The 57671-nt window shown below is 67.6% G+C and carries 45 protein-coding genes (2 of these 45 cut by a window edge); 16 read left to right on the plus strand and 29 right to left on the minus strand.

The window, feature by feature from the left end; genetic code table 11:
* Positions 1–1010 carry the 5' portion of a PQQ-dependent sugar dehydrogenase gene (locus E7V67_014550; GenBank protein ID WUR10942.1) on the minus strand. It extends 367 nt beyond the left edge of the window, so 1010 of the gene's 1377 nt are visible here — the first part of the coding sequence; its start codon is at positions 1008–1010; the stop codon falls past the left edge of the window.
* A gap of 131 nt (positions 1011–1141) precedes the next feature.
* Positions 1142–1555, minus strand: coding sequence for a KGG domain-containing protein (locus E7V67_014555; protein WUR10943.1), 414 nt, complete (start codon positions 1553–1555; stop codon positions 1142–1144).
* Between the two features lie 268 nt (positions 1556–1823).
* Here E7V67_014555 and uraH point away from each other — a divergent pair, with 268 nt between their 5' ends.
* Both uraH and E7V67_014565 read left to right on the plus strand, forming a co-directional pair.
* Positions 1824–2243 carry a hydroxyisourate hydrolase gene (gene uraH / locus E7V67_014560; protein WUR10944.1) on the plus strand — a complete coding sequence of 140 codons (420 nt, stop codon included), beginning with the start codon at positions 1824–1826 and terminating at the stop codon, positions 2241–2243.
* A 92-nt stretch (positions 2244–2335) separates the two neighbouring features.
* Positions 2336–3310: an IS1595 family transposase gene (locus E7V67_014565; protein WUR10945.1), complete on the plus strand. Its 975-nt coding sequence runs from the start codon at positions 2336–2338 to the stop codon at positions 3308–3310.
* A gap of 111 nt (positions 3311–3421) precedes the next feature.
* Here the strand turns inward: E7V67_014565 and E7V67_014570 are convergent, their stop codons facing one another.
* Positions 3422–3832: a KGG domain-containing protein gene (locus E7V67_014570; GenBank protein ID WUR10946.1), complete on the minus strand. Its 411-nt coding sequence runs from the start codon at positions 3830–3832 to the stop codon at positions 3422–3424.
* A gap of 382 nt (positions 3833–4214) precedes the next feature.
* On the opposite strand from E7V67_014570, the gene E7V67_014575 reads away from it, so the two are divergent.
* Positions 4215–5624: a PPC domain-containing protein gene (locus tag E7V67_014575; protein ID WUR10947.1), complete on the plus strand. Its 1410-nt coding sequence runs from the start codon at positions 4215–4217 to the stop codon at positions 5622–5624.
* 52 nt (positions 5625–5676) lie between these two features.
* Here the strand turns inward: E7V67_014575 and galK are convergent, their stop codons facing one another.
* The 5 genes from galK to E7V67_014600 all read right to left on the minus strand — a co-directional run bounded on the left by galK (position 5677) and on the right by E7V67_014600 (position 13189).
* Complete coding sequence (gene galK / locus E7V67_014580; protein WUR10948.1) at positions 5677–6855, minus strand: galactokinase; 1179 nt, start codon at positions 6853–6855, stop codon at positions 5677–5679.
* On the minus strand, positions 6848–7915 hold the full coding sequence (locus tag E7V67_014585) for a UDP-glucose--hexose-1-phosphate uridylyltransferase (protein ID WUR10949.1): 1068 nt from the start codon (positions 7913–7915) through the stop codon (positions 6848–6850). The genes galK and E7V67_014585 overlap by 8 nt, the downstream gene beginning before the upstream one ends.
* Positions 7916–8017: 102 nt before the next feature.
* Positions 8018–9691 carry a sodium/solute symporter gene (locus E7V67_014590; protein WUR10950.1) on the minus strand — a complete coding sequence of 558 codons (1674 nt, stop codon included), beginning with the start codon at positions 9689–9691 and terminating at the stop codon, positions 8018–8020.
* Between the two features lie 479 nt (positions 9692–10170).
* Positions 10171–11406 (minus strand): amidohydrolase, encoded by a 1236-nt coding sequence (locus E7V67_014595; GenBank protein ID WUR16285.1) that lies wholly within the window; start codon positions 11404–11406, stop codon positions 10171–10173.
* A gap of 193 nt (positions 11407–11599) precedes the next feature.
* A complete protein-coding gene (locus tag E7V67_014600; GenBank protein WUR10951.1) occupies positions 11600–13189 on the minus strand; it encodes an acyltransferase family protein in 1590 nt (529 codons plus the stop codon).
* A gap of 534 nt (positions 13190–13723) precedes the next feature.
* On the opposite strand from E7V67_014600, the gene E7V67_014605 reads away from it, so the two are divergent.
* The gene (locus tag E7V67_014605; protein WUR10952.1) at positions 13724–14065 is read left to right on the plus strand and encodes a hypothetical protein; all 342 of its coding nucleotides are present in this window, start codon (positions 13724–13726) and stop codon (positions 14063–14065) included.
* 9 nt (positions 14066–14074) lie between these two features.
* Here E7V67_014605 and E7V67_014610 read toward each other — a convergent pair whose 3' ends face one another.
* A complete protein-coding gene (locus E7V67_014610) occupies positions 14075–14821 on the minus strand; it encodes an SDR family oxidoreductase (protein ID WUR10953.1) in 747 nt (248 codons plus the stop codon).
* Positions 14822–14942: 121 nt separating this feature from the next.
* Between E7V67_014610 and E7V67_014615 the strand changes: the two genes are divergently transcribed.
* Positions 14943–15578: a CatB-related O-acetyltransferase gene (locus E7V67_014615; protein ID WUR10954.1), complete on the plus strand. Its 636-nt coding sequence runs from the start codon at positions 14943–14945 to the stop codon at positions 15576–15578.
* A gap of 83 nt (positions 15579–15661) precedes the next feature.
* Here the strand turns inward: E7V67_014615 and E7V67_014620 are convergent, their stop codons facing one another.
* The 4 genes from E7V67_014620 to E7V67_014635 form a co-directional block, all read right to left on the minus strand.
* Entirely contained in the window at positions 15662–16561 is a 900-nt protein-coding gene (locus E7V67_014620) for a flagellin (GenBank protein ID WUR10955.1), read from the minus strand.
* A gap of 156 nt (positions 16562–16717) precedes the next feature.
* Complete coding sequence (locus E7V67_014625) at positions 16718–18640, minus strand: hypothetical protein (GenBank protein ID WUR10956.1); 1923 nt, start codon at positions 18638–18640, stop codon at positions 16718–16720.
* On the minus strand, positions 18621–21383 hold the full coding sequence (locus tag E7V67_014630; protein ID WUR10957.1) for a hypothetical protein: 2763 nt from the start codon (positions 21381–21383) through the stop codon (positions 18621–18623). Before E7V67_014630 ends, E7V67_014625 begins: the two co-directional genes overlap by 20 nt.
* Positions 21380–21727 carry a hypothetical protein gene (locus E7V67_014635; protein WUR10958.1) on the minus strand — a complete coding sequence of 116 codons (348 nt, stop codon included), beginning with the start codon at positions 21725–21727 and terminating at the stop codon, positions 21380–21382. Before E7V67_014635 ends, E7V67_014630 begins: the two co-directional genes overlap by 4 nt.
* A 212-nt stretch (positions 21728–21939) precedes the next feature.
* On the opposite strand from E7V67_014635, the gene E7V67_014640 reads away from it, so the two are divergent.
* Positions 21940–22998: an AI-2E family transporter gene (locus E7V67_014640; GenBank protein WUR10959.1), complete on the plus strand. Its 1059-nt coding sequence runs from the start codon at positions 21940–21942 to the stop codon at positions 22996–22998.
* 2 nt (positions 22999–23000) lie between these two features.
* Positions 23001–27338 (plus strand): DEAD/DEAH box helicase, encoded by a 4338-nt coding sequence (locus E7V67_014645; protein WUR10960.1) that lies wholly within the window; start codon positions 23001–23003, stop codon positions 27336–27338.
* A 79-nt stretch (positions 27339–27417) separates the two neighbouring features.
* Here the strand turns inward: E7V67_014645 and E7V67_014650 are convergent, their stop codons facing one another.
* The 10 genes from E7V67_014650 to E7V67_014695 all read right to left on the minus strand — a co-directional run bounded on the left by E7V67_014650 (position 27418) and on the right by E7V67_014695 (position 39090).
* The gene (locus E7V67_014650; protein ID WUR10961.1) at positions 27418–30159 is read right to left on the minus strand and encodes an EAL domain-containing protein; all 2742 of its coding nucleotides are present in this window, start codon (positions 30157–30159) and stop codon (positions 27418–27420) included.
* A gap of 229 nt (positions 30160–30388) precedes the next feature.
* Positions 30389–30895: a hypothetical protein gene (locus E7V67_014655; protein ID WUR10962.1), complete on the minus strand. Its 507-nt coding sequence runs from the start codon at positions 30893–30895 to the stop codon at positions 30389–30391.
* A gap of 5 nt (positions 30896–30900) precedes the next feature.
* Positions 30901–32673, minus strand: coding sequence for a TIGR02594 family protein (locus tag E7V67_014660; protein WUR10963.1), 1773 nt, complete (start codon positions 32671–32673; stop codon positions 30901–30903).
* Positions 32674–32682: 9 nt separating this feature from the next.
* On the minus strand, positions 32683–33234 hold the full coding sequence (locus tag E7V67_014665; protein ID WUR10964.1) for a hypothetical protein: 552 nt from the start codon (positions 33232–33234) through the stop codon (positions 32683–32685).
* 2 nt (positions 33235–33236) lie between these two features.
* Positions 33237–36080 carry a type VI secretion system tip protein TssI/VgrG gene (gene tssI, locus E7V67_014670; GenBank protein WUR10965.1) on the minus strand — a complete coding sequence of 948 codons (2844 nt, stop codon included), beginning with the start codon at positions 36078–36080 and terminating at the stop codon, positions 33237–33239.
* A gap of 122 nt (positions 36081–36202) precedes the next feature.
* Positions 36203–36598, minus strand: coding sequence for a hypothetical protein (locus tag E7V67_014675; GenBank protein WUR10966.1), 396 nt, complete (start codon positions 36596–36598; stop codon positions 36203–36205).
* A complete protein-coding gene (locus E7V67_014680) occupies positions 36598–36984 on the minus strand; it encodes a hypothetical protein (protein ID WUR10967.1) in 387 nt (128 codons plus the stop codon). The genes E7V67_014675 and E7V67_014680 overlap by 1 nt, the downstream gene beginning before the upstream one ends.
* Entirely contained in the window at positions 36981–37751 is a 771-nt protein-coding gene (locus E7V67_014685; protein WUR10968.1) for a polymorphic toxin type 44 domain-containing protein, read from the minus strand. The genes E7V67_014680 and E7V67_014685 overlap by 4 nt, the downstream gene beginning before the upstream one ends.
* The gene (locus tag E7V67_014690) at positions 37748–38317 is read right to left on the minus strand and encodes a PAAR domain-containing protein (GenBank protein WUR10969.1); all 570 of its coding nucleotides are present in this window, start codon (positions 38315–38317) and stop codon (positions 37748–37750) included. The genes E7V67_014685 and E7V67_014690 overlap by 4 nt, the downstream gene beginning before the upstream one ends.
* Positions 38318–38814: 497 nt before the next feature.
* Complete coding sequence (locus E7V67_014695) at positions 38815–39090, minus strand: hypothetical protein (protein ID WUR10970.1); 276 nt, start codon at positions 39088–39090, stop codon at positions 38815–38817.
* A gap of 337 nt (positions 39091–39427) precedes the next feature.
* Between E7V67_014695 and E7V67_014700 the strand changes: the two genes are divergently transcribed.
* From E7V67_014700 to E7V67_014735, 8 genes are all read left to right on the plus strand, one after another.
* Positions 39428–39991, plus strand: coding sequence for a PEP-CTERM sorting domain-containing protein (locus E7V67_014700; GenBank protein ID WUR10971.1), 564 nt, complete (start codon positions 39428–39430; stop codon positions 39989–39991).
* A gap of 126 nt (positions 39992–40117) precedes the next feature.
* Positions 40118–41587: an alkaline phosphatase gene (locus tag E7V67_014705; protein ID WUR10972.1), complete on the plus strand. Its 1470-nt coding sequence runs from the start codon at positions 40118–40120 to the stop codon at positions 41585–41587.
* 30 nt (positions 41588–41617) lie between these two features.
* Positions 41618–43015, plus strand: coding sequence for an alkaline phosphatase (locus tag E7V67_014710; GenBank protein ID WUR10973.1), 1398 nt, complete (start codon positions 41618–41620; stop codon positions 43013–43015).
* A gap of 46 nt (positions 43016–43061) precedes the next feature.
* Positions 43062–43754, plus strand: a complete 693-nt coding sequence (locus E7V67_014715) for a hypothetical protein (GenBank protein WUR10974.1) — start codon at positions 43062–43064, stop codon at positions 43752–43754.
* Positions 43755–44024: 270 nt separating this feature from the next.
* Complete coding sequence (locus E7V67_014720) at positions 44025–45215, plus strand: GDSL-type esterase/lipase family protein (protein ID WUR10975.1); 1191 nt, start codon at positions 44025–44027, stop codon at positions 45213–45215.
* Between the two features lie 15 nt (positions 45216–45230).
* Complete coding sequence (locus tag E7V67_014725) at positions 45231–47324, plus strand: acyltransferase family protein (GenBank protein ID WUR10976.1); 2094 nt, start codon at positions 45231–45233, stop codon at positions 47322–47324.
* A gap of 37 nt (positions 47325–47361) precedes the next feature.
* Positions 47362–48051, plus strand: a complete 690-nt coding sequence (locus tag E7V67_014730) for a lytic transglycosylase domain-containing protein (protein WUR10977.1) — start codon at positions 47362–47364, stop codon at positions 48049–48051.
* A 45-nt stretch (positions 48052–48096) separates the two neighbouring features.
* Complete coding sequence (locus tag E7V67_014735; GenBank protein WUR10978.1) at positions 48097–49479, plus strand: GDSL-type esterase/lipase family protein; 1383 nt, start codon at positions 48097–48099, stop codon at positions 49477–49479.
* A gap of 120 nt (positions 49480–49599) precedes the next feature.
* Here the strand turns inward: E7V67_014735 and E7V67_014740 are convergent, their stop codons facing one another.
* From E7V67_014740 to E7V67_014760, 5 genes are all read right to left on the minus strand, one after another.
* Positions 49600–50754: an alpha/beta fold hydrolase gene (locus E7V67_014740; protein WUR10979.1), complete on the minus strand. Its 1155-nt coding sequence runs from the start codon at positions 50752–50754 to the stop codon at positions 49600–49602.
* A gap of 24 nt (positions 50755–50778) precedes the next feature.
* Complete coding sequence (locus tag E7V67_014745; protein WUR10980.1) at positions 50779–52473, minus strand: FAD-dependent monooxygenase; 1695 nt, start codon at positions 52471–52473, stop codon at positions 50779–50781.
* Between the two features lie 13 nt (positions 52474–52486).
* Positions 52487–52972, minus strand: coding sequence for a MarR family transcriptional regulator (locus E7V67_014750; GenBank protein ID WUR10981.1), 486 nt, complete (start codon positions 52970–52972; stop codon positions 52487–52489).
* A gap of 193 nt (positions 52973–53165) precedes the next feature.
* Positions 53166–54749 (minus strand): isocitrate lyase, encoded by a 1584-nt coding sequence (locus E7V67_014755; GenBank protein ID WUR10982.1) that lies wholly within the window; start codon positions 54747–54749, stop codon positions 53166–53168.
* Between the two features lie 515 nt (positions 54750–55264).
* Positions 55265–55996: a hypothetical protein gene (locus tag E7V67_014760; protein ID WUR10983.1), complete on the minus strand. Its 732-nt coding sequence runs from the start codon at positions 55994–55996 to the stop codon at positions 55265–55267.
* A gap of 161 nt (positions 55997–56157) precedes the next feature.
* Here E7V67_014760 and E7V67_014765 point away from each other — a divergent pair, with 161 nt between their 5' ends.
* Positions 56158–56856: a hypothetical protein gene (locus tag E7V67_014765; GenBank protein WUR16286.1), complete on the plus strand. Its 699-nt coding sequence runs from the start codon at positions 56158–56160 to the stop codon at positions 56854–56856.
* An 8-nt stretch (positions 56857–56864) separates the two neighbouring features.
* Here the strand turns inward: E7V67_014765 and E7V67_014770 are convergent, their stop codons facing one another.
* Positions 56865–57671, minus strand: the 3' portion of a protein-coding gene (locus tag E7V67_014770; protein WUR10984.1) for an MBL fold metallo-hydrolase. Its footprint extends 546 nt past the window's final position; 807 of the gene's 1353 nt are visible here — the last part of the coding sequence; its start codon lies beyond the right edge, outside the window — the gene reads right to left on this strand; it ends in the stop codon at positions 56865–56867.

The following is a 57671-nucleotide window of genomic DNA, read 5'->3' on the forward strand; positions in this document are numbered from 1 at the left end:
TGCGCGTACACGAAGCCCGGGCCGGTGCCGTTGGCGTCGAACAGGAAACTGCCCTCCTTGACGGGCCAGCCGTAGTTGCCGCCGGCAACGATGTGGTTGACCTCCTCGATGGCGCCCTGCCCCACGTCGCCGGCCCACAAGGTGCCGTCAGGTCCGAATGCCATGCGGAACGGGTTGCGCAGGCCGAGCGCATAGATCTCGTCGGCCCCCGGGCGGCCGACGAAGGGATTGTCGGCCGGGATGCCATAGGCCCCGTTGGCGGAATCGTTGCCGAGCGGATCGATGCGCAGGATCTTGCCCAGCACATTGCCGGGTGCCAGGCTCTGGCCGTTGCCTTCCGGCGCGTGGCCGGGGCCCTGGTCGTCGCCCGCGCCGCCGTCGCCCAGCGCGATGTAGAGCAGATTGTCCGGCCCGAACGCCAGCGCGCCGGCGTTATGGTTGCTTTGCGGCTGGTCGATGCGCATCAGCACGCGTGCGCTGGCCGGGTCCACCGTGCCGCCGCTGGCGCGCCACTCCGTCAACACGCTCTGGTGGTTGGGCGCGACGCCCGGCGGCTGGGTGCTGAAGTCCGGCGTTGGCCGGGCCGCTTCCGACGTGTAGGTGTACAGGCGGCCATTGCGGGCGTAATCCGGATGGAATGCCAGGCCCAGCAAGCCGCGTTCGTCGCGCGCGCCCAGGCGGACCAACCGGTCGCGGACGTCCAGGAACAGCGTGCGGGCGTTCTTCTGCGTCGCGTTCGGACCGACGCCGACACGCCACACCACGCCGACCTGGTCCACCACGTACAACTTGTCCGGCTCGCCCGGCGCCACCGCGCCCGCCACCGGCGACACCAGGCCCGCCAGCACCGGCCGCAAGGTCACCGTCACGGCACTGGTGGGGACTGGCGCGGGGATCGGGTCTTCCAGCTTCGTGCGCTGGGCCAGCGCCGCGGGCAGCGCGGCGGTCAGCGTCAGCAGGATGGCACTGCGGCACAGCAAGGGGCGAATCGTATTTCCGGGACGAACCATGGCAGCCTCCATTGGGTGGGTTGTCGGAAAAGCATGCGCCGTTATCGGTCGCACGACAAGTGCGATTTGCCAGCAAAAAAAACCGCCCCGAAGGGCGGCAAGCTACTCTCTCGCATCAGGGAACGACCGCATCAGCGCTTGTCGTTCTTGTGGCTCTGGCGTCCAGCCTGGGCATGCTGCTCCGGCGTGCCGCCCTGCGTGCCGCTACCGCCTTGGCGGCCGCCCTGGTTACCGCCCTGGTTACCGCCGCGATTGCCGCCGCCGTTACCCTCGTTGCCGCTCTGGCGGTTGCCGTCGTTCTTGTGGCTCATCGAGCCGGCGCGGCGCGCCTCTTCCGAATTGAACTCGTGGGCGTTGCCCGAGGCGTGGGCCGCACGGCCGCCTTCGCTGGCGATCTCGCGCTGGCGCTCTGGATCCATCGAGGCGAAGCCACGGTTGCTGGTGTCGCCCGACTGGCTGTTGCCGCGGTTGCCGGACTGGCTGTTGCCGCTGTCTTTGGTGAACTGGTTATTGCCCTGCGGGTTGTTGTTGCGATTCGATGCCATGATGTTTCTCCTTAAGCGTTAAAAACATTTCAGGTTGACATTGCATCCCTTCGGCGACCTGGTCTGTGTCGCGTCGAGGTAGGTACATCTTAAGGTTCGCGCCGCAACTCTTATATAAGTCGTCCGGCTGCCGGGCCGTAGGACCAGCGCTTACTGCCAGGTCGGAAGGTTCACGCAGCCGCGGCAACATCGTCAGATGACGGAAATGTCATCCAGCCCAGTTGCTCGGCGCGGCATCATCGAGCCTCCTCAATTTCTCTCGACAACCATGACCTGCTTCCTTCCCCGTTCCGTTCTCCCAGCCGTGTTCGCGCTGGCGCTGGCTTGCGGCGCCCAGGCCCAGCCGGGCAATCCCCTCAGTGTGCACGTGCTCGACATGCAGACCGGCGAGCCCACGGCCGGTATCGCCGTGACGCTGGAACAGCGCAGCGGCGATGCCTGGCGCGAACTTGCCAGCGCCAGCACCGATGCCCAGGGCCGCATCGCCGCGCTGTTTCCCGCCGGCCTGCCGTTCAGCAAAGGTGATTACCGCATCGTGTTCCGCACCGGCGAGCATTACCGCCGCGGCGGCCAGGCCAGCTTCTTTCCACGTATTCCGGTGGAGTTCACGGTGACGGCGACGGAGCGGCACTACCATATTCCGTTGCTGCTGAGCCCGTTCGGCTATTCGACCTACCGGGGCAATTGACGGGGCGCTGTTCGCGCTAAGTAGTGGAACTTCCATCCCGCCGGCCTGTCGGATCTCCTGTTGAGATATCTCATGCGGATTGGAGGCCGGCAATGGGGACGATGGATTTCCAGGCGGTGTTGCAGGCGCTGCGTCAGCGCCAGCTGACGTTCGAAGAGGCCGCTGCATTACAGGAGCTGCTGGCCACAGCGATGCAGGGCGATCAATGCTTTTCATTGATCGAGGCCGCCGCCGGCAGGCCGCCTTGTCCGCGTTGCACGTGTCGTCGTTGCCACCGAAGCGGCGCGGCCAACGGCCTGCAGCGCTATCGCTGCACCGCGTGCCGCCGCACGTTCAACGCGCTGACCGGAACGCCATTGGCCCGGCTCCGCTTGCGCGACAAGTGGCTCGCCTATTTGACCTGCCTGCTGGAATCGACCACGGTGCGCGCGGCGGCCGAGCGCGTGGCAGTGGCGCCATCGACCAGTTTCCGATGGCGCCACCGTTTCATTGCCGGGGTCCGGCGGGAACGCCGCCCGAAATTGTCCAATATCGTCGAGGCGGACGAGACCTACCTGCTCGAGTCGCAGAAGGGCTCGCGCCACCTGACCCGGCCGGCCCGCAAGCGCGGCGGCAAGGCCAGCCGGCGCGGTTTGAGCAAGCAGTTCGATTGCATTCTCGTCGCGCGCGATCGCAGCCGTGTCACGCACGATTTCGTAACGGGGCGCGGGCCGATCAGTGCCGCGCAGCTGAAAGCGCATCTGCTGCCGGTATTGGCGCCGGACATCTTGTTGATCAGCGACGCGGCGAAGGCCTATCAGGCGTTCGCGCGAGAGGCGAGGCTCACCCACGAGGTCGTCAACCTGCGTGCCGGCATCAGGGCGCGCGGTGCGATCCATATCCAGAACGTGAACGGCTGGCACAGCCGCTTCAAGGGCTGGCTGCAGCGCTTCCACGGTGTTGCCAGCCGCTACCTGGCCAATTACACCGCTTGGTGCCGGGTGCTGGATGCCGGCTCGCCAGCGACCCCATCGGACTGGCTGCGCATCGGGGTGGCGCCGGGCAAGTACAGTCCAGGCTGCCAATGACCTCGATGCGCTGAAAAAGTTCCGTGACGAGGAGCAACCACCAGCTAACGCGAACAGCGCCAAAAAAAAACCGCCCCGAAGGGCGGTTCGCTTCATGCCGGGCGACGCCGGTCAGCGGTCGTTCTTGTGGCTCTGACGGCCAGCCTGGGCATGCTGCTCCGGCGTGCCGCCCTGCGTGCCGCTACCGCCTTGGCGGCCACCCTGGTTGCCGCCCTGGTTACCGCCGCGATTGCCGCCGCCGTTACCTTCGTTGCCGCTCTGGCGGTTGCCATCGTTCTTGTGGCTCATCGAGCCGGCGCGGCGCGCCTCTTCCGAATTAAACTCGTGGGCGTTGCCCGAGGCGTGGGCCGCACGGCCGCCTTCGCTGGCAATCTCGCGCTGCCGCTGCGGATCCATCGAGGCGAAGCCACGGTTGCTGGTGTCGCCCGACTGGCTGTTGCCGCGGTTGCCCGACTGGCTGTTGCCGCTGTCTTTGGTGAACTGGTTATTGCCCTGCGGGTTGTTGTTGCGATTCGATGCCATGATGTTTCTCCTTAAGCGTTAAAAACATTTCAGGTTGACATTGCATCCCATCGGCGACCTGCCCTTGCCGTCAGGCTGGCTTGTCGCGTTAAGGTGATGCCATGGTAACGACGAGCGAACTTTGTTTTTATAAGCGGTCCGGCCAGCTGGACGTAGGAATAGGCGCTACTGGCAAGTCGGACCGTTCACGCATTGATTGCAATATGCTAGTTAATGAGCCGAAATCATCCGAATATTTCCCGTGCGAAAAGATGCTAATAATATAGAATTACAACTCATCAATATTTTCGGAGGGAAAGTGTCACGCTTGCCGTTAATGATTCTCGCAATGTTGGCATTGCCGTCAGCTCATGCTGTCGAGTTAAGGCCAACTTACCCCGCCGTGAACGAAGCTACCGGCGCTCAGGATTACATCGGTTGCGCAGCCGCCGCGAACGGCGATATTGCTACGGTATGGCGCAGCGCGACGACAGCGCGCATTCCCTACGTCAAGCGGGTGGACGCCAGCGGCGCCGTCATCGGCGCGACGGAAAGCATGCAACTGCCCCAGGATACGATTTCCGTGAGCGCGGCGAAGAATGGCGCCTTCGCGGTACTGCACGCCAAAGCCAACGGCAGCAATACCGACTTGTACCTTTCCGTGTACAACCGTAACGGCCAGCTGGTGGCGGCGCCGGTGCGTGTGAACGACACCCAGCACACCGGGATCACCGGCCTGGTCAAGGTCGCGCAGGACGGCACGATTGCCGTGGCGTGGTACACATGGGGAAATCTGCCGGCCCGCAACGGTTATCTGAAGCGATTCAATGCCAACGGTGCGCCGCTCAATTACCAGCGCCAATTCGGTGGCGATAATGTTTATGTGGCCAACGGCGTCGATACCGATACCAACGGTGACGTCATCGTGGCATTTACCAGCAATACCGGCGGTCGCTACGACACCATGGCGGTGCGCTATTCAAGCGCCGAGGATTGGGTGTATCCCGCGGCACGGGTCAATACCTATCTCGGTACCCGCCAATGGGGCAGCAGCCTCGCAATGAACGCGGCAGGCAATTACCTGGTGTCCTGGGTGACGCACGGCCAGGATGGCAACGGCTTCTCGACCTATGCGCAGTTGTTTGCCCGTGGCGGTGCCCGGATCGGCCAGCCTACCCGCGTATCGACGCAGATTTCCGACGACAGCGCCAGCGCCGCCCTGCTGTTCGACAACAACAGCTACGCCGTCGCCTGGATGAGCTACGTCGCGGGACAGCGCACGATCAATTTCGCCCAGGTCGACAGCGCCGGCGCGGTTGTCGCCGCACCGACAGTGGCGACCCCGCACATCAACTATGTCGGGCCCTTCTCGCTGTGCGGCACCACCGCTGGCAAGTTCTCGATCCAGTGGCGCCCGGCTGCCGTCAGCGGCAGCAGCTGGACTGCCGACGTGCTGGCGCGGGACTACATGGCCGACACCGTCGTCACGCCCACCTTGCTTGCCAGCGGCGTACCGGCAAGCAACCTGTCGGATGCGGCCGGCGGCTGGAAGTACTTCAAGGTCATCGTGCCCGCCAACACCGGCAGCATGCGGATCGCCCTGTCCTCGCGGGTGACACCGGCCAGCGGCAACGCTGACCTGTTCCTGCGCTATGGCGGCCTGCCCACGCTGGCGACAACCGACGGCCGCACCACGGAGGCCGGCAACAACGACAGCCTGACGGTCAGTGCGCCGCCGCCTGGGACGTTCTACATCGGCGTCTACGGCCAGGCGGCCTACGCCGCCGCGGATTTGACGGTGATCCTGCGTTGACCGGCACGCGATAAGGTCCGGGGCAGGCTTCCCTGCCCGGACCGCATCGCGTTCAGGCCGTCACCACCCCCGCCCCAGCCGCCGCCCGGCACACGTAGATCGTGGCCTGCTGGCCTGCCGGCCCGCGATATTCGCGTGCCACGGCGGCACTCACAGCCTCCACCTCGCCTTCGGGCACCAGCGCCACCACGCAGCCGCCGAAGCCGCCGCCCGTCATGCGCACGCCGCCGCGGCGGCCGATCACCTTGCCCACGATCTCGACCAGCTGGTCGATCAGCGGCACCGTGATCTCGAAGTCGTCCCGCATCGATACGTGCGAGGCGGCCATCAGCTCGCCCATCCGCGCCAGGTCGCCTGCCGCCAGTGCCGCGCCGGCCGCCTCGACACGGGCGTTCTCCGTGACGACGTGGCGGGCGCGGCGCAAGGCCAGCGCATCGAGCTCGCCGCCACGCGCTTCCAGCATGGCCGCGTCGACGTCGCGCAGGGCCGCCACACCGAAGTGGCGCGCCACCTCCTCGCACTGGCGACGCCGGGTGTTGTACTCGCTGTCCACCAGGCCGCGCTCCACGTGCGAGTGGAAGATCATGATGGCGGCGCCAGCCGGGATCGGCACCGGCCGCGTCTCCAGCGAACGGCAGTCGATCAGCAGGGCATGTCCCTCGACGCCGGAAGCCGAGATGATCTGGTCCATATTGCCGCACTTGCAGCCGACGAAGTCGTTCTCGGCCTGCTGGGCGATCAGCGCGATGTCGATCGGGCTCAGGCCCTCCAAGCCCGGCAGGGTGGCAAACACACGCCCCACCGCCACCGACAGCGAGGCGGACGACGACAAGCCCGCCCCTTGCGGCACGTTGCCCGAGATCGCCAGGTCCAGCCCTCGTATCGGCAAGCCGCGCTTGACCAGCACGTCGATGACGCCGCGCACGTAGTTGGCCCACATCGGCTCGGCCAGGCGCTCGATCGGCGCGTCCAGCGAGAACTCGTCGATCGCATTGCCGTAGTCGGCCGCGACGATGCGCACGGTACGGTCGGCCCGCTCGCTGGCCGCGATCACGGTGCGGTAGTCGATCGCGCACGGCAGCACCAGGCCGTCGTTGTAGTCGGTATGCTCGCCGATCAGGTTGACGCGGCCGGGCGCCTGCACGACGACGGTCGGGTTGCTGCCGAACACGGCGGCGAATGCCGCCCGGGCGCGTTCGCCCGGGCTGGATGGGACTGCGGAGTCATTCATCTTGTTCTTGCTTGTCGTTGGGTTGAAGGTAGTGGACGTCGGACAGGGCACGCAGCTGGGCGGCCGCCTGCTCCGGCGTCAGGTCGCGCTGGGCCTCGGCCAGCATCTCGAAACCGACCATGAACTTGCGCACCGTGGCCGAGCGCAGCAGCGGCGGATAGAAATGCGCATGCAGTTGCCAGGCCGGCGACGGTGCGGCACGCGCCGTCTCCTCGTACGGCGCGCCATGCCACCCCATCGAATACGGGAAGGACGTCTTGAACAGGTTGTCGTAGCGGGTCGTCAGGCGCTTCAGCACGACGGCCAGGTCGGCCCGTTGCGGCGGCGTCAGCTGCTCCAGGCGCTGCACCGGGAAGCGCGGCAGCACCAGGGTCTCGAACGGCCAGCTGGCCCAGTACGGCACCACGGCCAGCCAGAATTCGCTCTGCACCACGACGCGCTCGCCGTCCGCCTCGCGCTCCGCATAGTCGAGCAGCAGCGAGCGGCCGTGCTTGGCCTGGTAGGCGTTCTGTTCGCGGTCTTCCGCGGCCGGCAGGTTGGGCAGAAAACTGTTGGCCCAGATCTGGCCGTGCGGGTGCGGGTTCGAGCAGCCCATCGCGGCGCCCTTGTTCTCGAACACCTGCACCCAGCGATAGGTGCGGCCCAGCTCCTCGGCCTGGGCGCACCAGGTATCGATCACCTGCCCGATGGCGGCTGGCGACAGCTGCGGCAGGGTGGCGCTGTGGTCCGGCGAAAAGCAGATCACGCGGCTGGTGCCGCGCACGCTCATCGTGCGCATCAGCGGATCGGTGTCCGGCGCCGCGTCCGGCGTATCGGGCATCAGCGCGGCAAAGTCGTTGTCGAATACATAGGTGCCCGTGTAGTCGGGATTTTTCACGCCGTTGACCCGGGTGTTGCCGGCACACAGATAACAGGTGGGGTCGTGCGACGGTTTCGGGCTATTGTCCGGGGCCTCCTGCGCCCCCTGCCACGGCCGCTTGGCGCGGTGCGGCGACACGAGCACCCATTCGCCCGTCAGCGGGTTGTAGCGGCGATGCGGATGGTCTGATGGATTGAACATGGTTTTCCTTACGAAACTGAAAATCACTGGCGGAGTCTCTGCCCCGCCAGTCTAAACAAAACAGCGCGGCGGGTCGCACGCCAGGGCGTGCGCAGCCGCCGCTTACCACCAGGTGCCGTAGATCACCCCCAGCAGGACGCAGATGACGGCCGAGCCCAGCGCAAACCCGCCGTCCACGCGGAACAGCGTCCGGTCGATCTGCATGCGGCGCACACTGCCATCCTGCCGGCCCAGCGTGCTCAGCAGTACCATGCCTGCGACCACCAGGCAGAACACGATGAACATGCGGTCCAGGAACGGAATCTCGTAGACGCCGGCACCGTTGTCGACGGCAAAGCCGATCGGCGCCAGGAAAGACAGATCCATCATGCCTGGCAGGAATTTCAGGATGATCGAGAACACCAGGCCGCCGATTGTCGCGAACATGGCCGCGGCGGGCGTCGTCTTGCGCCAGAAGAAGCCCAGCAGGAACATCGCCAGGATGCCAGGCGACACGAAGCCCGTGTATTCCTGGATGTACTGGAAGCCGCCCTTCTTGTCGATGCCGAGGAACGGCGCGATCAGCACGGCCAGCGCGATGGCGAAGATCACGCTGACGCGGCCGATCCAGACCAGGCGCTGTTCCGACGCCTCCTTGTTGAAGTGGTGCTTGTAGATATCCAGCGTGAAAATCGTGGCGATGCTGTTGGCCTTGCCCGCCAGCGAGGCCACGACGGCGGCCGTCAGCGCCGCGAACGCGACCCCCTTCAGGCCGGACGGCAACAGCGCCAGCAAGGTCGGGTAGGCGCGGTCAGGGTTCAGTTCGCCACCGGCGCGCATGGCGTCGCCCAGCGCGCCGGACTGGTCCAGCGCAAAGGCGGCAATCCCGGGCAGCACCACGATGACGGGCATCAGCAGTTTCAGGAAGGCGGCAAACAGCAGGCCCTTGCGCGCCGTCGGCAAGTCCGCCCCCAGCGCGCGCTGCGTGATGTACTGGTTGCAGCCCCAGTAGTTCAGGTTGACGATCAGCATGCCGCCGATCAGCGTGGACAGGCCGGGCAGGTCCATATAGTTCGGATTGCCGCGCTCCAGCACCATATTGAAATGGCCGCCGGCACGCTGCAACAGCTCGCTGGCACCGACCAGGGCGCCCTGCCCGCCGCCCAGCCCCGCCACCAGGTCCAGCGCGATCCATGTCGTGACCAGGCCGCCCACGACCAGGCACAGCACCTGCACCACGTCCGTGTAGCCGATCACCTTCATGCCGCCCAAGGTGATGATGGCGGCGAACACGGCCAGGAACAGCATGCAGGCAAACACATTCAGCCCCGCGACGCTGGAAATGGCCAGCGCGCCGAGGTACAGGATCGACGTCAGGTTGACCACCACATACAGCCCCAGCCAGAACAGCGCCATCGTCGTCGCCACCGGCTTGCCGTAGCGCTGCTCGAGGAACTGCGGCATCGTGTAGATGCGGTTCTTCAGGTAGACGGGCATGAAGAACACGGCCACGATGACCAGCGTGGCCGCCGCCATCAACTCGTACACGGCGATCGCCATGCCGATCTTGTAGCCGGAACCGCTCATGCCGATGAACTGCTCGGCCGAAATGTTGGACGCTATCAGCGAGGCCCCGATGGCCCACCACGTCAGCGAGCCTTCGGCCAGGAAGTAGTCATGCGAGGCCTGGCCGGACGTGGTCTTCTTGCGCCGGTAATACACCCACAGGCCGTAGGCGGCAACGACCACGAAATAGACGAGGAAAACGACGGAGTCGAGGGTAGAGAAAGTGTTCATCGGGTGATAGTTGTTGTGATCGCGAATCGAGACAAGCGCCGTTCACCCGTGCTGTCCGCCAAAGGCTGGCGCACGTGTGGCGGAAGCTGTCGCTCTTTCTGCCTGCAGGGCTGATCGCACGATGCCTCAGGCCACGGCGCCGTGGTGGCGCGCACCCGCAAAAATCATCGGGATGAGCAAGGCGTCCCGCTGAGGCGTGCAAAATCATGTCGTGCAGGCAACACTCCTGCACGGCATTATAGCGCTACCACAGCCAACTGGTTGCCGAAATGGCAAACTTTTATTGAAGGGATGCAGCAAGCCGGCCCGCGACCCGGCGTTGTCCGGCTGCGCCAGCGCCGAGCCCGCGGCCCGCTGTGGTGACTGATCCCGACGCGGGACACGGCCCCGGCTGTGACGGGCGTGCCGACGGCCGGGCTCGTGTCAGCTTCGGTGCCTGACCCCATTGTTGACACGGGCCCGGCTGCCTGGAGCGTGCGTCAGCGCTTCAGCACATTCAATACCGCCAGGCTCATCGCCTGCGCCGCCGTCTTGATGGAAGGCTCCGGCACCGGCGCGTAGAACGGCGAGTGGTTGAAGGCGACGGGCTTGCCGCCCGGGCGCCGCGCTTCGGCCACGTCCTTCGGGTCGTACACGCCGGTAAAGAAGAACATCGACGGGATGCCCTGGCCGGCGAACTGGGAAAAGTCCTCGCTGGCCGTCATCGCCGGCATGCGCTGGGCGTTGGCCGGGCCGAACGCATCCTGGAACACGGCCTCGGTGCGGCGCACCAGCTCCTCGTCGTTGACGATGGCGGCGCCGCCGGCGGCGAGCTGCACGTCCGGCGCCGGCGCGCCGGCCATCGCGGCCGAGGCGTTGGCGACCCGCCGCACGCCTTCCAGCAGCCTGGCGCGCACCTCCGGGCTGTAGGAGCGGATGGTGCCACGCACCAGCACGCTGTCCGGAATGATGTTGCCGACCGTGCCGCCCTGGATCGCGCCGATCGTCACGACGCCGAACTCCTTCGGATCCTTCTCGCGGCTGACGACCGTCTGCACGTCGACGACGAAGCGGGCCGCGATCGTGATCGGGTCGAGCGCCTTGTCGGGGGCGGAGCCGTGTCCGCCGCGGCCCTTGAAGACGATTTCGAGGCCATCGGAATTGGACGAGACCGGACCGCTGTTGTAACCCACCGTGCCATGGGCCAGGGGCCACGAATGCAGCGCGAAGGCGTAGTCCGGTTTCGGGAAGCGCTTGAACAGGCCGTCATCGAGCATGGCCTTGGCGCCGGAGGTGATTTCCTCGGCCGGCTGGCCGATGAAGACCAGGGTGCCGTGCCACTGGTCCTTCAGCTCGACCAGCGTGCGGGCCGCGCCCAGCCAGCTGGCCATGTGCACGTCATGGCCGCAGCTGTGGGTGACGAAGCTGTCGCGGCCTTCACTGCTGGCACGGGCCCGGCTCGCATACGGCAGGCCCGTCTTTTCCTCCATCGGCAGGCCGTCCAGCTCGGTGCGCACCAGTACTGTCGGGCCTGTTCCGTTGCGCAGCACCGCCACGATGCCGGTCTTGCCGACCTTTTCGGTGACCTCGAAGCCCAGCTTGCGCATCTCGCCGGCCAGCTTGCCGGCCGTGCGCGTTTCCTGGAATGCGATCTCGGGATGGGCATGCAGGTCCTTGTAGAGCGCGTCGAGCCATGGATACATGCGCTCGATGCGGCTGGCGACCTGGGTCTTCAATGGGGCGGCCTGCTGCGCCAGTACGGCGCCACAGGACAAGGACAGCGACACGGCGGTCGCCAGCGAGCTGAGCAGGAAACGGGATTTCACGCGGGCCTCTTCGGATGCGATCGGAAACCGCACTATAGCGCGCCCGCCACCGCGCCGGTGCATCCGTGGGTGCGGCCGGGGCCGTGCGGGCCCCGGCGCATCGTCAGCGGGCCTGCCCCGCCGCCGTGCCCGCCACCTGGGCGGCGGCCGGCCGCAGCTCGCCGCGCAGGAACGCCGCCAGCTTGCCGGTCGATTCCGTCGACATATGGCCTTCGTCACGCAGCAGCAGCACGCCGTCCTTCTGGATGCCGCAGCTCTGGCCATCGCAGAACAGCTTGGACAGGTCGACGAAGCGCACGTTGTGCTCCTCGCTGAACTTGCGCTGGGCCGGGAAGAACGTGTAGTTCATCGTGTCCTTGAAGTCGAACGTGCAGCTGGAGAAGTCGCCATCCTGGCGCGCATGCATCTTCAGGCACTTCAGCGTGCCGCCGTAGCGCGGCGTGGCCGAGACCAGCACCAGCTTGTAGCCGAGCGCGCCCAGTTCCTTGAAGGTGCGCGAGGTGCCTTCGCGGAACACCTTGCCGGACAGGTTGGACGTGCTCGACATCACCACGGTGTACTGCTCCGGATGAGGCAGCGTGCGCAGGCGCTGGATCACGCGCTCGTTATAGGCGTCGCACGTGATCGCGGCCTTGATCGGCGCGTCCATGTAGCCGGGCACCGGCGGGCAGGACGACAGCGTCATCTGCCACAGGCCCTGGTCCGGGTAGACGTCGGCCAGCGCCTGGGCCAGGTGCATCGCATAGCTGTCGCCCCACAGGATGATCTTCGGATCGGGTTTCGATTGGCAGCGTTTGTCGTCCAGCTCGGCGCCCGAGCACGCGAACGACAGGCCACCGTTCTGGCCCAGGCGCAGCGTCTGCTCGTTGCGGCTCGGGAAACCGCGCCAGTGATGGCCGGCAAAACCGATGACGCCCATCGCCAGCAGTCCCAGCAGCGCAAACGCGAACACCTGGCGCCGCGTCAGGTTCAGCGCGCCACGGGCACGGAACGGCGTCTCCACGTAGCGGTAGGTCAGCCAGGCCAGCGCGAACACGAGCGCGATCAGGGCCAGCGCCACGCCATGGCTGGGGTCCTCGACGAAATACAGCCGGAAGAACGCCAGCGCGGGCTGGTGCCACAGGTAGGCGCTGTACGACACGATCCCGATCAGCACGACGCCCGGCAGGCCCAGTACGCTGTTGGCGATGGTGCCGGGGCGGGCAAACAGGATGATCAGGGCCGCGCCGACCGTCGGTACCAGCATGGCGGGACCGGGCGACAGCGTCTTGCCGTCGAACGCGAAGATGGCGACGACGATCAGCGCCAGGCCGATCAGGCTGCCCAGCTGGTTCAACCATTGCGGCGCCATCAGCATCGGCTGCTCCTTGCGCGACAGCAAGATCGCGCACAGCGTACCCAGCAGGATTTCCCAGGCCCGTGCCGGCAGCAGGTAGAACGCCATCGACGGATGACGATGCACGCTCCACTGCGCGAACAACAGGCTGGCCACGAAGATCGCCGCGAACACCGGCAGGATCAGCTTGCGGCCGTGGCGCCACAACGGCATCAGCGCCAGCGGGAACAGGATGTAGTAGTGTTCCTCGACCGCCAGGCTCCAGGTGTGCAGCAGCGGCTTCAGCTCGGCCGAGATGTCGAAGTAGCCGGTCTTGAGGAAGAAGTAAAACGTTGGACGAGAACAGCGAGGTGGCAAAAATGCTCTGGCTGAATTCCTTCATCTCGAACGGATCGAGCATCACCCAGGCGACCGGCAGGCAGGCCAGGATCACGAAGAACAGCGCGGGCAGGATGCGCCGGGCGCGCCGCTCGTAGAACTTGGCGATGGAGAATTCGCCCTGGGCCAGCTCGCCCAGGATGATGGTGGTGATCAGGTAACCGCTGATGACGAAGAAAACATCGACGCCGACGAAGCCGCCGCTGAATGCCTCGAAGCCCGCATGAAACAAAATAACGGGCAAAACGGCGAGCGCGCGCAATCCGTCGATCTCGCGTCTGTAATCCATGGTCGATCCCTCAAACGAGTGTTGTCAATACAGCATTGTAGCATCTATGCATGCACGCTTGGCAACAATGAAGCTTGCGCTAGATTTAGATGCAGTTGTGCTGCGTTGATGTCGTGTAGCGATACGAAAGCCGCGCGAGGCGTCCGGGTGCGCTGCGTCGCAGCATAGCGGCGCCAGATGGCAGCCGTGTGAAAAGCAGTGGCCAACGCTGTTATGCTGGGGTCATGAGCACAGAATCGGACATCGTTTTATCCGGCCCCTTCCAGGTCGCGGACGGCAGCGGCAGGCAGCATGACGCCAAGGCGATCCGCATCCACGACGAGGGTTACGGCATCATCGACGTCTACGTCGACTTCGCCCGCGCGCTCGATGGCGGCCACAAGGATGCCGCGCTGCTGCGCGGCATCGTCGAGCGCCTGCGCGCCCTGGGATACAAGGGCCCGGACTTCGGCCTGGGCGATGCCGGCCTGCAGGAAAGCCGGCTGATCGTGCTGGAAGCGCCCGAGGAGTTCACCGCGTTCGCCAAACAGCACGGCTGGAAGAACCTGGCCGAGGATTTCGACTGAGCCAGCGGCCTATTTGACGGCCGCGTTGCCGCCGTCGGCGAACAGCGCCGCGCCGGCCACGAAGCTGGCGCTGGGACTGGCCAGGAAGCAGATGGCCTCGGCGATCTCTTCCGGACGGGCAATGCGACCCAGCGCGTGCAGCCCGGCCGCCCAGTCCTTCTGCGCCTGGTCGCCCGCCATCGGCGTATCGGTGCCGCCCGGCAGCACTGCGTTGGCACGGATGCCCTGCGCCGCGTAGTCGGCCGTGATCCCTTTGACCAGCCCTACCAGCCCGGCCTTGGCCGTGCCGTACGCCGCCATGCCGGGAATACCCACACTGGTACCGACGAAGCTGGACGTGAACACCAGCGCGCCGCCGCCCCGTGCCAGCATGGCCGGGATCTGGCTGCGCGCGCCGAGGAACGCGGCCGTCAGGTTGACCTCCAGCACATGCTGCCAGGCGTCCAACGAGAGGCCGGCCAGCGGGCCGGCCGGGCCCACCACGCCGGCGTTGTTGACGGCGATGTCCAGGCCGCCGAATGCCTGCGCCGCGGCCACCAAGTGCTCGTGGGTGGCGGGATCGCCCGCATCGCCGGCCACGGCGCTGGCGCGACCCCCGCGCGCGCGGATCGCGTGCACCACTTCGTCCAGCGCTCCGGGGTGGCGCGCGTTGAGCACGACGGCCGCGCCCCGTTGCGCCAGCAGCTGCGCGGTGGCGCGGCCGATGCCGGACGAGGCGCCGGTGACGATGGCGACTTGGTCTGCAAGATCGAACATGAAATGCTCCCGGTTGGTTGAGATGGGAGCACTGTAGTGCGTGGCGCCGCTGCCGGCGCTCCGGTTCTTGCCGGCGAATTCCACGCCACGTTACAGTAGCGCTTTTGCCAGGAGTTGCCGCATGCATGGACCAGACGCCGACAATCCCTTCCCGATGGCGGGATTTCCCCAGGTGTGCTACCTGAACAACGTCATCGACGCGCCCAATATCGTCATCGGCGACTATACCTACTATGACGACCCGGACGGGCCGGATGCGTTCCGCCGCAACGTGCTGTATCACTTCCCCTTCATCGGCGACACGCTACGGATCGGCAAGTTTTGCGCGCTGGCGCGCGGCGTCAAATTCATCATGAACGGCGCCAACCACCAGATGAACGGCATCTCGACCTATCCCTTTTTCATCTTCGGCAACGGCTGGGACAGCGCGCGGCCGGCACCGGACGAACTGCCCTACAAGGGCGACACCGTGATCGGCAACGACGTGTGGATCGGCTATGACGCGCTGGTCATGCCGGGCGTGACGATCGGCGACGGCGCCATCGTGGCGGCGCGCAGCGTGGTGACGGCGGACGTGCCGCCCTACGCGATCGTGGGCGGCAACCCGGCGCGGCCGGTGCGCGCACGCTTCGACGCCGACACGGCCGCGCGCCTGGTGGCGCTGGCCTGGTGGGACCGGCCGGCCGAGTGGATCACGGCGCACCTGGCGCTGATCCGCGGCGGCGACGTGGCGGCGCTGGAGCGCGCCGCCGGCTGACGTTGCCACCAAAACAAATCGGGGACAGCTTCCGATTCCGCGAGGAATCGGAGGCTGTCCCCGATTTTGCTGAGCAATCAGGATTATTGCAGCAGCGACAGGACCAGCGAGGACTGGCTGTTGGACTGCTTCAGCATCGCGGTGCCGGCTTGCAGCAGCATCTGGTTCGCCGTCATGTTGGCCGATTCCGTCGCGAAGTCCACGTCCATGATGCGGCCGGTGGCGTTCTTCGTGTTGGTCGAGATGCTCGACAGGTTGTTGTAGACGTGGTCCAGGCGGTTCGAGATCGCACCCAGCTTCGAACGCACGGTGCCCACGGCGTCGATCGCGTCCGACAGGTTCTTGATCGTCGTGTTGGCGTTGGTCGCGCCGGTCGTCGCGTCGGCGCCGGAGATTTCCGTGCCGGCGGCGGTGGCGGCGACACCGGTGGCGCCGTCGTACTGCGTGGCGGCTGCCTTGATCTTGGTGTGCACGGCGGACATTTCGGTCGTGAAGTCGGCCGTCATCTTCTCGTCCTTGTCCGAACCGATCTGGAACGTGATCGTCGTCGACAGCTTGCCGGTGCCATCCGTCATCAGGTTGGTGCCGCCGAACTTGGTGTTGGTCATGATGTTGCCCAGTTCGTTCGACAGGGAGTCGAATTCGGCCTGCATCGCGGCCTGGTCGTCCATGGTCGAGGAACCGTCGGCGGCCTGGGTTGCCAGGTCTTTCATGCGGTTCAGGATGTTGGTGGTCTCGTCCAGCGCGCCTTCGGCGGTCTGCATCAGCGAGATCGAGTTTTGCGTGTTGCGCATCGCCACTTGCATGCCGCTGGTCTGGGTCTTCAGGCGGGTGGCGATCTGCAGGCCAGCAGCGTCGTCCATGGCCGAATTGATACGGTAGCCGGTCGACAGGCGGGTCATCGACGTCGACAGCTGGCTTTGGGTGCGGGTCAGCGAGTTTTGTGCGGACAGGGCGGCGTTGTTGGTGTGCAGGCTCAGCATTTTGTAGCTCCAGAAGATTCGGTTGGTATCGGTTTTGGACAGTTAGCTGCCCGCTCATGAGTACAAGACGACCGTCCCGGCGCGGGCATTAAATGTCGCGCGTAAATTTTTCGATCTGTTTACCGGTCCGCGCCTCTTGTCTCCCGGACAACGCACTCAGCCTGCTTGCCGGCAGCGCCGCCGCCGCATACTCCACCACAAACCGACCAGGAACAGCAGGAGCGCCAGCACGAACAGCAGCACCAGCAGCCGCGCTGTTCCGGCCGGGCCCGGGCCGGCACCCAGGCGGGCAGCTAGCGACTGGGGCAGTGGTTCCTCGATGGCGCCGGCGTCGCAACGGCCCCGCTGCAAGCGCGCCCGGCCGAACAGATCGACGCTGGCCACCAGCGCATGGCTCGTGCACAGCGCCGTCACGCCGCTGTCCCGGGCCGCGCTTACCAGGCCGGGCCGGTAGTCAGCGCCCAGCCCAGGTTCCCGCGCGGTGGCACTACCGCCGCAATCGCCGCCCGGATACTGCAAGTTGCCGCCCAGGCTGGCCGCTGCCACGCCCGGCGCGCAGTGAAACCCGGCATTGCGCAGCAGGATCGTATTGCCCAGCCTGACCGTCGCCGCTGTACCCGACGGTCCCGCCAGCGCGCCAGCCAGGTTATCGGCAATGGTCGTATTGACCAGCATGATGCTGGCGCCCTGGATCGCCCCCGTGGTCCCGGCCGGGCCGTTGCGGGCGACCAGGCCGTTACCGATCTCGATCGTCGCCGCGCCACCGGCAATCGCCGGGCCCAGCGCCGCGGTGTTATCGACCAGGATCGGCCGCGCCAGCGCCAGCATGTCCGCCGGCGGCGCGACGGACATGCTGGCGCTCAAGGCGGCCAGTACGCCATCGAACGGGGCCGGCAGCACCAGCGCTCGCCAGCCCGCGATGGCGCCGCCTTCGTTCCAGCGGAATAACACCTGCTCGCCGTCCACCCGGCCGGCGAACAGCAGCGCCCCGCCCCCGAGCGTGGCGACGTTGCGGCGGAACTGGGTGCGCGACAGGGCCAGCCCCGGCTGGGCCGTCCAGGCTTCCTCGCTCCATGGATTGAGCAGCGGCGCCCGGCCCCAGGACAGGACGGCTCCGCCGGCACGGGCCCGGTTGGCATCGAAAACGCTGTCCTCGATGCGCAGCCGCGAGCCCAGCGCCTGGATGGCGCCACCGAAGCCCGCGCTTGTATTGTCGCGAAAGGTGGCCTGCGCCAGCGTCGCATCGCAGCGCACCAGCGTCAGCGCGCCGCCGCAGCAGCCCCAGGCGGCTCCCCACTGCCCGGGCGGCGTGCCGTTGCCCTGGAAACGGGTGCGGCGGATCTCCACCATCGCATCCGTCAACAGCAGTGACGTGCGATTGTTGGTAAAGGTGCTGTCGATTATCGACACGGTACGCGCCAGCGCGCGCTGGCCGGCGATCGGCGCCGAGCCGCCGCCGATGGGCGCGTCGAAGTTGCCGTTGAACGTGACGTTGCGCAGCGCGATGCGGTCGGCGCTGACAATTGCGGCAAAGGCGCCCGGCCGCCCCGGGTCGCCATTGCGCGCAAACGTGCTGTCCTCGGCCATCAGGTCGCGCGCCACGTAGGCGCCCAGGCTGTCCTGCGTGACGACACCGCGGAGCTCGATGGCCGCGCCCCTGACCGCCCCGACCGCGATGCTGCCCGCATTTGGCGCGGCGGCGGTGGCGGCGGTACGCGGATTGGCCACCGTGACGCCGGTCAAATGCAGCCCGGTCCCCACGGCAAACAGGGGCCCCGCCACCGGGCCGCGCAATGTCACGTTGCCAGCGCCGCGGATGTCGACCGTGGCGGGCGTCGTAAGGGTGCGGGTCAGCACGATCTCGTTCTGCCCGGGCGGACAGCGGATTTCGACGATGCCACCGGCCGCATAGGCCGTCTCCAGGTTGAGGCCCCCGGGCGCATCCGCCCGGCCGCACACCGTCACGACCTGCGGGGCGGCAATGGCGACGCCGGTCCAGGCCAGCACCGAAGCGGCCAGCACCGGAGCGGCCAGGGCGTGGCGCCACGGGCGAGCGCGGCTAGCGAGGATACCGTTCAAGCGTCAACCCTGCCTCTCCCCGCCGCACCGGGTTGCGCGCGTCGTTCAGGTCGATGAAGATGCGCGGTCCCACCGAGCGGCAGTTGGCCGCCTGCGTCGCCGCCACGTTGCTGATGGTGAAGCGCGCCCCGGTCTCGTGGTTGACGACACCGCAGGCGCGCCGGTCCGCGCCGAACGCCTCATCCGCCGGCGTGAACGCCAGCAGGCGCTTCTGCGTCACGGCGAAGTACTCGACACGGTCGCTGGCCCTGGCCGCCGCCCAGGCCGCGAACTTGCCGCCGTTCTCGCGCTTGAGTTCATCGGCGAAGGCGGCCAGCGAGCGGCCATAGGCGTCCTGCTGCGCCACTTCGAAGAAGCCCCAGCCCTGCGGGCTGCGGTAGATCGCAATGAACAGGTCGTTCGCCGCCACGCCGTCACGGTCGTCGAACGCGCCGCAGCGGGTCGAGTCGACGACAATGAAGTTGCGCGCAAAGGTGCGGGCGCCGCAGGTGTCCGGATCGAAATCCTCCGGCATGCGCGGCCGCAGCCCACAGGCGAACGAGCCGGCCACGCAATGGTTGTCGGAGAACGACCACAGCGGCTTGCCCGTCTTGAGTCCGGTGTCCGCGCTGTTCTCGTCCAGCAGGCCCCAGTCGGCCTCCCTGCCGTCGAAGCGCAGGAACTGCTTGACGCGGGACCGGTCCCGCGCCTTGCCGTCCGCCCCCGGCACGGGCGCGCCCGTCATCAGCGTCGTCGGCACGCCCACGCCACGGTCGTTGACGACGTCCCCGCTGATCGGCGGATAGATCGTGAATCCCAGCGGCGAGCGGAATCCCTGTGCCGGCCCCTCGTCGCTGCCGCCGGCGGTGATCAGCCAGCCATTGCCGCTGGCATAGCGCTCGCGCGTGTGGTGGCGGTACTGCTGTTCGCGCCCGACCGTCTTGTTGACCGCGATATCGAGGATGATCGGGTCGGGGCGGTATTGCGACGTCGAGAACCACACCAGCTGGCCGAACGTGTGCGGCTTGGCTTCCTGGTCCGGCGCATGGCGCATCTGGCCCGTCCACACCTGCAGCGCGGCCAGCTGGTTGTCGGCGCCGACACCCAGTTCGAGCAGCGATCGGCCCCGGTAGTAGACATAGTTTTCCTCGGCCAGCCGGCGGTAGGGTATCAGCCGGCGCCCCTCCAGCGAGCCGACCGCGAGCTTGGCTGCCGACAGGTCCAGCAGCGCGGCCGCCGCATCCACCACCGGCTGGTCCTTGACATCGCAGGGCCGGTCGCTGTTCAGGATGAAGCGGCTCGCTTCGTACTCCCACGACACGTCGCAGGCGTAATCGAGCAGGTTCAGGAACGCCGCATGGCTGAAGCGGTTGTACGGTTTGGCGTTGTACTCGACGAAGTCCTCGCGGGCGATGCGCTGCATCCGCATCAGGAGCCACACGCGCAGCTCCTCGTTCAGCGCGGCGATGGTATCGAAGCCCTTGCGTTCGTCCTGCGCGCTGAGCTCGGCCATCATCAGCTTGTTCTTCACGTAGCGCGACGAGTTCTGCATCAACAAGTGGTTTTCCGTTTCCTCGATGCCACCGCCGGCAAACGTGATCAGCACGACGGCACCGACGGCGATGGCCACCGCCACGCCCACGCCCACCGCGCCTGCCAGTGCGCCCGCGATCGCGCCGGCAATGGCGCCCGCCAGTGCCGCCGCCAGCAGGAACACCACCACGATCACCAGCGCCGCCAGGAAGCGCAACAGGCTGTCCCAGAACGACTTCTTGCCGAGGGCATCGCTGGCCGCTTCCGAATAGCTGCCGGGGTCGGCGCCGGTGCCGTTGACCGTGTCGATCGCGTCGCCATACTGGTTGGGCAAGTTGCCGCAGCTGGTAACGAGGTTGAACACTTCGCGCGCCGTGGCGCCCTGTTCGGGACTGCTGCGCAAGGTCAGGAAGCGGCGGTTGAGCACCGCGATGGCCGCCGTGACATCCTCGCCGATGGGCAGCGTCGAACGGCCGAAGCGGTACAGCAGCGCCGCCAGGCGCGTGTATTCGATCACCGCCATGTCCCAGTCGCCGTTCAGGCCCTTCAGCTTGAACGTGAACTCGGACAGGCACGGCAGCTTGCCGGCGCTGGTGCCCGCCAGTTCGGGCGTGACCGTCCCGCCCTCCTCCGTCCACGGGCCATGGCGCGGATGGGTCATGACGGCACGGATCTGCCGGGCCAGGCACTCCCGGCTGAGGCGCAGGCCGACCATCTCGCCCTCCTTTTCGCGCGCGACACCGACGCAGGCGGCACCGCTGGCGCCGGCCGTGCTGTCGTACAGCTCACGAAATACCCGATTGACGATATCGTGGTCCGCCTCGCCCGCATGCGCAACCCCGTCCGAGGTCAGCGGCAGCCAGTCGCGCCGCACCTCGGCGCCGCTGAGGAACATCTCGCAGTCCCACGCCCGGTGCGACTGGTCGGCCAGCAGCGCGGCCTTGCCCAGCATCAGCGTGACGGGCCATTGGGCCAGGTTCGGCACGGGCGCATCGAACGCCTTGCCATGCCGGCCGGCCAGCGCGAACCCGCGTGCGAACGCGAACTCATTGCCGCACGCCATGGCCCGGTGCAGCACGTCGGCCCGCGCCGCGATGCCGTCGCGCGCCATCGCGCCGTCGGTGGCGGCCGCGCCGAAGCGCGCCGGCGTCTCGTTGACGCTTCTGGCTGTGCCATGCCATAGCGACAGCAGCGCCACCGCGCCGATCAGCGCAGGCAGTCGCGCGCTCACCGCGGCAAATCTCCGCGCGGACCGGCGTTTTCCCGCAGGGTTTCTTCCCGCACGGCTGTGGTCACGCACGTGGTATCGGCGGCGAAGGCCTCGCGCCAGACAAAGCCCGGGGCGCATGTCTTGGGTCCGAACGGCCCGCTGACCCACAGCAGTGGCGCGCGAGCGTTGTCGGCCGCGGCCCGGCGCCGGCTGGCCGGGCTGACGCAGACGTTGTCGTCGGGCGCTGCCGCCCGCGCCACCGTGCCGGCCGGACAGGGAGCGCCGTGCGCCACGCCCGGCAGGAAACACGACGATAACGCGAGCAGCGCCCCCAGGGCGGCGCCGGGGAAAGGGCTGGACAGCATGGAAACTCCTTTCCGCCCGCGCACCGGAAGGCGCGCATCGCATTGTGCTAGTCGGTTACTGCAATCTAGACGCGTGTGGCAAAAGATCAAGGCCAGGCTGCCAAAGTGTCGCGTACTCGCACACCCTGCCGTCGCGCACGTCCGTGACCCGGCGGGACCGTGGGATCGTCTATCATGTGGCCACGTATGCAATATTGTTCACCTGGAGCCCCATGAAGCAATTCACCCTGCCGCAAAACTCGTTCCTGCTGCTGCTCGGCCTGGTCACCCTGGCCTTCCTGTGGATCCTCAGCCCGTTCGCGGGCGCGATTTTCTGGGGCGTGGTGTTCGCCATCGTGTTCGCGCCGCTGCATTACCGGCTGCTGGAGGTCACGGGCAACAAGCCGACCGCGTCGGCGCTGATCGCGCTGCTGCTGATCGTCCTGATGGTGATCCTGCCGGTCACCCTGATCGCCATCTCGCTGGTCAACCAGGCCGCCGCCGTGTACGCGATGATCGAGTCGGGCCAGATCAATTTCGGCGCCATGTTCCAGCGCGCCATCAACGGTTTGCCGGGCTGGGCGCTGGAACTGCTGGAGCGCTTCGAACTGACCAGCCTGGCCACGCTGGAAGCGAAGCTGACGGCCGCCGCTGCCCAGATCAGCCAGGCCACGGCGAAGTACGCCATCAACGTCGGCCGGAATGCCCTCGACTTCATGGTCAGCGTGACCGTCATGCTGTACCTGCTGTTCTTCCTGTTCCGCGACGGCCAGACCCTGTCCGGCAAGATCCGCAGCGCGGTGCCGCTCAGCGAGCGTTACAAGGAGCCGCTGTTCGAGAACTTCATCACCGTCATCCGTGCCACCGTCAAGGGCAATATCCTGGTGGCGCTGGCCCAGGGCGCGCTGGGCGGCCTGGCGTTCTGGTTCCTGGACGTGCCGGGTCCCTTGCTGTGGGGCGTGGTGATGGCCTTCCTGTCGCTGCTGCCGGCCGTCGGCGCTGCCATCATCTGGGGCCCGGTGGCCATCTACTTCATCGCCACCGGCGCGACGTGGGAGGGCATCGGCCTGGTGGTGTATGGCGTGATGGTGATCGGCCTGGTGGACAACCTGCTGCGCCCCGTCCTGGTCGGCAAGGACACCAAGCTGCCCGACTACGTGGTGCTGCTGTCCACCATCGGCGGCATGGCGCTGTTCGGCCTGAATGGCTTCGTCATCGGCCCCGTGATCGCCGCCTTGTTCATCGCCACCTGGGACCTGTTCGCCAACGCGGGCGAATTCCACGACCGCTGACCATGGCGCCGGACCCGCTGCACGACTTCCACCCCGCCGTCGCGGCGTGGTTCCGGGCATCGTTCGCCGGCGCCACCGAGGCGCAGCGCCGCGCCTGGCCGCTGATCCAGGCCGGCCGCGCCACGCTGATCGCCGCGCCCACCGGCTCCGGCAAGACGCTGACGGCCTTCCTGGCCGCGATCGACGCGCTGGTGCGCGAAAGCGCGCAAGCGCCCTTGCCGGACGAGACGCGCGTGCTGTACGTCTCGCCATTGAAGGCGCTGTCGAACGACATCCGCGTCAACCTGCTGGCGCCGCTCGAGGGCATCGACGCGCAACTGGCGGCGCTCGGGTTGCCGCCGCACGGCATCCGCAGCGCCGTGCGCACCGGCGACACGCCGCAGGCCGAACGCAATGCCGCGCGCAAGCGCCCGCCGCACATCCTAGTCTCGACGCCGGAATCGCTGTACGTGCTGCTGGGCAGCGACAGCGGCCGCGCCATGCTGGCCACCGTGCGCACCGTGATCGTCGACGAGATCCATGCGGTGGCCGGCGGCAAGCGCGGCAGCCACCTGGCGCTCAGCCTGGAACGGCTCGATGCGCTGCTGGCGCGGCCGGCCGTGCGGGTCGGCCTGTCCGCCACGCAGAAGCCGATCGCCCTGATCGCGCAGTTCCTGGCGGGCGCCGGCCGGCCTTGCGCCATCGTCGACGTCGGCCACGTGCGCGCGCGCGACCTGGGCCTGGAGCTGCCGCCGGTGCCGCTGGAGGCCGTGATGCCGAACGAGGTGTGGGAGCGCGTGTACGACCGTCTGGCCGAGCTGGCCGCGCTGCACAGGACCACGCTGGTGTTCGTCAACACGCGGCGCATGGCCGAACGGATGGCGCGCCACCTGGCCGACCGCCTCGGTGCGGAACACGTGACGGCACACCACGGCAGCCTGGCCAAGGAATTCCGGCTCGATGCCGAGCAGCGCCTGAAACGGGGCGAGCTGCGCATGCTGATCGCCACCGCCTCGCTGGAACTGGGCATCGACATCGGCGACGTCGACCTGGTCTGCCAGATCGGTTCGTCGCGCAGCATCGCCGCCTTCCTGCAGCGGGTCGGCCGCTCCGGCCACCACGTCGGCGGCGTGCCGAAGGGGCGCTTGTTCCCGACCTCGCGCGACGACCTGGTCGAATGTGCCGCCCTGCTCGACTGCGTGCGGCGCGACGAACTCGACGCGCTGCGCGTTCCCGTCGCGCCGCTGGACGTGCTGGCGCAGCAGGTCGTGGCCGAGGTGGGCCTGCGCGAATGGCGCGAGGATGCCCTGTTCGAGCTGGCGCGCGGAGCCACGCCGTACGCGGCGCTGCCGCGCGCACGCTTCGAGGACGTGCTGCGCATGCTGACCGAGGGCTACCACAGCCGCCAGGGCGTGCGTGGTGCCTGGCTGCACCGCGATGCCGTCAGCGGCACCGTGCGCGGGCGGCGCGGCGGCAAGCTGGCCGCCGTGATGTCGGGCGGGACGATTCCCGACAACGCCGACTTCACCGTGCTGCTCGAACCGGCCGGCCTGAACGTCGGCACCGTGCACGAGGACTTCGCCGTCGAGAGCTTGGCCGGCGACGTGTTCCAGCTCGGGAACACGTCCTACCGCATCCTGCGCGTGGAGGCGGGCAAGGTGCGGGTCGAGGATGCGCACGGCGCCGCGCCCAACATTCCGTTCTGGCTGGGCGAGGCGCCCGGCCGCAGCGACGAGCTGTCGCGGGGCGTCGCGCGCCTGCGCGGCGAGATCGACCGGCTGCTGGGCGAACGCGAAGACGCGGACGCGGCCACCCTGCATGCGGTGGCCTGGCTGTACGAACACCTGGGCCTGGCCGACGACGCGGCGCGCCAGATCGTCGAGTATCTGGCGCGTGCCCGCGCCGCGCTGGGCGCCCTGCCCACCGCCGACACGCTGGTGCTGGAGCGCTTCTTCGACGAATCGGGCGGCATGCAGCTGGTGCTGCACACGCCCTACGGCAGCCGCGTCAATCGCGCCTGGGGCCTGGCGCTGCGCAAGCGCTTCTGCCGCACCTTCAATTTCGAGCTGCAGGCCGCCGCCACGGAGGACGCCATCGTGCTGTCGCTGTCGGAAAGCCACAGCTTCCCGCTCGACGAGGTATGGCGCTACCTGCGCTCGAACAGCGCCGAGCACGTGCTGGTGCAGGCGCTGCTGGACGCGCCCCTGTTCAATGTGCGCTGGCGCTGGAACGCGACGACCGCGCTGGCCCTGCCCCGCTTTGCCGGCGGCCGCAAGGTGGCGCCGCAGCTGATGCGGATGAAAAGCGACGACATGCTGGTGGCCGTGTTCCCCGACCAGGCCGCGTGCCTGGAGAACATCGCCGGCGAACGGGAGATCCCCAGCCACCCGCTGGTGGACCAAACCCTGGACGACTGCCTGCACGAGGCAATGGATGCCGAGGGCTGGCTGGCGCTGCTGCGGCGCATGGAAGCCGGCGAAGTACGGCTGCTGGCGCGCGACCCGGCGGCGCCCTCGCCGCTGGCGATGGAAATCCTGAACGCGCGCCCGTACGCCTTCCTGGACGACGCGCCGCTGGAGGAACGCCGCACGCAAGCGGTATTGAACCGGCGCTGGACCGAGCCCACCAGCGGCGACGACCTGGGCGCGCTCGACGCCGGCGCCATCGACGCGGTGGCGGGGGAAAGCTGGCCGCGCGTGCGCGCCGCCGACGAGATGCACGAAGCGCTGGTGGCGCTGGCCTGCGTCACGGTGGAGGAAGCCGCTGCCAACGACGGCTGGCAGGACTGGCTGGCAAGCCTGGCGGCCGGCGGCCGCGCCACCCGCCTCGAGCACCTGTGGGTGGCGCTGGAGCGGCTGGCCTGCGTGCGGGCGGCGTGGCCGGACGCCGTGGCCGAGCCGGCGCTGGTGCTGCCTGAACGACTGGCGCAACGCGATGCCGAGAGCTGGCCGCGCGACGCGGCCCTGGTCGAGATCCTGCGCGCGCGCCTGTCCGGCTTCGGCCCGCAGACGCTGGCCGCCATCGCCGCGCCGCTGCGGCTGCCGCAGAGTACCGTGGCGATCGCGCTGGCGCGGCTGGAAAGCGAAGGCTACGTGCTGCGCGGCCGCTTCACGCCAGGCGGCACGGACGAGCAATGGTGCGAGCGCCACCTGCTGGCGCGCATCCACCGCTACACGATCCGCCACCTGCGGCGCGAAATCGAGCCGGTCGAACGGCGCGACTTCATGCGCTTCCTGTTCGAATGGCAGCACGTGGCGCCGGAGGCGCGCCTGCAGGGCGGCGACGCCCTGACGCAGGTGCTGGCCCAACTGGAAGGCTACGAGGCCGCCGCCGGTGCCTGGGAGAGCGAGCTGCTGGCGGCGCGCGTGCGCGACTACTCGCAGCTGTACCTCGATGAACTGTGCCGCGCCGGCCGTTTCGTCTGGACCCGCGTCGGCGCGCCGGCCAGCGCCAGCGGCGGCCCCGTGCACGCCACGCCGCTGGTGCTGCTGCCGCGCCGGCAACTGGGATTGTGGCACGCGCTGCCGGCCGTTGCCGCCGAGGTGGCGCTGTCGCCGCGGGCGCTGCGCGTGGCGGACGCGTTGCGCCAGCATGGCGCGATGTTCTTCGACGAGCTGGCGCACGATGCCCGCCTGCTGGGCGCGGAACTGGAGGACGCGCTGGGGGAGCTGGTGCAGACGGGCCTCGTCAACGCCGACAGCTTTGCGGGGCTGCGCGCGATGCTGGTGCCGGCAGCGAAGCGCAATACGATGGACCGCCGGCGCCGCCGCGGCGGCGGCCCGACCATGGAGGAAGCGGGCCGCTGGGCGCTGGTGCGGCGCGCCGACGGCGTCCGGCTGGTCGAGCGTACGCCCGACACGGCCAGTGTGTCCTCCGCGCCGGCCCGGCGCCCGCGCACGGAACCGGACACGCTGGAGCACATCGCCTTGACCCTGCTGCGCCGTTACGGCGTGATGTTCTGGCACCTGCTGGAGCGGGAAGCGGCCTGGCTGCCGGCCTGGCGCGAGCTGCTGCCGGTGTATCACCGGCTGGAAGCGCGCGGCGACATTCGCGGCGGCCGCTTCGTCGCCGGCCTGTCCGGCGAGCAGTTCGCGCTGCCCGAGGCGATCCCGCTGCTGCGCGAGATGCGGCGGCGCGAACCCGACGGCAGCCTCGTGGCGGTCTCCGGCGTCGACCCGCTGAACCTGTGCGGCACGCTGCTGCCGGGCGAGAAGGTGGCTGCGCTGGCGGGCAACCGGGTGCTGTTCCGCGATGGCGTCCCGGTCGCCACGCTTATCGCCGGCAAATTCGGCTACCTAGGGACACCGACGCCGGCCGAGCGCGAGGCCTGGCATGGCGCGCTGGTGGGCCGCGGCGCTTGAAGCCGGTGAAACACCGGTGTCAGGCACCTGTTTGCAGGTCTGCGACCTGCAAACAGGTGCCTGACACCAGGGGTCTTGCTCACCCAACCAGGAAACGCTCGAAGTCGGCCACGGACAAAGGCCGCGCGATCAGGTAGCCCTGCCCCTCGTCGCAGCGGGCATGGTGCAGCACTTCCAGCATGCCCTCCGTCTCGATCCCCTCGGCGACCACCGCCAGCCCCAGCACGTGGGCCATGTCCACCAGCGCACGGATGAAGGCGGTGTCGTGCTCGTCCTCGTTGAGGAACGAGCGATCCAGCTTGAGCACGTCCACCGGGAAGCGCTTCAGGTACGACAGGCTGGAGTAGCCGGTGCCGAAATCGTCCAGCGACAGCTTGATGCCCAGCCCCTTCAGCGTGCGCAGGATGGCGGCGGAGCCGGCCACGTCCTCGATCAACGCGCTTTCCGTGATCTCCAGTTCCAGGCAATCGGCCGGCAATCCTGCCGCGGCCAGCGCATCCTGCACGTGGCCGACCAGGTCGGGCGAGCGCAGCTGCCGTGCCGAGACATTGACGGAAACCCGCAGCGCCAGCCCGTGGGCGTCGTTGACGCGGCGCGCGAAGCGGCAGGCTTGCCGCAGCACCCAGGCGCCGATGGCCTCGATCTGGCCGCGCTCCTCGGCGATCGGAATGAACTCCAGCGGCGAGACCGGGCCGTATTCCGGATGGCGCCAGCGCAGCAGCGCCTCCATGCCGCACGGCTGCAGGCTGCGCAGATGGACACGCGGCTGGTACACCACTTCCAGCTGGCCCAGTTCCAGCGCGCGCGGCAGCGCCAGCTCCAGGGTCAGGCGGCGCTTCGCCGCCGTGCTCATCTCCGGCTCGAAGAACTGGTAGGAGCCATTGCCCAGTGCCTTGGCCTTGTACATCGCCGTGTCGGCGTTCTGGAACAGCTGCGCCGGCGAGGCGTCGGCCGCGTCGGCCAGGCTGATGCCGATCGAGGCGCCCACCGACATCTCCAGGCCGTCCACCAGGAACGGCGTCTTCAACACCTCCAGCAGCCGCTCCGCGATGGCGGCGGCCGCGCCGCGGTCGGCGCAGCGCGCCGCCACCACGAATTCGTCGCCACCCAGGCGCGCCACCTCGTCGTCCGGCCGCATGCACGAGGCCAGCCGCTGCCCCACCTGCTGCAGCAGCCGGTCGCCGGTGGCGTGACCGAGCGAGTCGTTGATGGCCTTGAAGCGATTCAGGTCGATGAAGAACACGGTCGGCACGTGCGCCGCCGCCTGGTCCAGCATCGCTTCGACACGGCGGTTGATCCAGGCGCGGTTCGGCAATCCCGTCAGGGTGTCGCGCGTGGCCAGCTGCTCCAGGCGCGCCTCGGCCAGCTTGCGTTCGGTGATGTCGTGGAAGAAGATCGACAGGCCGTCTTCGTGGGCGTACACGCGTTCGCTCAGCCACACGTTCATCGGTTCGTACGGCAGCTCGAAGCTGGTGCTGCGCCGCTCGGCCATCGCCTGCCGGTAGCGCGCACCGATCTCGGTGGCGGCCAGTTCCGGCGCGATGTCCCACAGGACCTTGCCGAGCGAGGCATCGCGGTCGACGCTGACGAAATCGGCCGCCCGCATGTTGGCGTAGGTGATCTGCCACGCCTGGTTGACCGAGAAGAAGCCGTCGCTGATGCTTTCCAACAGCGTGCGCGTGTGCTCGTGCGACTTCTGCAACGCCAGGCGGGTGTGCCAGCTTTCCGTGACGTCGCGCGCGCTGGCGTAGATCACGTCGCTGCCTGGCGGCCGGCGCATGCTGACGGCCAGCTGCACTGGCGTGCCGTCCTTGTGGCGGCAGCCCAGCGTCGTGCTGAAATTGCCGTCGCGCCGGCTCAGCTCCATGATCTTCTCCGCCGTCGCGGCGCTGGCCTCGGCGCGGATGAAGTCCATGCCGGTCTTGCCCAGCACGTCGGCCGGCTCGTAGCCCAGCACGCTGCGCACCGCCTGGTTGACATGCAGGATGCTGCCCTGGGGGCACAGCAGCAGCATGATGTCCGGCGAGTTCTCGATCAGCGCCGTGTTCTGCTCTGCCATCGCCTGGATCTGGCGCAGCATTTCCTTCTCGCGCGTGATGTCGCGCGAGATCATCACGGCGCCCAGGCAGCGGCCGGTGTCGGGATCGGTGACCGGCCCCGCGTTGGTGCCGAGCCAGACATAGCGGCCGTCCGGCGTGCGCTTGCGCACCTCGATGCTGACCTGCTGGCCGGCCAGCACGGCGGCCAGCGCGGCGTGCGATGGCGGCTGGTCGTCCGGGTGCAGGAAATCGATGACGGGCTCGCCCACCATGTCGGCCGGCGTCCAGCCCATCATGCGCTCGTACGATGGCGAAATGTGCACATAGCGTCCCTCCGGCCCGCAATGGGCGATCAGGTCGGTGCTGTTGTCGACCAGCAGGCGATGGCCCGCTTCGCTGCGCAGCGCATGTTCCAGCTGGGTGCGGGCCTCCGTCACGTCCACCACGCTGCCGCGGTAACCGGCGCCATCGGGCAGCCCGGCCACCACGACCTGGTGCGTGACGTCGTCCAGTACCACGGCAAGCTCCACCCGGAACGGCGCGTGCCGCGCCAGCGCGGCCGCTACCTGCGCCGCCGCGACGGGCCCGGCACATGGATGGGCGCGCGTCAGCCAGTCGGTCAGCGAGCGCTCGCGCATCGCGTCGGCCAGGCAGCCGGGCTGCGCCAGGACGTGCCGGACCACGCCCGCCTCATCGGCCTGCCAGTGCGCGGCGGGCCCGCCGGTGCGGGCAGCGGCGCTGCAGGAAACGTCGGACGGTTGCAAAGGGAGAGGTCTGGGCATATCGGGGCGCCGCCGCCGGTTCTGGCGTGCAGGCATAAGAACATCGCGGCGGGTTGTGGGCGTACAGCGGCAAGGATACCACCGACGGCATCACACCCTTAAAACTGCGAAATTTTTGTTGTCCCCGTGCAACGTCAGCACCGGCACGCGGCGTGCCGGCCGAGCGGAACCGGCGGCCGGGTCGCGGCGGCCGGCGCGGCGGATGCGGCAGCCCCGCCGGCCGCCACGCTCAGGGTTCGGCCAGGACCGGCAGGCTGGCCAGCGCCTTGCAGGCGGCCACGTTGAACTTCTTCTGGTCGCGCGCCGCGTCGACCGGCAGGGTCGAGACGACCACCTTTTCCCCCATGGCGCCGGAAATACCGTACAGCCGCAGCGTGCCGGCCTTGACCTCGTACGCCAGCGCGGCATCGAAGCCGCGCTCCACCGTCTTGTCGCGGAAGCCCGTCAATACCTTGCTCAGCGTCTTGCGCCTGGCCTTGTCCTTGACGGCGCCCAGCGCCAGCTCGCTGGTCAGCTGTGGCGGCAGGTTGGCCGTGTAGACGTTCTGCAGGTTCAGCGAATACTCACCGCAGCGGATCTCGCTGGCCGCGTGATCGGCCACGAACTGGCGCACCGCGCCGACGTACGGCAACGCCGTCTCGTCCGCGATGGCGGCGATGTTCAGGCCATCCGTCGAACCGGCCTGGGCCGCGCTCGCGCCCGCCAGCCCCAGCGCCAGGATCGTGTGTCTCAGCATGTGCTTCATTGTGTGGCCTCGTTGCCGCCCTTGCCGGCGGCTGCAATGTTCAGGAAATTCTTGTTGATGTCGTCGACGTCGACGATGTCGGCCTCGTCCTGCGCGTTGGCGTATTCCTCGTACGTGACGGGAATATAGAAGCCGTGGAACTTCTGGTCAAGCTTGGTGCCGTCCTTCAGCGTGAAGCTGCTGGAGATCCCGCTGCGCGCGTAGGCCGACACCTTCAGCCGGTCGCCCTGGTTGCCGCCCAGCCCGGCCACCTTGCCGTCCTTGGTCAGGCCGTAGACGAAGGTGACGTGGCCGGTATAGTGGGCCTTGCCGGTCGCATGCACGTAGTTGCGCATGACCAGCAGCGCGCCGAACACGGGCTTGCTGATCTTCTTGAACTTCTTCGACGCGACCGGGAACTGCGACGACGCGCTCTTCTCGAACGGCGCCCCGGCCGTCTTCAGGCAATAGTTGGCAAAGGAAGCGCACCAGGCCGTGCTCACCATATTGCCGGCGATGCCCATCTCCTTGTGGAAGTTCTTCGACTTGGTGATGACGTCCTCCTTCTTGCCGGCCCACTTCTTCGCTTCCGCGATCGCCACGGCCATCCACGGTGCCGTCTTCTGGTCGACCGGCACGATGGCCAGCGGCTCGCCCTTGCCTTCCTTGCTGCGGGTCAGGTCGGCGCTGGCCGCCGGTGCGCCGGCAGCCGCGGCCGGGGCTGCCGCCGCCGCCGGCTTGGCCGCCGCAGGCTTGGCGGCGGGCTTCGCCGGCGCCGCCTTCGGCTTGCCCGGCTTGCCCGAGGGCGGGCCGTAGATGCCGATCACCTGCCCCACGTAGATCTTGCTGGGGTCCTTGATGGCCGGATTGTCCTTCATGATCGCGGCGACGGTCGTGCCGAAGCGCGTGGCCAGGATGCCCAGCGTTTCCTTGCGATCGACGACGTGGTCGAATGGCTTGCGTGCCGTGCTGGTGGGCGTTGCCGGCGGCTTCTTCGGCGCCGTGGGCGCCTCGAAGCTGACCAGGTCGTGCAGCAGCACGTAGGCGCTCGAGACGCCGTCCATGACGAACTCGAAGCGCTTCTGCCACACGCCCGTCACGTCGGCGACATGGATCTCGGCCTTCTTGCCCGGCTCGGTGTGGGCGATCTTCGGCAACTGGCCCTGCGCGTCGGTCTTCTTCTCGTAGGTCTTGTCGCCGATCTTGATCTGCACGGGCAGGTCCGCCTTCGGCTTGGCGCCATCCGAGACGGTTACCGAGGTGGTACCGACTTCGCGCTCCTTGCGCGTGTCCTTCAGGCCGTGGAAACCTTCCTTCTTTTCCATGGCGTCCAGGACTTCTTCCAGCTTGGCATCGGAGATGTCGGAGAGCTTGGTCGTGATCGGCAGCCCGGTGTGCTTGCTGATGGCGTTCGCGTAGGCGAGCGGGTCGTTGTTGTCCGACGCCGGCGCGTACCCCATCATCATCTTGCCCGGACGCTTGGGATCGGGGATGCCCGTCAGCATCGTGTAGATGGTGCGGTCGTTGTATTTACGACGCAGCAGCTTCTTCTTCTGCAGGCGCCCCTCTTCGTAGCTCTTGAAGATCAGGAAGGCGCCGTTGCCCTTGGTCTGGCCGATGCCGATGGCGCCCATGATCAGCTTTTCGCCGGCCGGGCGCAGGTTGCCGGGATTGTTGAAGCGCCAGGCGATGGTACCGCCGGTGCGCAACAGGTGGGTGCCGTCGTCGCCGACGTAATCGACGGTCTTGATGCTGGCGTCGTATTTGGCGCTGATGAATTCGCGGGTCATGACTACGGGTTATTTGCTGGACCGGGAGGACGTCTCTTTTTTCAATACCTGCTCGACCGTCAGCCTGGCCTTGGCCGGGTAGCTCGTGGCGGACAGTTTCTTGAAGTAATAGGCCGGGCCATCCGGATTGTCGTCGTCCGACTCCGCCAGGCGGTACCAGCGCACGGCGATCGGCGCGCTCTTGCCCGGCTTGGTCTCGGCCACGACCAGCTCGACGGCATCGCCGCGCGCCACCACGGCCGCATCGGCCACCGTCTGCTCGCCCTGGGAAATGCTGAACCAGGTCAGCTCCTGCTCGCTGGCGCTGTCGACCACGGGCACGTGCAACCACTCGCCGCCCGGCTTGCTTTCGAAATAGAACGTCAGGCTGCGCTTGTAGCTGGTCGTGTCCTGGTAGGTGCCGTTCACGAGGATCAGTTTGCCTTTCAGCACGGACCATTGGTGCATGCCCTGCTGCTGCGACGAGACGGTGGCGCCGGCCGGCGCGGCGCTGGCGCCACCATGGACGGCCAGTGACAGCGCACCGGCCAGCAGCAGCGATTTGACAACGTTATGGATCATGATTATTCCTCCCCTTCGGGATTGGTGATGAGCTTGCCGAGCAGGTTGCTGCTCAGGTACTGCGACGAGTCGATACCCGCCAGCGAGGAAGCATAGCGGCCGAATTCCTCCAGGCTGTCTTCCAGCGGGGTTTCGTCCTCGTCATGGTAGAAGTCGTGCTCGAGCCGTTCGACCTCGGGCATCTTCTCGACCGTGTCGAGCTTGATGCTGCGCCAGCTGTCCTCGCCCAGGTGCAGCGTGAGCTGGTCGTTGTCCGGCAGCTCCAGGCGCGGCAGGCGGCCGTCTTCGCCGACCACGCCGGCGGCCAGCTGCTTGCCCGCCTTGTCGAGGATCTTGTAGGCCTTGCCGACCACGCCCAGCGCCGTGGCCACGTCGTCCGCGCCCGGGAAGGCGAAGCGCAGGCTGTGCGGGCCCAGTTCGGCGGCCGGCATCGCCGCGAACGTGGCCTCGAGGTTCTGCGGGCCGGTCGCCGCGTGGCTGGCGGCGTGCGCCTCCCACTTGCCGCTGGTGCCCTGCTGGATGCCCTTGGCGCTGATGCGGATGAAGCTGCCGCCCGCATGCAACAGGATTTCCTCGCAGGCGCCGATCTCGATGTTCTTTTTCGTGCTGATCAGCTTGAGCACCTGTTCGGCGATGATTTCCACGTTGTCGCTCTGGGCCTGGATTTCCACCTTGCCCTTGGCGGCGAACAGCTTCATGCCGGCCTTGTAGACGAACACGCTGAGCTTTTCCGTCAGGCTGGCCAGCAGGCTCTTGCCGGTCGTGATCGACAGGTGCTCGCCCGTATTCAGTACCGTATGGCGGTCGCTCTGGATGTGCGTGCTGCGCGCCGTGCTGGTGGCGATCCCGGCCGGGCTGGACAGCACGAGCTGCGGCTCGCTCAGCTCGCCCTGGGCCTGGCCGCCGCCGGCGATGGCGTCGTTCTGCGCCTTCAGCGCGGCGCCGGTGGCGCCCTGGTCGACATCGGCGTCCTGCGCCACGTGCTGGCGGGCCAGTTCGCCCAGCTGCTCATGGCGCTCGCGCGCCGCACCCAGGCGGCCGACGGTCTCGCCCATGTCCTTGGCGTGGCCGGCGGCATCCGGGCGTGCTTCCGTGGTCAGCAGCATGCCCATGCCGGCGCGCGCGACGCCCCAGGCGTTGGTCGCCAGTTCCCAGCCTTCGCCGCGCGCGTCCTTGCGGCCGCGGTTGTCCTCGACCCGGGTGATGTGGCCCAGCGACAGCTGGCTGTGCTGGTGGTCGCTCTTGAGCTGCGCCTGGATCTGGTTGTGGGTGTCGTCCAGGATCAAGTGGTTGCTGCGCCCGCCGGCCGCGTTGCCGGCGTTCGGCGCCAGCTCGCGGCTGCGCAGGCCCGTCAGCGCATGCTGGCTCGGCTGCTGCCAGGGCGGCATGTTGCGCTCGTTGTAGACGCTGCCGGTGACGATCGGCCGGTCCGGCGAACCGCCCAGCCATTGGACGATGACCTCGCTGCCAACGCGCGGCACGGCCGCCAGGCCCAGCTCGCCGCCCGCCCAGGAACTGGCCACGCGCAACCAGGCCGAGCTGCGCTCGTCGTTGCCGCCTTCGCGGTCCCAGTGGAATTGCACGCGGATGCGACCGTACTCGTCCGTGTAAATGCTGTCCGGGCCGCGCGGGCCCACCACCGTGGCCGTCTGCGGCGCCAGGATCTTCGTCTCGACACTGTTGAAATTGCGGCCGGGCCGCCATGGAATCTGCTTGCGGATGCAGCGCACGGTGTTGCGGTACTCGGCCGGCTTGCTGTTTTGCAGGTAGTTGTTGCGCGCCGTGTGGCGCACTTCCAGCACCAGGAACTCGTGCTTGCCCGAATCGTCGGCGTGACGCAGCGAATCGCCATAGAAGTGGTCGCGCAACGTGAACCAGCGGCCCGGCTGCAGGAAGCGGCTGTTGCCGCTGCCTTCGAAATGCTTCGCGGCGGCCTCTGCTTCTTCCATGCGCAGCTGCGCCAGGCGGTCGCCCTGCTGCAGGCCGTTGAAGCCATAGGCGCCGGTGTACTCGTAGGATTCGACCTGCAGCACACTGCCCTGCTGGTTGACGGTCGGCATCGTGACCTGGCTGGGCACGGGATGCTTGAAATTGAAGCCCGACAGTGCCACGCTGGCGGGGGCGATGGCCCGCACCGGCGACCACTGGCCGAGGCCGTCTTCCTCGACGGCGCCGCCGTGACTCTGGAAGCGCACCGTGGCGTCACCATCGATGACGTCGGCCTGGCGCGACTCGTCCGACAGCACTAGCTTGTGGCCACGCTCGGTATGCTCGTACCAGTAATGCCAGCCGGCAGCCTCCCAGCGGCGGTGCAGGTAATTGTGGTCGGTCTCGTCGAACTGGCAGGCGTCCGTCATCACGGGGTCGTCGCCCTGCACGCGGCAGTCCCAGTCCGGCAGCGTGGAGTAGTCGGCAAAGATGCTTTCGGTCTGGTCGCGCAGCGACTTGCCGTGGAACAGGTAGTTGTCCTTGCGCAGGGCGAGATACTTCAGCCACGGCCCGAGGATCGCCTCGTAGAACGCGAAGCCGCCGTCGGTGGTGACCAGGCGGAAGCTGAACACATAGCCGCTGAAGTAGCGCATGCTGCCGTCGCCGCGCACCAGGGCGACCGTCATCAGCTTGCCCTGCAGATCCTTCAGCGCCAACATGGCGGTGTCGGAAATGAGTTCGACGCGATATTCGAAGTCGCGCGACATGGCCTCGAACGCGTCCAGCTGGTTGACCAGCAACTGCGCGGCAGGGCCGTCGCCGTGCGGGAAGGACAGGCGCAGCAGGCGCCGGTTCTGGGCACCGCCACTGATCAGATCCTGGAGCGATTGTACGACTTCCTGCAGCCCGTGTTTCATGTCATCTACCTACGCGACTCTGGCAACGAAAAGGCCATCATCTTACCATAAAGACACATGGATTCCAGGTAAGATGGTATCAAATTGCTACGGGAGATGCTGGAGCAAGGGCGCGCGCGACGTCAGTCCGGGCCGATCCTTGCCCAGAATCCGGTATCGACGGTGGTGCGGACCACCTTGGCGTGGGCGTCCAGATAGATATCCACGCGGCTGAACGGCGCCGCCAGCTCCACGCCGTCCCGGCTGGAAAACGGGAAACTCACGTCCAGGTGGTAGCCGGCGCGGGGCCAGCGCGTCGTGCGGAACCCGAGACGCTCGCCGGGGTGGATGACGTCCTTGATGATATCGCTGTCTTCATCGAAGAAATAGGCGATGGGGGCTGTCGCGGCACTGGAATAATGCAGCACGACCAGCGGCGAGAGCTGGGCCTGTACCAGCAGCGTCAGCCACAGCATGGCCGGCACGCCGGCCGCGATCGCCAGTTTGCCGCATAGCCGCCGCACGCGGGTTGCCGCCATCAATCGGCGCCGATACGGGCCCAGAAGCCGGTCTCGACGACGGTGCGGGCAATACGGGTGTCGGCATCGATATAGACATCGACGCGGCTGAACGGCGGCTTGATTTCCACGCTGTCACCGCTCGCCATCGGCAGGCTGACGCTGAGGTAATAGTCCGCGCCGGGGTTGCGATCCATCCGGTACGTCATCGTCGCGCCTGGGCGGATCAGTTCCTTGATCGTGTTCTCGTACTCCATCAGGAAAAAGCTGGCCGGCTCCCTGGCCTCGGCGGCGTAGTGCAGGACCACTGCCGGCCGGGTACGGTGGGAGATCGCCAGCGCGAGCCAGCATGCGGCCACGATGCCGCCGGCAATGAGGAGTTTCTTCTTCATGGAACGCATGGTCATGTGCACTTGTGCGGCCGCTTGGCATAGTTGGACGCCGTCCCCCATGGCACCGCGACCTCGGCGATCGCCTTCAGCAGGATCGCGGCCGTCAAGGCGGCAGGCTTGACGCGCCGGTACAGCTGGGCCCCGAGCTTGATGGAGATATGGTCGGGAATGTCGTCGAACTGGTTGGCCCAGGCGCCATTGGCCGGATGGTTCTGTACCGGCCGGCCGCTCGCGATGTCGCTCACCGCTTGCGCCAGGCCAGCGCCGCCCAGCAATTCATCGTCATCGAATCCACATGCCGCGCCGACATAGCCGTAGTGGATATTCGACCAGATATCGAAAAAGTAGTCCTCGTTGCCATAGCGCTGCCAGCCGACGCGGAATTTCTTCTCCTTTACCAGCCGCGCCTTGAGGATCGGCTTATGGTCCCACGGCCGCCGCGGCCCGACCCGCTCTGCCCAGATCGTATAGGCCCGCGTCTTCTCGGCGAGCGCAATGCTGGCGAAGTCGGGCGGACCGCCGAGCTTCGCATACCAGGGCAACGCCTGCCACGCCTGCATCTCCTTCTTGATGTCGTAGCCGTTCGCCTGCGTTATCTTGCGCCCATGCTCGGAAAATGGATTGCGCTGCATTTCCGTGACCATGTACTCGGCAATGGGAATGACGTCGTTGCCGCAATGGCAGACCCGCAACTCCTTGGCCTTGGCATCGGCCACCGGCGTCGTATTGGTGGCGGCGACCAGCCGCATCGGCTTGCCGTTCTTGTCCAGCACCGCGCTCATGCGTCTTCCGCCAGGTAGATGCGCACATGCTCCTGCTCCAGCGTCTGCTTGAGCAGATGGGTGTGGCCTTCGGCATCGGTGGTACCGTGCTCGATGCTGCCGTCCTCGCGCTCGATGGCATAGTCGGTGTGCGCCAGCGGCTCGCCGTCGCTGGCGCCGACCAGCACGTAGCGGTCGTCATACTGGCCTGGCACCCAGGGGGCCTCGTCCAGTACCCGTTCCAGCGCTTCCGGTGCGGCGGTCGCCGCCAGGGCGGCCGCGGCCGGCTGGAACCACGCGGTCGCCGGCGGCGCGCCGGACGGATCGTCGACGCCGTGGATGCCGTTCAGGGTCGAGGCCAGCGGGCAGCCGTTGCTGCTCTTGTCGCCGTGCAGCGCCTGCGGCAGGCCGTCCGGCAGGGTGAAATGGTGGTCGCCCGCCACCACCAGGCAGTTCTTCCGGCAGGCGATGGGGCTGCCGTGGTAAGCCAGGGGCTTGCCGTGGCTGGTGTAATGGGGATGGCCTTCCTTGACGGTGCCGCCGCACGAGGCGGCGTCGCCTTGGCGGATCCAGCCGATGATGGTCATGGTCGTCGTGCGCTTGTTGTCTATTTACATTGCTATTTTAACAGGCGTAAACGGAAAAGGCGCAGTGCCTTCGTCCCAATGAAGTAGCCTGGTGGCATCTACCTCCGATCAAATGGCGATGAGCAACAGCGCTGCGCGCGGTAATTGCCGCGGTGCCGGCAACCATCCGACGTCGCCTGCATGGCGCCGATCGGCTCCACCTCCCAGCGCCAGGTCCCGCCGTGATAGGCGTGCTCGATACCGAGCCGGAACAGATGGCCGTTCACGACCGCCCCCCGTCCCGCCACCGCGACGGCCGGCTCGGCAATACCCGCATGCCGATATGGCCGTTATCGATCGCGACCACCCTGGCCCGATATAGTATCGACGGCAGACAACGGTCGCCCAAAACACCCCAGATATTGCTCATGACGGGCGGCGATGAATTTTCTATATCGAGTATCAGTTTTTCTATCGATATATTCAGGGCCGGAATGTTATTGCGATCTCATACCGGCTTATGATGGAGGAAACCTATCAGCAGGGATATCAGGCGGAGCGCGTCCTGATAATTTCGGCCGGTGAAATTGGCCGCCGCTATCAAACAGATGTTCAGGAACAGCGGTCCGCCGCCGGCGAATGCACAGCACGATCTTGTTGCCGACGTCCGGCGTCACGGCACCATCCGCACCGAGCAGACTGGCGACCATCACCATGTCCTCGGCGGTGTCCAGCGTACGACTGAAGAATTCGTTCAATGCCCCGGCCAGGCAGCGTATTGCCGCGTGAATCATGTCGTCTCCTCTCGTCCCGCGCGCAAACTCTCAGGCGCGACGGGGCCCCGCGCTGAAATACCGCGGCTCTCGTAATCGTGGTTCAAAGTGAATGTCGCGCAGCGCGCCTGGTATCGCGTGGGCATATTGACGTGACTTGTATGGAAATAATGATCCGACGGCGACGAAAAAAAGACTACCGCTTTTTCGGAGAAACTGCAAACTACAACACCCGCCAATTGTTACTTACGGCGGTGGCTTTTTTGTACTAGTCGCGCTGCCGCGACGACAGTGATAGGATAAATCGCTGTTCAGCTGTCGCAGCACATCCCATCCACAACTGTCGAAGGAGAGAAACTTGAAAAAATGGATCGCCATGCTGTCGCTCGCTCTGTGCTCGTCCGCGCAGGCCGCTCCCGTATCGCTCTGGGTGACCTACACCGGATTCCAGGATTCGGTCAGCGGCTCGTTCGATGCCGACGCCACCCATGTGCTGCATTTCACGGCCGACGACCGTGACGGCGACGGCACCTACAGCCTGCCAGAAGTGCTGGGCTTTTCGTTCGGTGCCATCGCGGTCGGGCCGGAGCTGTGCGACACGCAGACGAACTACCGGATGTACTCCTGCCTGTCCAGCTTCTCGTATCAACCGGGCGGAACGGTGGAATTCACCGCGCGCCGGTACGAGGATCCACGTGTCAGCGATGGCTTCTTCGCCAACGTCGTGGGCGGCGCGTACTACGCCGTCAGCGGCGGCATCAACCAGTACCCTTGGCATTACGAGCACCGCTGGACGCCAGCCACGCAGGTGACCATCTCGCCGGTGCCGGAGCCCGCCGCGTTCGGCATGCTGGCTGGCGGCCTCGCCCTGGTGGCTGGCGCACTGCGTCGCCGCGCGGCCAACACCAGCGCGCAGGGCTAGCAAGGTCCGCCGGCGCGGCCGGACACGGCCCGGCCTGCCGCGCCGGCGGCCGGCGCCAGGCCGTCATCAAGGGGTCATAAGGCCTTGCTATTCTCGCCATCTTTCCAACCCCGCCGGACCGATGACATGAAATACAAGGCACTTCTCCTCGCCACGCTGAGCGCCGCCGTGCTGGCCGCCTGCGGCAGCGACAGCGACTCCACCCCGGGCACCGCCCCCGTCACGCCCACCAACCCGCCGGTGGCCGCGGCGCCGAAGAACGTCATCTTCTTCCTGGGCGACGGCATGGGCCTGACCACGATGACGGCGGCGCGCATCTACGCCGTCGGCGAGGACGGCGAACTGACCATGGACACGCTGCCGGAAACGGCCTTCGTCAAGACGTTCTCGAACGACGCGCAGGTGACCGACAGCGCGCCGTCGATGGCCGCCTACATGACGGGCGTGAAGATGAACAACGAGGTCATCTCCATGTCGCAGGAGACGAAGGCGGTCGATCCGGTCGCCGACAGTGCCGGCAACAAGCTGGGCAACGCCTGCGGCACGGCCAACGGCAAGCCCGCGACCACCTTGCTGGAACTGGCCAAGGCCCAGGGGCTGGCCGCCGGCGTCGTCACCACCGCGCGCGTCACGCACGCGACCCCGGCCGCGACCTATGCCCACATCTGCCACCGCGACCTGGAAAACGACATCGCCACGGCCGTCGTGCCGGGCGGCGCCGGCCACAACGCCGCGCTGGGCGCCACCGGCCTGGACGTGCTGCTGGGTGGCGGCAGCCAGTTCTTCAAGCCCGTCAAGGATGGCGGCAAGCGCGCCGACGGGCGCGACCTGGTGGCCGAGATGAAGGCGAAGAGCTATGCCTACGCCAGCAATGCCGGCGAGTTCGCCGCCATCGACGCGAGCAAGACCGATAAACTGGTGGGCCTGTTCACGTCCAGCCACATGAGCTATGACCTGGACCGTGACCCGGCCAAGGAACCCAGCCTGGCCGACATGACGACCAAGGCGATGGACGTGCTGTCCAGGAATGGCAAGGGCTACTTCCTGATGGTCGAGGGCGGCCGCATCGACCACGCCCTGCACGAGACGACGGCCAAGAAGGCGCTGCAGGACACGGTCGCTTTCGACAACGCCATCAAGGCCGCCATCGCCAAGGCCAAGGTCACGGATCCTGATCTGAAGAACACGCTGATCGTCGTCACGGCCGACCACGACCACACCCTGGTCCTGAACGGCTACGCCAAGCGCACCGGCAAGACCGCGGCCGGCAATGCGGGCGTCCTGGGCGTCGTGAAGAACTACGTCACCGGCGCCACCGACAAGGACCTGGACGGCGCGCCCTATTCGATCATCGGCTTCGGCAACGGCGAGAACCGCGTCCAGGCCAGCCGCGCCAGCCAGGCCGCGCTGGACGACAGCGTCACCGGCGCCAACAACTACCACCAGGAGGCGGCGGTGCGCATGGGCGTCGGCGGCGAGACGCACGGCGGCACCGACGTGTTCCTGGGCGCGATCGGCAAGGGCGCCGGCGCGTTCAGCGGCACCATCGACAACACCAAGGTGTTCGACCTCGTCAAGACGGCGGCCGGACTGTAAGCGGCCTTCACCAACCCGGATATCAAGCCTATGAAACGCACCCTGTCAGCCGCCGCCCTGGCGCTCTCCTTCACCGCCGCCGCGCACGCCGCCGGCGAAGCGCGGAACATCATCTTCTTCCTGGGCGACGGCATGGGCCCGTCGACCATCACGGCCGCGCGCATCTTCAAGTATGGCGAAGACGGCAGCCTGACGATGGACACGCTGCCGCGCACCGCCCGCATCAAGACCTATTCGCAGGACGCCCAGACCACCGACAGCGCGCCCTCGATGGCCGCCTACATGACGGGCGTGAAGATGAAGAACGAGGTGGTCTCGATGTCGTCCGACACCAATGCCATCAACCCGGGCAAGGACGCCAACGGCAACCTGACCGTCAACAACTGCACCGCCAGCAACGGCGCGGCCGTGCCGACGATCCTGGAACTGGCCAAGGCCAAGGGCAAGGCGGTCGGCGCCATCACGACGACGGAACTGACCCACGCCACCCCGGCCGCGACCTACGCGCACATCTGCAACCGCAACGCCCAGTACGCGATCGCGGCGCAACTGGTGCCGGGCGGCGCCGGCTTCAACGCCGCGCTCGGCGACGGCGTGGACGTGTTGATGGGCGGCGGGCGCAACCACTTCACGCCGTATGTGGCCGGCAGCAATCCGGCCGGCCGTGCCGACGGCCGCAACCTGCTGGCGGAGCTCGGCGCCAAGGGCTACACGGTGGCCGCCAACAAGGCGGAAATGCACGCGGCCGCCGCCGGCAAGAAGTTCATCGGCCTGTACAGCAGCAAGAGCCACCTGGAATACGAGCTCGATCGCGCCGCCACGCCGCCTGTCGGCGAAGGCGCCAGCCAGCCCAGCCTGGCCGAGATGACCGTCAAGGCGATGGACCTGCTGGGCCAGAACGCCAACGGCTATTTCCTGATGGTCGAAGGCGGCCGCATCGACCACGCGCTGCACGGCACCAACGCCAAGCGCGCGATGGTGGACACGATCGCGTTCGACGATGCGGTCAAGGCGGCGCTGGCCAAGGCGAAGCAGACCGACCCCACGCTGGCGCACACGCTGATCGTCGTCACGGCCGACCACGACCACACGCTGGCGTTCAACGGCTACGGCAAGCGCGGCAACCCGATCCTGGACATCAACCGCAGCTACCGCGACAACAGCCCGAACAAGGACGCCGACGGCAACACGTACACCACCCTGGTGTTCGGCAACGGTCCGAATCGTCCCAACGTGCGCACCAGCGTGGACAGCAGCGCCGCCCTGGCCGACAACTACCTGCAGGAGACCGGCGTACGCTTGAACAGCGAGACGCACGGCGGCGGCGACGTCAAGCTGTTCGCCAGCGGCGCCGGCGCCCAGGGTTTCAAGGGCACGCTGGACAACACCCGCGTGTTCGGCCTGCTCAAATCCGCGTTCGGCTTCTGATCGCAAGCACTCGACCGGGGTCGCGCGCGGCCCCGGCCTTCACGACATGACACGATACTGCCTTTTCCTTCTCGCGCTGGGCCTGGCCGGCAGCGTCCACGCGGCGCCCGACCTGGACCTGCGCATCGCCTACTACAGCCGCGCCGTGACCGCCGAAGGCGTCACGCGCGAAGCGCGCTTCGAAGAGACGATGCTGCGCCGCGACGGCCACGTGTGGACCGCGCGCGTGCTGCCGCCGCAGCCTGCCGGCCACGCTCACAAGCCGGGCGTGCGCCATGCCGCCACCCGTGCAACCTCGGTGCACAAGCACTTCAATCCGGCCCTGCTGCAGCGCCATGTCGCGCTGGAAGGCGGCAAGGTGCGCCTCGAATATGTCGACGCGCAATCGCGCGAGGTGATCGCCGTGCCGCCGGGCGAATTCGACAACGTGGCGTTCGACGGCTCGTGGGCACGCGCCTATTACCTGCTCGACCCGGCCCGGCTGCGCATGCTGCCCCCCAGCGGCCGCAAGTCCGGCGTGGCTGGCGCGCGCTGGCGCGAGCGGGAACGCGACGGCAGCTACGAACGCGTGCTGTGGGACGAGCGCCGCGAGATCCCGCTGGTGATCGAGAGCGGCGACACGGACGGCACCAGCCTGCATCGCATGGTGCTGACGGTACACCAGGGCGTCACGCCGGATCTGCCCTGGCGCGCCCTGGCCGGCTATGCGCGGCGCGAGTACGCCGACTTCCTGGACTGACGGGGCGCGGGCAGGCGATGCCATAAAATTAAACGTTTTGGCTTTACAGTAAGATGTCGGTTCGCTATCATCCTGGCCGGAATCCGAACCGGCCGGCATGATGGCGTGAGCGCGCCCGCGCTGGTCCGGAGTTTCCGTTACCAGGACCCTTCTCGCACACCACCATTCCATGGGCGCCCGCCGTTCCCGCATCCGTCGCCTGTCCGGCGCGCCATCGCTCGCATCCATCGTTAAGCCGTCCAGCGCCGCCGGGGCATCCCGGTGAGCGCCATGCAGCCTTGTCTCGCGCTGCTGGCGGCGGCCGCGCTGCGCCTGGCACATGGCGCGGAGTGTGGCGCCCTGCCGCCGGCGGACGCGCCGCCGGGCGCATCCTTCACATGGCAATCGCTGGCGCCTGGCGAGGCCGCGCCAGCACCGGCCTCTTATCGCATCGGTGTCTGGGGCGACAGCCTGACCTCGGCGCGCAACTTCTTCGACGCGGCACTGCAGGCCTCCGGCGTCTCGCGCAGCGCCGTGCTGCCGTCGTTCATCCAGGCCGGCATGGGCGTGCCCGGCCTGGCCCTGCCGCTCAAGGCGTCCTGCGCCAGCCCAAGCTGGCATACCGCTTATGCCTATCGCGCCAAGGCCGAGCCGCCGGCGTTCGCGCCGGGCCTCGTCAGCATGGCGGCGAGCAGCCCGGGCGCGACGCTGGCGCTGGATTTCCGTTTCCCGCGGGCGGACACGCGCGTGCGCCAGCTCGACATCCTGTACGACAAGGCCGCGCCGGAAGGTTCGCTGCTGCTGGCGGTTTCGGTCGATGGCCAGGAAGAACAGCCGATTCCCCTCAGCCGCGCCAGTGGCGGCGTGCTGCGCATCGCGCCACCGGCGCCGATGGCGCGCCTGCGCCTGCGGCTGGTCTCCGGCCAGATCCGCCTGCATGGCTTCCTGCCGCGGTATGCGGCGGCACCCGGCATGGTGCTCGATACGCTCAGCATTCCCGGCGCCCTGCTGCGCGGCTGGCAGCAGGTGGACCCGGGCCTGCTGCCCGCGATGCCGGCCTACGACCTGGTAGTGCTGCAGTACGGGACCAACGAAGGCGCCAGCCCGGCCTTCGACCCGGCCGGCTACGCCGCCTACCTGCGCGCCAGCCTGGCACGGGTACGCCAGCTGCAACCCAAGGCACGCTGCATCCTGATCGGCCCGCCCGACCGCGGCGTGACGGGGACGTCAGCCGCCGACCCGATGAAGTATTCCGTGATCCACCGCCGCATCGCCGGCACGCAAAATCAGGTCGGGGCCGAGTTCGGCTGCGCGTTCTGGGACTGGCAGGGCCAGACCGGCGGCCCCGGCACCGCCCTGCGCTGGGCCCGCGCCAGTCCGCCCTTGATGCAGCCCGACCTGACGCACATGACGGCGCAGGGCTATGAAGTCAGCGGCCGCATGTTCGCCCGCTCCCACCGATTCACCATTGCGCAGCACTAAGGCCAGACGGCATCCATGTCGCACACCACCACCCTTACCGGCAGCCCCCGCTTCGCCGAACTCGACGGCCTGCGGGCCCTGGCGGTCGTTTCCGTCATCCTGTTCCATTGCGAGATCACGGGCCTGTTCAACGCCGGCTTCTTCGGCGTCGACATGTTCTTCACGATCTCCGGCTTCATCATCACGTCGATCTTCCTGAAGGAATACCGCAGCGCGGGCGAGTTCCGCTTCGCCCATTTCTACTTCCGGCGCCTCAAGCGCCTGCTGCCGCCGGTGCTGGGACTGGTCCTGCTCGCGTTCCTGGGCACGGCGCTGCTGTCGGCCGATGCGCTGCGCAAGTTCGTCGCCGACACGCCGGCCGCGTTCCTGTACCTGTCGAACTGGTGGCAGATCTTCGACCGCCAGGATTACTTCGATACCACCCCGCACGTGCTGCGCCATCTGTGGTCGCTGGCGATCGAAGAGCAGTTCTACCTGGTCTGGCCGCCCGTCGCCTACCTGGTCGCGCGGCGCGGCGGCGCCCGGGCCGTCGGCCTGTTGGCGCTGGCCGGCGCGGTGGCCAGCACGGCCTGGATGTGGCACCTGTACGAACTCAATATCGACGCGATCGATCAGAACCGCATCTACCTGGGCACCGACACCCACGCCATGGGCCTGCTGACGGGCGCCGCGCTGGCCTGCTGCTGGAATCCGTGGCTGCCGCGCGTGCGCGGCCCGCTCGCGCGCCTGGCCTGGCGCGCGCTGGCGCTGCTGGCGCTGGTCCTGCTGGGTACGATGGTGGCGACGATGGACACGTCCAACCCGTGGTTGTACCGCGGCGCGTTCCTGGCGGTGCCGCTGCTGACCTGCGTGGTGGCCTACGCGACGATGGGCGACCGCGACTTTCTCGTGTCCGTGCTGCTGCGCACCCGCGTGGCCCAGTGGTTCGGGCTGCGTTCCTACTCGCTGTACCTGGTGCACTGGCTGATCTTCGTCTGGATGCGCCTGCTGGGCTGGACGGATTTCTCGCGCTGGGAGGTATTGCTGCCGGCGCTCGCCACCGTGCTGATCGTGTCCGAGGCGATGTACCAGTGCGTGGAAAAGCCGGCCATCCGCTACGACCTGAAGCAGGTCGGCGACGCTCCCAGGAAGGCCGTGCTGGCCGCATACGTTATAATTGCGCTAATTTTCTCGGCGGCAATCAGGGTTGTCGAATTCGAGGCAGCGGCGCCTGTGCTGGTGGCCAGCGCCGCGCCGACGCCAACGCTGCCGCTGCCCGCGGCGCCGGCCGAGCAGGTGCCGGCACCGGTCGCCCCGGTCGCATCCGCGCTGCCGGAAGAACCGGCCGAGCCGGGACCGCGCCTGTCCGGCGGCGAGCATTTGTTCGCGCTGGGCGACTCGGTGCTGCTGGGTGCCCAGGCCCACCTGCGCGAGCGCATTCCCGGCATCGAAGTGGACGCGGCGGTCGGACGCCAGGCGCGTCACGCGTTGAAGATCGTGGCAGGCTGGCACGACCGGCTCGACGGTGCCGCCACGGTGCTGCTGCACCTGGGGACGAACGGCTACATCAACGAAGGCCAGTTGCGTGAGCTGTTGACGGCGCTGGCCGGCTGCAAGGCGGTGCTGCTGGTGACCGTGCATGCCGACCGGCGCTGGACGGCACCGAACAACGAGCTGCTCGCGCGCATGGCGCAGGAATACGCCAAGGTGCGCGTGATCGACTGGAGCGGCGCCTCGGCGGGGAGGCCGGACTGGTTCGTCAAGGATGGCGTCCACTTGTCGCGCCGCGGCATCCTGGCCTACTCGGCGCGCATCGAGGCGGCCACCGGCGGCACGCCGCTGCCCGACCCCGAGCCGGCAGGTGCGCCCGCCAAGGCGCGCGGCACGACGCGCGACACGACGCACGACAAGGCGCCCAAGGTCGCCGGCGGCGACACGCGGCCGGGTGAACGCGCGGTGCCTGACAGCAGCGCTCGGTCCGGCGCGGCGCCGGCGACTGCCGCGGCGATGGCGCCCGAGCCAGCAGCGGCACAAGTCCCGGCCGACGCCGCGGGCGAGGCGCCGCACAATTCAACTTCTGCCCCGGCGAGCGAACAGCACGCCGGCCGGCAGGCGATCCCGGGAGCCTGAACGGCGCCGGGGTCGCGCTTTGTAGAGGAGCACGACGATGGCACTGCGCGGCTTACTGACGCTGGTCCGCATTCTGGGAGCGCTCGCGCTGGGATTTCTCCTGTTCGCGTGGTTCCGGCTGGACGGTCCAGGCAATGGCGCCCACGCGCGCGATGAACAACTGGCCGCCGCCAGCGCGGACGGCATTCCCGCCACGGCAAGGGGCGCAACCGAGGCGCCGTTCGCGCCGGCGATGCGTTCGGCCATTCCCGCCCCGCTGCCGGTCACGCCGACGCAGGCCACGCTGGCACGCTGGATCGGCGCCCGCTACGGTGTCGCGCCGGAGGCCATCGCGCCGCTGGTCGCCGAGGCGGATTCGCTCAGCCGCGCCTACCGGCTCTCGCCCAACCTGGTGATCGCCGTGATGGCGATCGAATCGAACTTCCATCCATATGTGCAGAGCCAGGCGGGCGCGCAGGGCCTGATGCAGGTGATGCCGAAGATTCACTCGCAGCGCTACCAGAAGTTCGGCGGCGCGGCCGCCTACCTCGATCCCGTCGTCAGCCTGCGCGTGGGGGCCGAGATCCTGCGCGACTGCATCCGGCTGAAGGACGGCTCGGAAGCGGAAGGCCTGCGCTTCTACTTCGGCGGCGGCCCGGCCAGCGACACCTATATCGACAAGGTGCGCGCCGAGCAGCACAAGCTCAACCTGGTGGCGCGCGGCGCCCACGTCCCGACGGCCGACTGACGGCCGCCATTCCTTTTGCGCCACCGCCCCGGTGGCTGGAGACCCATGCGTTTTTCGCTTTTCCCTTTTCTCGTTGCCGCTGGCGCCCTGCCGGCATTGTCCTTCGCGGCGCCGCTGGCGCCGGCCGTACTGACGCTGCAGGTGCAGGCGCGCCCGGACGTACCCAATCTCGAATGCGAGCGGCGCGCGCCGGCGCAGCCACGTCCGGCTGCCGCGGCCAACCCGGACCCGCTCGAGGTGCCGGACGAAGAGGTCGTGCGCGAGCTGGCGGACACGATGCAGGCAGGTGCCGCCGCCACGTCGCCCGGCGCGCCCCTGCCCGCGCCCGGAGCCCGCATTGCGATCTGGGGCGACAGCCACCTGGCCGCCGCCTTCTTCAGCGACGAGCTGGCGCGCCAGCTGAAGGTTCCGGCGGACAATGTCTCGAACCTGCTGCTGCCGGCCAACATGGGCCGCGCCGGCGTGCGCCTGCCGATCCGGCGCACCTGCGTGTCGCCGCAGTGGAAGTACGAGCCGGCCTACCTGGGCGGAGACAAGGCAGTCGCCCCCGGCCCGGGCCTCGTCAACATGACGACCGAGCAGGCCGGCGCCAGCATCGCCTGGGACGTGCGCAACGACAAGCGCGTGGCCAACCACGAGCGTGTGCGTATCCTGTATCAACAAACGGCGGCGCCAACGGTGGTCGGCATCAGCGTCGACGGCGCGCCGGAAACACAGGTCACGCTGGAGCAGCAGCCCGGCCCCGCGGTCCTGGAGCTGGCGGCCGGCCAGCCGATTTCGCAGGTCCGGATGCGGCTGATCGCCGGCCCGATGCGCCTGCATGGCCTGGACCTGCAGGCCAGCCGCGCCGGCAGCCTGGCCATGGACGTGTTCGGCTACCCCGGCGCCACCGTGGCGGGCTGGAAGCCGCCGCAACTGGACTACCTGGCATCCTGGTTCGGCCAGCGCGACTATCAGCTCGTGATGCTGGAATTCGGCACCAATGAGGGTGCGGCCAGGCCGTTCGACAGCGCCGGCTACCGCCGCACGCTGGAGGAATCGGTCCGCAACCTGCGCACCGTGTTTCCGCAAGCCGCGTGCGTGCTGATCGCACCGGGCGACCGCGGCGTGCTGGTGCCGCAGTCGGTCAATCGCGGCAAGCGCAAGGGCAAAGGCAAGGCCAAGGCGGCACCGAAGATCGACCTGTACGTCTATTCGCGCGTGCACGCCGAGATTGGCCGCCTGCAGCGCGAAGTGGGCGCCGCCGCCGGCTGCGCCACCTGGAGCATGATGGATGCGATGGGCGGCCCAGGTTCGGCCTACAAATGGGCGCGCCAGTCGCCGCCGCTGATGGCGCGCGACCTGATCCACTTCACGGTGGCTGGATACCAGCGCTTCGCGCGCGACTTTGCGCGCGACATGGGGTGGGCGGTAGAGGCGACGAAATAAGAGAGTTCCGATTTGGCACGGCAACCCGGCAAGCGACCCACCGGTGACAGGCACCTGTTCCTCGCGAGCCGGGATCGCAGCGCGTGCTGGATCGGCCAACCGTGTCATTGATTCCGGTGTCTAGGCCATCGCCCGGAACGTCGCCCGCAAATGCTCGACGAAGGTTACGGGATTCTCCATTGCCGCGAAATGGCCACCGCGTTCGGCTTCGCCGAAAAAGCGCAGGTCGGCAAATCTCGCTTCCGCCCAGCGCCGCGACAGTCTTAGCTGTTCACCCGGAAACATGCTGACACCCGCAGGCAGCGGGATCGGCGCAGCGGGCATTCCCTGCGCCATTTCCCTCACACCTTCCCAGTAAAAGCGCGCGGCGCTCGGTCCGGCGTTGGTCAGCCAGTACAGCATCACGTGGTCGATCAGATGGTCGAGGGGAATCACGCTTTCCGGATGCCCACCGCTGTCCGAGACGTCCTGGAACAGGGCGTACAGCCAGCCGGCCAGGCCGACCGGCGAATCCGCCAGCCCATACGCCACCGACTGCGGTCGCGTGCTCTGAAGCTTCATGTAGCCGGAATATTCGCGGTCATACCGCGCGGCGTCTGCCAGCATGCGCCGCTCCTCGGGCGTCGCCTCGGCGACCTCCTGTGCCGTCGGCTGGAACATCACCATGTTCAGGTGGATGCCGGCCAGGCCTGGCGCGCGCATGTGGGCCAGCGCGGTCGTCACCGCCGCGCCCCAGTCCCCACCCTGGGCCAGCCACCGTTTGCCATAGCCCAGGCGCTGCATCAGTTCCTGGAACGCGCTTGCGGTGCGACCGACACCCCAGCCCGGTTCGGACGGCTTGTCCGAAAAGCCGAAGCCGGGCAAGGATGGCATCACGAGGTGAAAGGCATCGGTGGCACGCCCGCCGAATTCGCGCGGCCGGGTCAGCGGTCCGATCACTTCCCTGAATTCGAGGATCGAACCCGGCCAGCCATGCGTCAGCAGCAGCGGCGTCGCGTCCGCTTCGGGCGAGCGGATGTGCAGGAAATGAAAGCCCAGGCCATCGATGACCGTACGGCTGCTGCCCCAGTCGTTGAGCAGGGCTTCGGTAGCGCGCCAGTCGTAACCGCGGCGCCAGCGTTCGACCAGCGCGCGGATACGGTCGGGGTGCGGCCCCTGCGAACCGTCCGCGACCGTGCCCGGGTCGGGCCATCGGATGCGACCCAGCCTGTCGGCGAGATCGTCCAGGTCAGCCTGCGGAATGTGGATGGGATACGCATCGATTTGCTTGGTCATGTCAGCCTTCGGGATGGGAGTTGTTCATTCGTTGCTCGAACCGAACACCTTGTTGCAATATGCGAGCAGAAGTTCCGGTTCCGCGGCAGGCGCGCGGAAGGCGATGTGGCCGTCCGGCCGGACCAGCACCAGCGCGGGTTGACCGTCCATGCCGTAAGCGGCATGCGCCTCGCCGTCCAGATCGGAGAGGACCACGGCATCGTCCGGCTGCGCGAGCGCGGCACCCAGGACCAGCCTTGGCCGGACGAAGGTCCAGGGCGATGCGGCGGCGATGGCGGTGCGCAGTTGTGGCAGCGCTTGGGCCTGCTGGCCGTCGAAGGCCAGCAAGGTCCAGCCCCAGGTATGGCCATCGGGGTTGTAGAGGTGCGCAAACAGTGTCGTCGATGTGCCGTCCGCCGCGATCACGTCCGCGTCGGGTGCGCGATCGCCGGGATGCGGCACCTGGCGCCGCAGCAGGTCGCGCAAGCGGCCGAGGTGATCCTCGTTCAGCGGGCTGTCCGGGTAGCCCACCGTCAGCTGCTGCAGGTCGTTGGTGCCCTGGATCAGCTCACCGATATTGGGCAGGAAGCTGGCGGCCACGCGCATCGCCGCATCCGTCAGCGTCCCGCGATAGACGCTGTTGCGGAAGCCCTGCTCCTGCTGCTTGTCGAGGCGGCGATGCTCGCCACCCCGCTCGGCGTCGTAGGATGTCAGCACGATGGGCTGCGCCCGTTCATTCAGCACCATGGCCAGCCGCCAGGCGACGCCGACGGCGTCGTGCAGGCCGGCATTCATGCCCTGCCCGCCCGCCGGCAAGGTCAGGTGTCCGGCGTCGCCGGCCAGCAGGATGCGGCCCTTGGCGTAGCCGGTCGATACACCGTGCTGGAAGCGGCTGTGCGTCAGCCAGATCGGATCGGACAGCGTCAGCGTTTCGTCCTGCGTCACTTCGCGCGCGATCGCCTGCATTTCTTCCAGCGTGGGATCGCGGTCCGGCAGTCCCGTGTCGTCGGACAGGAAAAACAGGCGGTGGTAGCCCTCCCAGACCGGCAGCACGCCACAAAAGCCGCGTGGATAGTAGAAGAACCACAGGTGGTCGAAGTCGGTCGAGCGGCGCCAACGCAGCCTGGCGTCGACCTGGCGGTTCATGCAGTTCGGCAGTTTCTCGGGCTCGAAGTCGAGGCCCAGCGCCTTGCGCACGAAACCTTCGTGACCGTCCGCACCCACCACGTAGCGGCAGCGCAGCTTTTCCACCGGGCCTTCGGTCTCATGCTCGTCCGTCGCACCGACGGTGGCGATCGACACCCAGACCCCATCCTCGTCCTGCTCCATGCCGACCACCTTGCGGCCGCGCTCGACCGTGCCGCCTTTGGCCTGCACCTGCTCCGCCAGCACCGTCTCGATGACGTCCTGGCCGCTGTACAGCACGTCCGGATAGGGACTCGCGACATCGGCGATGGCGATCGGCTCCACCGTCTTCCCGTTCAGCAGCGTGTTGATCTGCCTGATCCGGTGCGATCGGCTTGCCAGGGCATCGCGAATGCCGATTGCCGCCAGCAGTTCCTGCGGCCGGGCCCACAGGTTGTTGGCGCGTGAATTCGGTTTCGGTTCGCGCCGTTGTTCGAAGAGGCGGAAGGCGACACCGTGATGTGCCAGCGCACAGGCCGTGGTCAGGCCGATCGGGCCGCCACCGATGACGATCACGTCGGTGTCGAAATCCGCATCCCTGTATCTGTTCGTCATGCTGCATCCTTTCTCAGTCGGTTTCCGGTAGGGCGGCATCCGGCGGCAGGTCGAGGACCTGGGCCAGCACCTCGCGCAATTCGGCCAGGACGGCGCTGGCGATGGCGACCCGCTCGGCACCGATGCGCTCGAGTGCGATGCGATCGACCGCCGCGGCCGCCGCTTCCGCCGCCGTCAACGCCTTGCGGCCTTGCGCTGTCAGCACCACCAGCCTGGCCCGCTGGTGGTGCGGATTGGCCGCGAACGTGACGAATCCGCGCTCGGCCAGCAGCTCGACGACGCGCTGGACGGCCTGCCGCGTGAGGCCCATATTGCGGGCGATATGCGCCACCGGCAGCGGCGCGGGCGCATAGCCCAGGGCGCCCAGTACCTGCCACCACGCGGTCGTCAGGCCGATATCGCGTACGAGCTTGTTGCCCGAATCCACCAGGCGGCCGTTCGTCGCGAACACGTTCAACACCAATTCGCGAATGGGCTGGGCAGGGTTTTCGTTGTCCATGGCAGTATGTTTGCGATATGACAGCATGCTGTCAATTGTGCGGATGGTGCGGCGGTAGCGCCGCCCGGTCAAAGGCGGTTCAGCCCGGCTTTGGAGAGCTCGCGTTGCCCGGGAACCAGCTGACGCGAACGGCGCGCCCAATAAAAAAACGCCGGGTCACCCCGGCGTTTTCGCATTCAGTCCAGACGATTCGTCAGAACTGGTTCATCGTATTGTGCACGCCACCGGCCTTCAGCGCCGCTTCGCCGCTGAAGTATTCCTTGTGGTCGTCGCCGATGTCCGAGCCGGACATGTTCTGGTGCTTGACGCAGGCGATGCCCTGGCGGATTTCCTTGCGCTGCACGCCGGCCACGTAGCCCAGCATGCCCTGCTCGCCGAAGTATTCCTTGGCCAGGTTGTCCGTCGACAGCGCGGCCGTGTGGTAGGTCGGCAGCGTGATCAGGTGATGGAAGATGCCGGCTTCGCGGGCCGCGTCGGCCTGGAACGTGCGGATACGCTCGTCCGCCTCGCGCGCCAGTTCGGACTCGTCGTACTCGGCGCTCATCAGCTGGGTACGGTCGTACTGCGACACGTCCTTGCCCTGTTCCTTCATCGCGTCATAGACCTGCTGGCGGAAGTTCAGCGTCCAGTTAAACGACGGGCTGTTGTTGTACACCAGCTTGGCGTTCGGGATCACCTTGCGGATTTCCTTGACCATGCCGCCGATCTGGGCGATGTGCGGTTTTTCCGTTTCGATCCACAGCAGGTCGGCGCCGTTCTGCAGCGAGGTGATGCAGTCCAGCACGCAGCGCGCTTCGCCGGTGCCCTGGCGGAACTGGAACAGGTTGCTCGGCAGGCGCTTCGGACGCACCAGCTTGCCGCCCTGCTTGATGACGACGTCGCCGTTGGCCAGCGCGTCGGCCGTCACTTCCTCGATGTCCAGGAAGCTGTTGTACTGGTCGCCCAGGTCGCCCGGTTCACGGGTGTAGGCGATCTGCTTGGTCAGGCCGGCGCCCAGCGAGTCGGTACGGGCGACGATCAGGCCGTCGTCCACGCCCAGCTCCAGGAAGGCGTAGCGCACGGCGCGGATCTTGGCCAGGAAGTCCTCGTGCGGCACGGTGACCTTGCCGTCCTGGTGGCCGCACTGCTTCTCGTCCGACACCTGGTTCTCGATCTGGATGCAGCAGGCACCCGCCTCGATCATCTGCTTGGCCATCAGGTAGGTCGCTTCCGCGTTGCCGAAGCCGGCGTCGATGTCGGCGATGATCGGCACCACGTGGGTGACGAAGCCGTCGATCTTGGCCTGGATGGCGGCGCGCGAAGCGTCGTCCTTGGCGGCGTCCAGCTGGCGGAACAGGCCGCCCAGCTCACGGGCATCGGCCTGGCGCAGGAAGGTGTACAGCTCGCGGATCAGCGAGGCGACGGCGGTCTTCTCGTGCATCGACTGGTCCGGCAGCGGGCCGAACTCGGAACGCAGGGCGGCGACCATCCAGCCGGACAGGTACAGGTAGCGGCGGTCGGTGCTGTTGAAGTGCTTCTTGATCGAGATCAGCTTCTGCTGGCCGATGAAGCCGTGCCAGCAACCCAGCGACTGGGTGTACTTGGACGGGTCGGCGTCATAGGCTGCCATGTCGCGGCGCATGATGGCGGCCGTGTAGCGGGCGATATCCAGGCCGGTCTTGAAGCGGTTCTGCGCACGCATGCGGGCCGCGGACTCGGGGTTGATGGCGTCCCAGGCGCTGCCCTCTTTCTGCTTCAGGGTGGCGATGGCATCGATATCGGTTTGGTACTGTGACATGGTGGCGCTCCAGAATGAGTGAATCGGAATCGTTTGGGTCTTTCGTGCCGTGCCGCGGTGCCGTGTTGCAGTGCACGGATTGGCTGACCCGATGACTTCATTCTAGACCAAGTTCAGGAAAGTCCTATGTCTTATATAAGAGTTGTTGTTTTAAGTATTTTCCTTATTTTTCAGTCGCTTATCATTCACATCCCATAAAGTGAAATGTCTTTTCGCGCAATGAGAGCAAAAAATGTTCCGATATGGCGGTGCAATACCATAATGTGAAATGGCGTTCATTCTCATGAAAAATGGCGGGGTTCGGGTCGACCGCAGCGCGATTGTCAGGCAGGGCCCTTGTTGCGACCGGCGTGCCGGAGGGCTCCCTGAACCCGAGACCGGAATCCAGGGTCGGACCCGGCGGGTCCGAGCTCCATGCTGTCGGGTGTGGAACGGTCCGCGGCGCGCAGAAGACGTCGCTGAGCCGGCAGACCGGGTGCCGCCCTGATCGCTCCGGCACCGGCGTGCCGGGTTCGTTACGCGTTCCGCCCCGGGAGCAAATGCCGGAACGTCGGCTCGATATTCATCGCGTGGAGGTGGCGCACGATGTCCTCCAGCGTGGCGTCCTTCAGCAAGAGTCCTTCGCGCGTGGCGGCGAGGGACGCGGCAATCGGCTCCTCCGGCACGCGCCGCAGGATATCGACCGCCTGCCGCACCTGCGTCAGGCTGGCGCTCTCGATCCCTTGCAAGAACGCGGCCTGGGCCGCGAGCGGTGGCCGCATCTCCAGCCCCGGCTCGTCCGCGAACGACGCGCCCATGCCGGGATGGACGAACGCCGCCCAGCGGCCGCTGGCGCGGTTCAGGCACGGCGGCAGCGGTACCGGCGTCAACACATCGAAGGCCGGCACGCCGGGGCCATGGTGCGAGCGCAGCAGGTCGCCCAGCTGCTGCGCCAGCGCGGCCGGCACCGCCTCGGCAAACGACAGCCACAGGCGGTAGCCGGTGGCGCCGTCGATGCTGACGGCCGGCGCCGGCAGGCCCAGCTCGCCCTGCAGCAGGTTGGCAACTTGGCACAGCCGCTCCCATTGCGCCGCGCCGCCGGCGTCGGGCCGGGCGTCGAAGGGCAGCACGATGGCCCGCACCGCCCCGGCCGCGCCCAGCGCGAAGGCGCGGGTTGCGTCCCCTTCCATCTGCGCCGTCAGGGCCTCGGCTGCGCCCGGCCCGGCCGGCAGGTACAGGCGGATGAGTTGCGCTATCAATTCCTGCATGATGCTTCCTTCTCTTGCATAGTGATGTAACGGTCCCTATCAGTAACGGTCCCTATTAGTAACGGTCCTATTATCGCCGCCCGTGCTTCCCCCGGGGCACTGCACTACAATAGCGCTCCCTGCCGCCGCCTGCCATCATGCAGACCAAGATGAACGCTCCAATGGACACCACCGACCTGCCCTTCCGGGCCACGACCGGAGAAGCCTGCGCCTGGCTGGCGCAACAGACCGCCACGCCGTGGAGCCTGGCGCGCCTGCTGGAACACGGGCTGACACCCTATGTCTGGCTGGACTACGATGCGGCGCTGCCGGAGCTGTTCGGCGACGCCAACGGCGGCTATGCGGCGCCGATCTTCTTCCAGGACGATATCGCCCGGCTGGCCGCGGGCAGCGCGGACGTGCTGATCACGCTGACCAAGGACGCCTACGGCATCGTCGCCCGCCCGCCGGCACCGGGTTTCACGCGCCGGCTGGACGAACTGCGCTTCCAGAAAAAGGACTTGGCGGCGCTGGCCAAGCAGCTGCTGCAGCCGCCCGCGGCGGCCAAGCCGGCGGCCGAATCGCCCTTCGGCATCGGCCGGGACCAGGTGCTGACAGCGTTCGGCCGCATCGTGCGGCTCGATCTGGCGCAGGCGCTCGACGATGCCATCGGCATCTTTGGCGACGACGGCGCGCGCGTCAAGGCCAGCGTGCGCAAGTCCAAGCGCCACGCGGTGTGGAATCCCGTCACGCTGGCCTTGGGCCTGCACGACGTCTATCGCGCCCCGCTCGGTCCCTTGAAGAAGGCCTTCAATACGCACGACTTCCTGCGGGCGTGGCGCGACGACTGGGAACAGTCGCTGCGCCTGCTGGGCAAATAAAGCGCGACTCAGCGGACCAGCAGCAGGCGGCGCAGCTGCGCCGCCTGGTAGGCGCCGAACGTCTCGCCGAACAGGCAGCGGATCAGCGGATCGTCGACCACGTCGGCATCCGCCAGCGCCCGTTCGGTGGCGGCATCGAACACCATGGCGTTGACGCGCAGGTACATCGACGTCAAGGCTTCTCCTTCTTCCAGTGCCGCATACAGCTTGGCGGCGGGCACTTCGGTGCTCCAGCCCAGCGGCGCCGCATCGTCGTCAAGCGTGGCCGGCACGCCGGGCCCCAGGCGGTAGCGCAACTGGGTCGGTGTGCCCGCGGCGTCGTACAGCGTCAACTGCCAGACGCGCGGCACGTCGAAATAATCGCCCGCCACGTCCGTGCCGGCGTAGCGCGCCGGCAGTTCGGTCAGGCAGAAGTGCATGACGCGGGCTTGCTGCAGCGGCGTCAACGCCGCGAACTGGCGCGCTATCTGCGCGGTCGGCGGCGGCGCGGCATTGCCCTCGTAGGCGTAGTCGACGTCCTGCGGCCCGACCGGCTCCACCCACGCCAAGCGCGGCGCGGGCTGCAACGACGTGCCATCGAGCCGCACCGCCACGCCGGGGTCGAGGCGCACCACCTGCGCCCGCGGCAGCGCCGCCGCCACCTCGCGCGCGAACAGCGCATACGAGACGGGAAAGAACGCGCGGTTGTACCAGGACCATGGCTCCAGGCGGAACTGGCAGGAGCTGGGCACCACGTAGCGCGGCGCCAGTGCCTGCAATTGCCCGCACCAGTGCTCCGGCAGCGCCGGCGGCGCCGCCACGGCGCGCGTCGGCGC

Origin of the sequence: [Empedobacter] haloabium, assembly GCA_008011715.2 — a bacterium.
GTDB classification, from domain to species: Bacteria; Pseudomonadota; Gammaproteobacteria; order Burkholderiales; family Burkholderiaceae_D; genus Rugamonas; species Rugamonas haloabia.

Bases quoted from the DNA above. Each gene is read 5' to 3' on its own strand.
- E7V67_014590 (WUR10950.1), bottom strand. From the start codon at position 9,691: ATGAACACTTTCTCTACCCTCGACTCCGTCGTTTTCCTCGTCTATTTC.
- E7V67_014565 (WUR10945.1), top strand. From the start codon at position 2,336: ATGGGGACGATGGATTTCCAGGCGGTGTTGCAGGCGCTGCGTCAGCGC.
- E7V67_014740 (WUR10979.1), bottom strand. From the start codon at position 50,754: ATGACCAAGCAAATCGATGCGTATCCCATCCACATTCCGCAGGCTGAC.
- E7V67_014675 (WUR10966.1), bottom strand. From the start codon at position 36,598: ATGGCGGCAACCCGCGTGCGGCGGCTATGCGGCAAACTGGCGATCGCG.
- E7V67_014650 (WUR10961.1), bottom strand. From the start codon at position 30,159: ATGCCCAGACCTCTCCCTTTGCAACCGTCCGACGTTTCCTGCAGCGCC.
- E7V67_014745 (WUR10980.1), bottom strand. From the start codon at position 52,473: ATGACGAACAGATACAGGGATGCGGATTTCGACACCGACGTGATCGTC.
- E7V67_014765 (WUR16286.1), top strand. From the start codon at position 56,158: ATGGACACCACCGACCTGCCCTTCCGGGCCACGACCGGAGAAGCCTGC.
- E7V67_014645 (WUR10960.1), top strand. From the start codon at position 23,001: ATGGCGCCGGACCCGCTGCACGACTTCCACCCCGCCGTCGCGGCGTGG.
- E7V67_014680 (WUR10967.1), bottom strand. From the start codon at position 36,984: ATGACCATGCGTTCCATGAAGAAGAAACTCCTCATTGCCGGCGGCATC.
- E7V67_014610 (WUR10953.1), bottom strand. From the start codon at position 14,821: ATGTTCGATCTTGCAGACCAAGTCGCCATCGTCACCGGCGCCTCGTCC.
- E7V67_014655 (WUR10962.1), bottom strand. From the start codon at position 30,895: ATGCTGAGACACACGATCCTGGCGCTGGGGCTGGCGGGCGCGAGCGCG.
- galK (WUR10948.1), bottom strand. From the start codon at position 6,855: ATGAATGACTCCGCAGTCCCATCCAGCCCGGGCGAACGCGCCCGGGCG.
- E7V67_014760 (WUR10983.1), bottom strand. From the start codon at position 55,996: ATGCAGGAATTGATAGCGCAACTCATCCGCCTGTACCTGCCGGCCGGG.
- E7V67_014690 (WUR10969.1), bottom strand. From the start codon at position 38,317: ATGACCATCATCGGCTGGATCCGCCAAGGCGACGCCGCCTCGTGCGGC.
- E7V67_014750 (WUR10981.1), bottom strand. From the start codon at position 52,972: ATGGACAACGAAAACCCTGCCCAGCCCATTCGCGAATTGGTGTTGAAC.
- E7V67_014720 (WUR10975.1), top strand. From the start codon at position 44,025: ATGCAGCCTTGTCTCGCGCTGCTGGCGGCGGCCGCGCTGCGCCTGGCA.
- E7V67_014640 (WUR10959.1), top strand. From the start codon at position 21,940: ATGAAGCAATTCACCCTGCCGCAAAACTCGTTCCTGCTGCTGCTCGGC.
- E7V67_014620 (WUR10955.1), bottom strand. From the start codon at position 16,561: ATGCTGAGCCTGCACACCAACAACGCCGCCCTGTCCGCACAAAACTCG.
- E7V67_014635 (WUR10958.1), bottom strand. From the start codon at position 21,727: ATGCTGTCCAGCCCTTTCCCCGGCGCCGCCCTGGGGGCGCTGCTCGCG.
- E7V67_014570 (WUR10946.1), bottom strand. From the start codon at position 3,832: ATGGCATCGAATCGCAACAACAACCCGCAGGGCAATAACCAGTTCACC.
- tssI (WUR10965.1), bottom strand. From the start codon at position 36,080: ATGAAACACGGGCTGCAGGAAGTCGTACAATCGCTCCAGGATCTGATC.
- E7V67_014695 (WUR10970.1), bottom strand. From the start codon at position 39,090: ATGATTCACGCGGCAATACGCTGCCTGGCCGGGGCATTGAACGAATTC.
- E7V67_014755 (WUR10982.1), bottom strand. From the start codon at position 54,749: ATGTCACAGTACCAAACCGATATCGATGCCATCGCCACCCTGAAGCAG.
- uraH (WUR10944.1), top strand. From the start codon at position 1,824: ATGACCTGCTTCCTTCCCCGTTCCGTTCTCCCAGCCGTGTTCGCGCTG.
- E7V67_014615 (WUR10954.1), top strand. From the start codon at position 14,943: ATGCATGGACCAGACGCCGACAATCCCTTCCCGATGGCGGGATTTCCC.
- E7V67_014685 (WUR10968.1), bottom strand. From the start codon at position 37,751: ATGAGCGCGGTGCTGGACAAGAACGGCAAGCCGATGCGGCTGGTCGCC.
- E7V67_014725 (WUR10976.1), top strand. From the start codon at position 45,231: ATGTCGCACACCACCACCCTTACCGGCAGCCCCCGCTTCGCCGAACTC.
- E7V67_014730 (WUR10977.1), top strand. From the start codon at position 47,362: ATGGCACTGCGCGGCTTACTGACGCTGGTCCGCATTCTGGGAGCGCTC.
- E7V67_014660 (WUR10963.1), bottom strand. From the start codon at position 32,673: ATGACCCGCGAATTCATCAGCGCCAAATACGACGCCAGCATCAAGACC.
- E7V67_014705 (WUR10972.1), top strand. From the start codon at position 40,118: ATGAAATACAAGGCACTTCTCCTCGCCACGCTGAGCGCCGCCGTGCTG.
- E7V67_014605 (WUR10952.1), top strand. From the start codon at position 13,724: ATGAGCACAGAATCGGACATCGTTTTATCCGGCCCCTTCCAGGTCGCG.
- E7V67_014710 (WUR10973.1), top strand. From the start codon at position 41,618: ATGAAACGCACCCTGTCAGCCGCCGCCCTGGCGCTCTCCTTCACCGCC.
- E7V67_014735 (WUR10978.1), top strand. From the start codon at position 48,097: ATGCGTTTTTCGCTTTTCCCTTTTCTCGTTGCCGCTGGCGCCCTGCCG.
- E7V67_014555 (WUR10943.1), bottom strand. From the start codon at position 1,555: ATGGCATCGAATCGCAACAACAACCCGCAGGGCAATAACCAGTTCACC.
- E7V67_014585 (WUR10949.1), bottom strand. From the start codon at position 7,915: ATGTTCAATCCATCAGACCATCCGCATCGCCGCTACAACCCGCTGACG.
- E7V67_014665 (WUR10964.1), bottom strand. From the start codon at position 33,234: ATGATCCATAACGTTGTCAAATCGCTGCTGCTGGCCGGTGCGCTGTCA.
- E7V67_014715 (WUR10974.1), top strand. From the start codon at position 43,062: ATGACACGATACTGCCTTTTCCTTCTCGCGCTGGGCCTGGCCGGCAGC.